Origin of the sequence: Pseudomonas sp. O39 (assembly GCF_045447295.1) — a bacterium.
In the GTDB taxonomy this organism is placed as follows: Bacteria; Pseudomonadota; Gammaproteobacteria; order Pseudomonadales; family Pseudomonadaceae; genus Aquipseudomonas; species Aquipseudomonas antarctica_A.
Genome location: NZ_JBJGXV010000002.1, coordinates 340,326 through 395,400 on the forward strand (window position 1 = coordinate 340,326; position 55,075 = coordinate 395,400).

Here is a 55,075-nt window from a genome sequence, read left to right on the forward strand (position 1 = left end):
GCCGGTGGGCACCTGGCAGTGGCGACGTTGCTGGCGCTCAAGCAATGGCCGGATCTGCTCAAGCGCGTGAGCGGGGCAGTGTTGTATTACGGGGTTTATGACTTGACCGGCACGCCGAGCGTGCGCGCAGCCGGGCCGGACACGTTGTTGCTGGACGGTCCGGGTATGGTCGAGGCGTTGCGCATGCTGACGCCGGGGCTGAGTGATGAAGAGCGCCGACAGCCACCGTTGTCACCGTTGTATGGCGATTTTAGCGGGTTGCCGCCGGCGTTGATGTTTGTCGGGGAATTGGACCCGCTCAAGGATGACACGCTGTTGATTGCCGAGCGGTGGGGCGCGCAGACGCAGGTTGAAGCGCACCTGTTAGCGGAATCTGCCCATGGGTTTATTCATTTCCCGGTGGCGATGGCGGGCCATGTGCTGATGCACACCAAGGCCTGGATAACCCAGCGATTGGCAGCAGTAGGAACTTAAAACCTGATCGCTTGGTCAGGATAAGCAGTCACTCCTCTCCCATCACAGGACCCTACCATGCGCGAATACACCCTGAACTACCTGTTCAACGACGAGCCCCGCACCCACGTGTTTGAACTGAAGCAGTCCGAGTTGCCCCTGCATGAAGCGGCAATGCACTTGCTGGCGTTGCATTTTGGCGATGCAGAAAACGGGTTGATCATGCCCACTGCGGACGCGGCCCCCGAGGAGATTCTGGAACAGGCACAGGTGGTAGGCATCCGCCAGATCAAGGTTATATGAACGAGAGTCCCATCCTTCAGTTCGTCACCGGCGCCGATGTTCCAGCAGTACTGGCCTTCGTCCTGGAGGCCCGCGCCGAGCTTTTCCCCACGCTCAGCGCAACCGGCATGCCGGACGATCTGGCGCGATTTGAAGCGGTCTACCTTCATGGCGACGGCCAGTTCCTGATCGCCCGCGCCGAAGGCCGAATCGTCGCCGCCGTCGGCTACTTGCCCTACGACGGCCGTTTCCCCCAACTGAATTACCAAGGCCTTAAAACGGTGGAAGTGGTGCGGCTGTTCGTACTGCCATCCTTTCGCCGTTCTGGTCTGGCAGGCGAGTTGTACCGCGTACTGGAGGCGAAGGCTCTGGCGGAAGGTGTGGAGGTGGTTTACCTGCATACCCATCCGTTTCTGCCGGGGGCGATTGATTTTTGGGTGCGCCAGGGGTTTGAGGTGGTGGATGTCGAGGCGGACTCGGTGTGGCGGACGACGCATATGCAGCGGCACCTCTAACGCCGCCGACCTGATGTGGGAGCAGGCAAGCCAGCTTCCCCCTTTTTAGCGGTGACTCGCCTGTCAGTTTGAGCGCAGCCGCAGAATCTGCGCACCATCAAACGGGTCCGTCAGGTAATGTGCCTGCACGCCAAACGTGTCCTGCAAGCGCTGCGGCGTGAGCACCTCCAGCGGCTTGCCCAGCGCGACCAACCGCCCGCGATCCAGCACCGCCAAACGATCACACGTCAGCGCCTGATTCAGATCGTGCAACGCAATCAGCGTGGTTACCGGCAGCGCCTGCACGCCCTTTAAAATCGCCAACTGATGCTGGATATCCAGGTGATTGGTCGGCTCGTCCAGCAACAGAATCTGTGGCCGTTGCGCCAGGGCGCGGGCGATGTGCACGCGTTGGCGTTCACCACCGGAGAGGCTGCGCCAGGCGCGCGTGCTCAGGTGGGTGGCGTCGACGTCATGCAAGGCCTGGTTGACGATGGCATGGTCTTCCGCGGACCACGGGCTCAATGCCGACAGCCACGGTGTGCGGCCCAGCGCCACGGCATCGAACACGCGGATCGCGTCGTCGGTGTCGGCTTGTTGCTCCACCACGGCCAACTGCTGTGCGATGGCGCGGCGGGACAGGCCGCTCAAGCGTTGGCCGCTCAAGCGCACTTCGCCGCTGGCGGGCACACGCAAACCGGCGAGCAGTTTGAGCAGGGTGGATTTGCCGGAGCCGTTCGGGCCGACGATGCCTAAGGTTTCGCCTAACCGAACCTCGAGGTGAATATCACGCAGCAACTCGGCCTCGCGCACCTTGAAGCCCAGGCCGGTGCAACTGAGCACGCTCATCGCGCATTCCTCCGGCCGATCAAAATCAGCGCAAACACCGGGGCGCCGACCAAAGCCGTCACCACGCCGACCGGAATCACCTGACCCTTGATCAGCGTGCGCGACAGCACATCTGCCGCAATCAAAAACAGCGCGCCGCCCAAGGCGCTGGCCGGCAGCAACCGCGAATGCCCGGTGCCGACCAGCAGGCGCACGGCGTGGGGAATCACCAGCCCGACAAAGCCGATAGAGCCGACAATCGACACCATCACCGCCGTGACCAGCGCGGCACAGCCCACCAGCACAAACTGCACGCGCCGCACCGGGATGCCCAGGGACGCTGCGGAGTCCGTGCCAAAGGTAAACGCATCCAGCGCGCGACGGTGCCACAGGCACACCGCCAGGCCTGCGACCGCCACCGGCACCACCAGCCACACCGATGGCCAGCGCACGCCGCTGAGGTTGCCCAGCAGCCAGAACAGAATGCCGCGCGCCTGCTCGGAACTGGCGGATTTGGTAATCAGGAACGCGGTGAGGGCATTGAACAGCTGCGAGCCGGCGATGCCTGCGAGGATGATCTGCCCTGTGCCGCTGGACGAGCCGCTGGCCCGCGCCAGCAGGATCACCAGTGCAAAGGCCGCCATGGCCCCGACAAATGCACCCGCCGACAGCGAAATCAGCCCGCCGCCCACGCCGATCAGGGTTACCAATACCGCGCCGGTGGACGCGCCGGCGCTGATGCCCAGCAGGTAAGGATCAGCCAACGGGTTTCGCAGCAACGACTGCAAAATCACCCCGCACGTAGCCAGCCCGGCCCCGCACGCCGCGGCGACCAGGGCGCGGGTCAGGCGGTAGTTCCACACCACCCCTTCGTCGATCGGGTCCAGCACGTAACCCGCCGCCCACAGTTTGTTGGCGAGCACCTGGAGCACGACCTGCGGCGATATGGCGGTTTCGCCGATGGCCACACCGGCGAGCACGGCGAGCAGTAACAGGGCGAGGGCGAGCAGGGTGCGTATCATTTGGGCAGGTCGTAGCCGTCGATGGCGTGGGCCAGTTGTTCCAGGCCATCGAACGTGCGGATGCTGGCCTGCAAGGCCAGGGCGTCGAGGACGATGATGCGGTTGTGTTTCACCGCGTCCATGTTGCGGGTTACCGGGTCGCTGCGCAGGAAGGCGAGTTTCTTTTCATGGTCGTCGGCCGGGTAGCGGCGGCGGTCCATGCGGGCGATCACGAGGAAGGTCGGGTTGGCCTTGGCGAGGGTTTCCCAGCCGACGGCGGGCCACTCTTCATCGGACTGCACGACGTTGTGCAGGCCCAGGGTTTCCAGCATGAACTCGGGGACACCTTTGTGGCCGGCGACGTACGGGTCGCTGGCCATCTCGGCGCTGGAGAACCAGACCAGCGCACTGGCCTGCTTGAGGCCTTTGCTCTGCGCGGTGGCGACGGAGTTGGCCAGGCGCGCCTTGAGCTCGTCGTTCAGTTGCTGGCCGCGATCCTGTACATCGAAGATCTCGGCCAGTTGGCGGATGCTTTTGTAAATTGTGTCGATGCGGAACGGCTCCAGCCGCGTGCCGTCGGCACCCACCAGGTTGTCCTTGCCTTCGCAGTCGGAGGGCAGCAGGTAGGTGGGAATTTTCAGCTCGTGGAATTGCTCGCGGGTGCCAACCACGCCCTGCGGGCCGACCACCCATTCCAGCTCGGCGGCCACCAGTTGCGGGCGCTTGGCGATCACGGCTTCGAAGCTTGGCTCGTTATCGGCCAGGCGCTCGATGGTGTCGTTCTGCGCCTTGAACGTGGGCAATACGCTGTTGAACCACAGCGAGGTGCCGACCACCGTGTCGGCCACGCCCAGCGCGTAGAGCATTTCCGTGGCCGCCTGGCCGATGGTCACGCTGCGCGCAGGTGCATGCGCGAAGGTCAGCGTGCTACCGCAGTTCTGCACCGTCAGCGGGTAATGAGTGGGGGCCGCGTTGGCCAGGGCGCAGAAGCCCAAGCCGGTGAGCAGGGCGGTGACGCGTGGCAGCATGGGGCAATCTCCGTATGGACCGTACGTGGAACTGGAGCGGTACGGTTCGGAAACACCCCCTCGAAGGCTGCGGTTCAGGCAGGCGAGGACGTCCTTCCCGGACACCCCGCCGGTTAGTGAGTTACTGGGCCGGCAGGTCTCCTGACTGATGCGTCGTCGCCACGCTCCGGCCTTCCCGGGCAATGCCCAGTGGCGATGTGGAGCAGGCTCGGCACCTACAGTTGCGGGGGCAGTTTCGATTGGCGCGATGTGCCGCGCGTCGAATTCCCTATTAGTCCCATTTGGGAACCGGCGCGGTATGGTAGTCGATCGTGGCGGGCAGCGGGAGCCTGATCCGCGCGCAATTGGCCGGCCGCTGCCGATCGGGTCTCTATCTGCCGATATAGGGTGTAACATCAGTTTCTGTTCATCAGATATTAGTCAGACATGCCCACGCATAGCGAAGAGAGCCGCCGGATCGTAGCTTCTCTGGCGCACCGTGTTGGTCCGCACGCTGACACTGCAAGCATCGCCGAGGCGATTGTGTCGATTTTGCAGGATATGGGCGCAGCATTGACGCCCATTATTGGCCAGCAGGGCGTTGTTGCGCTGTACCGCCGCAGCTTCCACCTGTGCGTCTCGACCCACCCACGCCTGGCCGGCACCTATGACAGTGTGCCGGCTGCGATGGATCTGATTGCTCTCAAATCCGTACTCGTCGAGCAGAACGAAACCGACGCGTTGTTCTTCGGTGAGGTGTTGTTGACAACCCTCTACGAACTTCTGACTACGCTGATCGGGCCCTCACTCACTGCACGTCTGCTGGTTGACGTGTGGCAGCCTTCTTCGAGCGACACCTCTGCGCAGGAAATTTCGCCATGAGCACCAAAGTGACTATCAACCGTCTGGCCACGGGTGTGCCAGGACTGGACGAGGTCCTGGGCGGAGGCCTGCCGGAGTTTTCGTTCAACCTGATTGCAGGCCCGCCGGGCTGTGGCAAAACCACCCTGGCGCACCAGATGATGTTTGCCCTGGCCACGCCGGAGCGCCCGGCGCTGTTCTTTACCGTGCTCGGTGAGCCGCCGCTGAAGATGCTGCGCTATCAGCAGCAATTCGATTTTTTCGATAACGAAGCGATTAACCAGTCGATTCGCTATATCAATTTGGCCGACCACACCCTGGCCGGCGATCTGGACGAAGTGTTGCGGCGAATTGTCAGCGAGGTCGAGGCACATTCGCCGTCGCTGGTGTTTGTCGATTCATTCCGCTCCGTGGTGCTGGCCAGCCAGACCCAGCACAACCCGAATAACAACCTGCCGCAGTTCGTCCAGCAACTGGGCATGTTGATGACCACGTGGCAGGCGACGACTTTCCTGATCGGCGAATATTTCACCGAAACCGACTCCAACCCGATCTTTACCGTGGCCGACGGCCTGATCTGGCTGCGCCAAAGCGTCGAGCGCAACTCGATGGTGCGCAAGATGGAGATCATGAAGATGCGCGGCCAGCCGACGTTGCCGGGGCTGCACACCTTCCGTATCGCCACCTCGGGGATCAGGGTGTTCCCACCGGCCGCCATCAATCGTTCGGTTGACGCGCCGTCGACGTTCCCGATCACGCGTCTGAAAATGGGCGTGCCGGCCCTCGATGAGATGCTCGGTGGCGGCTTGCCTCGCGGCTATTCGCTGCTGGTGGCCGGGCCTTCGGGCTCGGGCAAAAGCATTTTGGCGGCGACCTTCCTGGCCGAAGGCGCACGCAACGGTGAAACCGGGGTGATTGCGGTGTTCGAGCAACGCCCCAACCATTCGCAAAACCCGAAGTTGGCCGAGTTAATCAGGAGCGGGCAGGTTGGCCTGGTGGACAGCCGCTCGCCGGACCTGTCCATCGATGAAATCGTGCAATTGCTGCTGGGCGAGATCGACCGTTTAAAAGCCACCCGCGTGGTGATTGACTCGCTGTCGGGCTTTGAGCTGGCGTTGGCGCCAACCTTTCGCGCGGACTTTCGCGAATCGTTGTCACGCATGGTCACCGCGCTGACGGCTGCCGGGGTCAGCGTCTTGATGACCTCCGAGTTGGAAGACCGCTACACCGACCTGCGTTTCAGCCCCTACGGCACGGCGTTCCTGACTGACGCGATCATCGTGCAGCGGTATATCGAAGTCGAGAGCCGTTTGTTGCGCATCATGGCGGTGGTCAAGGTGCGCGCCAGTGCGCACTCCGATCAGCTACGCCAGTACCACATCGACGATCACGGCCTGCAGATTCGCGACATGCTGCCTGAGCAGGAGGGGTTGCTGGGCGGCCGGCCGACCAAACAGATTTCAGCAGGAGACAAACATGTGTGAGCCCGACTCATGAGTGAAAGCGGCGGCAAGAATGAACGTGAGCTGACCAGTGCCGCTCACGAACTGTTCCTGCTCGGCCAAAAAACCGTTGAGGCGCGTGCCGTGCTCGCCGCTCTGCAGCAGCAACTGACTGACGCCAGCAGCCGTCTGGTGGATACCCAGCACGTCGAGCAGGTGATCGAGGCCAATCAGCAATTGGTACTGGCGATCCTCCTGGCGCAATCCGACTCTGCAAAGCCGCCGCCGCTGGAGGAGCAACGTTTGTACCAGGAGCTTCGCGAGGCGAACGCCCAGTTAGTGATCGCGGCGCTCAGCGCGCAAGACCTGCAGGCGACAGCCGAGCGTGCGCTGGGCCAGCAGAAAAGTATCCTGGCGATGGTCGCGCATGAGCTGCGCAACCCATTGACGCCGATCAGCATGATCGCCGAGCGCATGGTGCGCCTGCCGAGCGACCAGTTACCACGCATGCGTGAGCTGATCGAGGGGCAGGTGCAGCATATTTCACAGTTGGTTGACGACTTGCTGGACGTGTCCCGCGTGAGCACGGGCAAGCTGCGTATCGAGCGAAGTGATGTCGACATGCTGCAGATCCTCAGAAGCGCGATTGATGCGTGCGGCCCGGTGATGCGGGCAAAACAGCAGCAATTCGATGCGCATCTGCCTGACGGCAGCTTGATGTTCAGTGGCGACCCTGGGCGCCTTTCGCAAATCCTGCATAACCTGCTGGCCAACGCGGCCAAGTACACGCCGGTGGGCGGCCGGATCGTGCTGTCGGTCAGCGTGGCGGACGAGTTGAGGATCAGCATTTGTGACAATGGCATCGGCGTATCGGCCAAGGCGCTGCCGCTCATCTTTGACCCTTACGTGCAGGACGAGCACGCCATCGGCTTCAACGGTTCAGGGTTGGGGATCGGGTTGACGGTGGTTCGCGAGCTGGTTGAAGCGCATGGCGGCAAGGTCACCGCCAAAAGCGAAGGCAAGGGCCGTGGCAGCGAGTTTGTGGTGACGTTGCCCTTGTCTCACTGACCTGCCTGCTCGCCATAGTCGCTGTGGCGAGCAGGCCTGTTGTGGAGAGCAGGCTTACCCCAATGCCGTTTTGTTAAGCGCAGATCCCCTGTGGGAGCGGGCTTGCCCGCGAAAGCGGTGGGTCAGCCAACATCAATGTTTGCTGGGCCGACGTCTTCGCGGGCAAGTCGAATCGTCGCACCGCCGCTCCCACATTTGATCTTCGCTGTTTTTAGCATTGCGTTTGCTTAACTGAACGGCATTAGGGCAAGCCCGCTCGCCACAGGTCGTTTGCTTGCCCCCAATATAACGGCCTGCCTAAGAGGCTTATTTGCGATCCAGCCACACCGTCTGCGCGTTGCAGAATTCGCGCACGCCAAAGTGCGATAACTCCCGCCCAAACCCACTTTTCTTGATGCCGCCAAAGGCTACCCGAGGGTCCGAGACGCTGAAGGCGTTGACGAAGATCCCGCCGGTTTCCAGTTGGTTGGCGATGTCGCGTGCCTTGGTTGAGTCGGTGGTGAAGATGCTCGCCGTCAGGCCGAACTCGCTGTCGTTGGCCAGGGCCACGGCGTGGTCGGCATCGCGGGCGGTGATGATCGAGGCCACGGGGCCGAACAGTTCCTGTTTGAACGAGGTCATCTGGTCGGTGACGTTGGCCAGTACGGTGGGCGCATAGTAGTTGCCGTCGCCGGGTACTTTGTGGCCGCCCAGTAGCAGGGTCGCGCCTTCGTCCAAGGTGGCCTGGACCTGGCCGTGCAGCTCGTCGCGCAGATCGAAGCGCGCCATCGGGCCGACGTAGGTGCTGGTCAATGTGGGGTCGCCCATGACCAGTGCGCGGCTGGCTTCGAGGAATTTAGCGGTGAACGCTTCTACCACGCCGTCTTCGATGATCAGGCGCTTGGCGGCGGCGCAGACTTGGCCGCTATTCTGGAAGCGCCCGATCACGGCGGCCTGAACGGCGGCGTCGAGGTCGGCGTCGTTGAGCACGATAAACGGGTCGGAGCCGCCCAGTTCCAGCACGCATTTTTTCAGCGCGGCACCGGCCTGGGAGCCGATGGCCATGCCGGCGCGTACGCTGCCGGTGAGCGTGACGGCGGCGATGCGTGGGTCGGCGATGGCGGTGGAGACGCCGTCCTGGGTCACGTTGATCACTTCGAACAGGCCATCCGCGAAACCGGCTTTTTGGAACGCCGCTTTCATCAGGTAGGCGCTGCCCATCACGTTTGGCGCGTGTTTGAGCACGTAGGTGTTGCCGGCGAGCATCGTCGGCACGGCGCCGCGCAGCACTTGCCAGACCGGGAAGTTCCACGGCATCACCGCGAGGATCGGGCCCAGCGGGCGGTATTCAATCTGGGCACTGCCGTTGTCTACCAGCGTTGACTCCGGCGCGAGCATGGCCGGGCCGTGGGCGGCATACCATTCGCTGAGTTGTGCGCATTTTTCAATTTCGGCGCGGGCCTGGGCGATGGGTTTGCCCATTTCCAGGGTGATCATCTGCGCCATGTCTTCGGCTTGGTCACGCAGGGCACTGGCCAGCGCCAGCAGCCGTTCGGCGCGTTGGCTGACTGGCTGGCAGCGCCAGGTGCGGAAGGCGCCGGTGGCGCGGTTGAGAGCAGCGTCCAGCTGCGCCTCGGTTTCGTAAGGGTAGCTGCCGACCGTTTCGCCGTTGGCGGGGTTGATCGACAAGGCGTGAGTCTGCTGAGTAATCGCGTTCATGGCACCGTCCGGCTGAATGAGTGGAATGGGTTCAGCCTACGGGGATGCATGTTTTATGGAAACTGAATAATATTAAGCAATACGTTCACGATTGGAGAATGATTTGGATCTGGTGCAGCTGGAAATCTTCAAGGCCGTTGCCGAGCAAGGCAGCATCAGCGCCGCCGCGCAGTTGATCCATCGCGTGCCGTCGAACCTGACCACGCGTATCAAGCAACTGGAGCAGGACTTGGGCGTGGAGCTGTTTATCCGCGAGAAAAGCCGCCTGCGTCTGTCACCGGCCGGGTGGAATTTCCTCGGCTACACGCGGCGTATTCTCGACCTGGTGCAAGAAGCCCGCGCGACGGTGGCGGGCGAGGAGCCCCAGGGCGCGTTTGCCCTCGGCTCGCTGGAGAGCACGGCCGCCGTGCGTATCCCGGCGTTGCTCGCGGCGTATAACCAGAAGCACACCAAGGTCGAGCTGGACCTGAGCACCGGACCGTCGGGCACGATGATCGAGGGCGTGTTGTCGGGGCGCCTGGCGGCGGCGTTTGTCGACGGCCCGGTGCTGCATGCCACGCTGGAGGGCGTGGCGGTGTTTGAAGAAGAAATGGTGGTGATTGCGCCGCTGCATCACGCGCCGATCACCCGCGGGCAGGATGTGGCGGGGGAGAGCATCTACACCTTTCGCTCGAACTGCTCGTATCGCCATCACTTCGAACGTTGGTTCTCACAGGATGGCGCGGTGCCGGGCAAGATTTTCGAGATGGAGTCCTACCACGGCATGCTCGCCTGCGTCAGCGCTGGCGCCGGCCTGGCGCTGATGCCGCGCAGCATGTTGGAGAGCATGCCAGGGTTTACGGCGGTGAGTGTGTGGCCGTTGAGCGACGCGTTCCGCATTCTGCATACCTGGCTGATCTGGCGCCGGGGCACGGTGTCGCAGAGTTTGAACAGTTTTGTGAAGTTGTTGGAAGAGCGCGCTCTGCAAGCGAAGTAGATCCAGTGTGGGAGCTGGCTTGCCTGCGATAACGGGGTATCAGTGATAGAGGTATCGGCAGGCCTGACGCAATCGCAGGCTAGCCAGCTCCCCCAGGTGATCTTTGTTAGCCGCCGAACTGGAAGGTGCCCATCGCCAGTTTGGCCATGATCGCCGTCGCACCCAACTGCACCAGCCACAAGGCCAGCCCACCGAGGAACACGCCGAGGGCCACTTGCAGTACCAGGCTTTTCTGGCGCTTGGCTTGCGGGGCGCGGGGCGTGTAGTCATGCAATTCGTCGCGGTCGGCGCGCAGGTCCAGGTCGTCGTTTCTCATAAGGCTCTCACAGCAAAGGGGCAGTCGACGTTCAGTCTAGGGGAGCGGGGTGTTTTGCGACAGGCATTAAAAAAGGGAAGCCGCGGCTTCCCTTCGTTCAGCACCGTCAGGTTTATAGAACCTGAACAATCGCCTTGGTTACCGCACCAATGTTGGACTGGTTCAGCGCTGCTACGCAGATGCGGCCAGTGTCCAGCGCGTAGATACCAAACTCGGTGCGCAAACGGGTGACTTGCTCAACCGTCAGGCCGGAGTAGGAGAACATCCCGCGCTGGCGGCCGACGAAGCTGAAGTCGTGGCCTGGCGCTGCCTTGGCCAGTTCAGCGACCATCTGCTCACGCATGCCGCGGATGCGCAGGCGCATTTCGGCCAGTTCGGCTTCCCACTGGGCGCGCAGCTCAGGGTTGTTCAGCACTGCCGCAACGATCGCCGCGCCGTGGGTTGGCGGGTTGGAGTAGTTGGTGCGGATCACACGCTTGACCTGGGACAGGATGCGCGCGCTTTCTTCCTTGGATTCGCTGACGATCGACAGCGCGCCCACGCGCTCGCCGTACAGCGAGAACGACTTGGAGAACGAGCTGGACACAAAGAAGGTCAGGCCCGATTCAGCGAACAGGCGCACCGCAGCGGCGTCTTCGTGGATGCCGTCGCCGAAGCCCTGGTAGGCCATGTCGAGGAACGGCACCAGGTTCTTGGCCTTGACCACGTCCAGCACGTTTTGCCAGTCGGCCGGGCTCAGGTCGACGCCGGTCGGGTTGTGGCAGCAGGCGTGCAGCACCACGATGGACTGCGGCGGCAGGGCGTTGAGGTCTTCGAGCAGACCTGCACGGTTCACGTCGTGGGTGGCGGCGTCGTAGTAGCGATAGGTTTGCACCGGGAAGCCGGCTTTTTCGAACAGCGCCTGGTGGTTTTCCCAGCTCGGGTCGCTGATGGCGACGACGGCGTTGGGCAGCAGTTGCTTGAGGAAGTCGGCACCGATTTTCAGCGCGCCGGTGCCGCCGACCGCTTGTGCGGTGATGACACGGCCGGCGCTCAGCAGCGGCGATTCAGCGCCGAACAGCAGCTTTTGCACGGCCTGGTCGTACGCCACGATGCCGTCGATCGGCAAGTAGCCACGGGCGGCGTGTTGCGCCACGCGAACGGCTTCCGCTTCGGCAACGGCACGCAAGAGTGGAATCTTCCCCTCCTCGTTGCAATAAACGCCCACGCCAAGGTTGACCTTGGTGGTTCGGGTGTCGGCGTTGAATGCTTCGTTGAGGCCCAGGATTGGATCGCGTGGTGCCATTTCGACAGCGGAGAACAGGCTCATTTTTGCGGCAGCTCTATGGGGGAATGGAGGGACGTGTCGCGCTCCAGCCGAATGCACTAGAGCGGTGCACAAACGGGGAGCTAGTATAGAGGCCATCCCGGCTGAGGGCGACAACCGAAACGGCTTTTCGGCCATGTTTTTCGGTTTATTTGCCGACCGTTAGTCTTATTGCAACATTGGCCAGCGACGGCAGGTAGGACGATTGCCTTGAAACCCGTCACATTCGCCACCACTTCTACAGCTATCATGGTTTTTTCCTGCAACCTGCGATGACTATTCGCGGGTTGCTGAGCTATTTCGTCCCTGGCGGTATTGAGTCTGGGGTGACTTCACGAGGTACGTTATGTCGGATTTCCAGCTCGTCACCCGTTTTGAACCCGCCGGCGACCAACCCGAAGCCATTCGCCTGATGGTTGAAGGCATCGAAGCCGGCCTGGCGCACCAGACGCTGCTCGGGGTGACCGGTTCAGGCAAGACCTTCAGCATCGCCAACGTGATTGCGCAGACCAATCGGCCCACCTTGGTGCTGGCGCCGAACAAGACCCTGGCCGCGCAGCTCTACGGCGAGTTCAAGGCGTTTTTCCCGAATAACGCAGTGGAATACTTCGTTTCCTACTACGACTACTACCAGCCCGAAGCGTATGTGCCGTCCTCCGATACCTTTATCGAGAAGGATGCGTCGATCAACGACCACATCGAGCAGATGCGGCTTTCGGCGACCAAGGCGCTGCTGGAGCGCAAGGACGCGATCATCGTCACCACGGTGTCGTGCATCTACGGCCTGGGCAGCCCGGAAGCTTATTTGAAGATGGTGTTGCACGTTGATCGGGGCGACAAACTCGACCAGCGCGAGCTGCTGCGGCGCCTGACGAGCTTGCAATACACCCGCAACGACATGGACTTTGCCCGCGCCACCTTCCGCGTACGCGGTGATGTGATCGACATCTACCCGGCGGAGTCCGACCTGGAAGCGATCCGCATCGAGCTGTTCGACGATGAAGTCGAGAGCCTGTCGGCCTTCGACCCGTTGACTGGCGAGGTGATCCGCAAGCTGCCGCGCTTTACCTTCTACCCGAAAAGCCACTATGTGACCCCGCGCGAAACCCTGATGGGCGCCATCGAGGGTATCAAGGTCGAGTTGGCCGAGCGCCTGGAATACCTGCGTGCCAACAACAAGCTGGTGGAAGCCCAGCGCCTGGAGCAGCGCACTCGGTTTGACCTGGAGATGATCCTCGAGCTGGGTTACTGCAACGGCATCGAAAACTACTCGCGCTACCTCTCGGGGCGCGAATCCGGGCAGGCGCCGCCGACCCTGTTTGATTACCTGCCGGACGACGCCTTGCTGGTGATCGACGAGTCCCACGTCAGCGTGCCGCAGGTGGGGGCGATGTACAAAGGTGACCGTTCGCGTAAGGAAACCTTGGTGGAATACGGCTTCCGCCTGCCTTCGGCGCTGGATAACCGGCCGATGCGTTTTGACGAGTTTGAAAGCATCAGCCCGCAGACGATCTTTGTCTCGGCCACGCCGGGTAACTACGAAGCCGAGCATGCGGGACGCGTGATTGAGCAACTGGTGCGCCCGACCGGCCTGGTGGACCCGCAAATCGAGATCCGCCCGGCGCTGACCCAGGTCGATGACTTGCTCTCGGAGATCACCAAACGCGTGGCCCTGGAAGAGCGGGTGCTGGTCACCACGCTGACCAAGCGCATGTCCGAAGACTTGACTGACTACCTGGCCGACCACGGCGTACGCGTGCGCTATTTGCACTCGGACATCGACACCGTGGAGCGCGTCGAGATTATCCGCGACCTGCGCTTGGGCACCTTTGACGTGCTGGTGGGGATCAACCTGCTGCGCGAAGGCCTGGACATGCCGGAAGTGTCACTGGTGGCGATCCTCGATGCCGACAAGGAAGGCTTCCTGCGTTCCGAGCGCTCGTTGATCCAGACCATCGGCCGTGCGGCGCGCAACCTCAATGGCCGGGCGATTCTTTACGCGGATCGCATCACCGGCTCCATGGAGCGGGCAATTGGCGAGACCGAGCGCCGCCGTGACAAGCAGATTGCCTTCAACCTGGAGAATGGCATCATCCCGAGAGGCGTGTTCAAGGACGTCGCCGACATCATGGAAGGCGCCACCGTGCCCGGTTCGCGCAGCAAGAAGCGCAAGGGTATGGCCAAGGCTGCCGAAGAAAGCGCCAAGTACGAAAACGAACTGCGCTCGCCGAGTGAGATCACCAAGCGGATTCGGCAGTTGGAAGAGAAGATGTACCAGCTGGCACGGGATCTTGAGTTCGAAGCGGCCGCGCAGACGCGGGATGAGATCGGCAAATTGCGGGAGCGGTTGTTGGCTGTTTGATTTGCAGCGGCTGTGATGGCCTCATCGCAGGCAAGCCAGCTCCCACAGTTGACCGATTTCCAGCATGAGAATGCGGTCGAATGTGGTAGCGGGCTTGCTCGCGAATGGCGGCACCGCAGTCCACCAGAATCACCCACGCTGGAGCCCAACCACCCCAGGCTGTTACCATTCCCCCCTTGTTTCAATTTTCAGTTTTATCGCCCATTCGAGACCTGCCATGACCACCGTCCGCACGCGCATTGCGCCATCGCCTACTGGGGATCCCCACGTCGGTACTGCTTACATCGCCCTGTTCAACTACTGCTTTGCCAAGCAGCACGGTGGTGAATTCATCTTGCGGATCGAAGACACCGATCAAGTGCGTTCGACCCGTGAGTCGGAACAGCAGATTTTCGATGCCCTGCGCTGGTTGGGCATTACCTGGGCGGAAGGCCCGGACGTCGGTGGCCCGCACGGCCCGTATCGCCAAAGCGAGCGCAGCGAGATCTACAAGCAGTACACCCAGCAATTGGTCGACATGGGCCATGCGTTCCCGTGCTTCTGCACCGCCGAAGAGCTGGACCAGATGCGCGCCGAGCAACAGGCCCGTGGCGAAACCCCGCGCTACGACGGCCGCGCGCTGCTGCTCTCGAAAGAAGAAGTGGCCCAGCGCCTGGCTGCCGGCGAGCCTCACGTTATCCGCATGAAAGTACCGAGCGAAGGTGTGTGCGTGGTGCCGGACATGCTGCGCGGGGACGTCGAGATCCCGTGGGACCGCATGGACATGCAGGTGCTGATGAAGACCGACGGCCTGCCGACGTACTTCCTGGCCAACGTGGTCGACGACCACCTGATGGGCATCACCCACGTGCTGCGCGGCGAAGAATGGCTGCCGTCGGCGCCTAAACTGATTCTGCTGTACGAGTACTTCGGCTGGGAACAACCGCAGTTGTGCTACATGCCGCTGCTGCGTAACCCGGACAAGAGCAAGCTGTCCAAGCGCAAGAACCCGACGTCGGTGACGTTCTACGAGCGCATGGGCTTCATGCCTGAGGCGATGCTCAACTACCTGGGCCGTATGGGCTGGTCGATGCCGGACGAGCGCGAGAAGTTCTCGCTGCAGGAAATGGTCGATAACTTCGATCTGTCCCGCGTCTCTCTGGGCGGGCCGATCTTCGATATCGAGAAGCTGTCGTGGCTCAATGGCCAGTGGCTGCGTGACCTGCCGGTGGAAGAGTTCGCCAGTCGCGTGCAGCAGTGGGCATTGAATCCCGAGTACATGATGAAGATCGCACCGCTGGTGCAGGGCAGGGTGGAGACGTTCAGCCAGGTCGCACCGTTGGCCAGTTTCTTCTTTGCCGGTGGCGTGAACCCGGATGCCAAGCTGTTTGAATCCAAAAAGCTCTCGGGTGACCAGGTTCGCCAGTTGATGCAGTTGATCCTGTGGAAGCTCGAAAGCCTGCGTCAGTGGGAAAAAGAGGCGATCACCGCGACGATCCAGGCGGTGGTCGAGTCCCTTGAGCTGAAGTTGCGCGATGCCATGCCGCTGATGTTTGCCGCCATTACCGGGCAGGCCAGTTCGGTATCGGTACTCGATGCGATGGAAATTCTCGGCCCGGACCTCACGCGTTTCCGTCTGCGCCAAGCCCTTGATTTGCTTGGGGGTGTGTCGAAGAAAGAAAACAAAGAGTGGGAAAAGTTGCTGGGCGCTATCGGCTAAGCAACGGGTTGTGACGGTCAAACCCCGGTTTTCCGGGGTTTGGGCGGTAAGTGATTGTTATCCCGGCAAAAAATTTTGGAAATTGTTGAAAATAAATTTGACACACTTCCAAACCGCCATTAAGATTCGCCCCGTCCTCACCGATGAGGGGCTATAGCTCAGCTGGGAGAGCGCTTGCATGGCATGCAAGAGGTCAACGGTTCGATCCCGTTTAGCTCCACCAATTTACAGGTTCAAGGTCTGGCCACACCGTCCTTGAATTGATCAGGCCTAGCTTGATCAGGTTGTACAGAAGGTTTTGTCCCCTTCGTCTAGTGGCCTAGGACACCGCCCTTTCACGGCGGTAACAGGGGTTCGAGTCCCCTAGGGGACGCCAGTTTCAACAAGCAGCTCGCAAGGTCTGCTGCGCCGCGAGGCGAAAAATCCGGGGCTATAGCTCAGCTGGGAGAGCGCTTGCATGGCATGCAAGAGGTCAACGGTTCGATCCCGTTTAGCTCCACCAATTTACACGTTCAAGGTTCCGGCCACACCGTCCTTGAACTGATCAGACTCAGCCTGATCACGTTGTATAGAAGGTTTGTGTCCCCTTCGTCTAGTGGCCTAGGACACCGCCCTTTCACGGCGGTAACAGGGGTTCGAGTCCCCTAGGGGACGCCACGATTACCCGCTCTGCGGGATTTTTAAGGGTCATTCAATTATTGAATGGCCCTTTTGTTTGTCTGGCGTTTGGGTTTTTACGTCTCCCCCTCCAATACCCGCATCGAATACCCAGTCATTGGCGCGCAAGGCTTCCAGCGATCTGGCCTCGGCTCGCTGCATCGCGAACGGCTGCGGCAGGTGCTTTATTCCATTTGTTTTCATCTGTGCTGCTCGGACCAGCGGTCATGTGGGTGGCTTGCGAAATATTATTATGGTAATAATATTTAACCCATGAGCGACGGAGGCAACGATGAGCGATAAAAAAGCGCAAACCCGCGAACGCATTTTGCAGGCTGCCAGCGCGGCGTTGATCCAGCGCGGCCCGGCCGAGCCGAGTGTCGGTGAAGTCATGGGGGCGGCTGGGCTCACGGTCGGGGGGTTCTACGCGCACTTTGAAAGCAAGGATGCGCTGATGCTGGAAGCTTTCACGCAGTTGCTGGCCCGGCGTCGTGCCTCCATTGACGATATGGACGCACGACTGACCGGCGAGGAGCGTAGAGGCCTGGTGGCAGCATTCTATCTGTCGCGCAAACACCGCGACTCGACGGAGCAGGCCTGCCCGATCCCGGCAACGGTGGGCGAGATGAGCCGCCTGCCGGATGAGTTTCGCCTGGCGCTCAACGAGCATACGGAGTTGATGGCCGCCCAGTTGGCTGCCAGCCCGGAAGACACCGACAAAGCCCTGGCGGATATGGCCCTGATGATCGGCGGCCTGGCGTTGGCGCGAGCCCTTGGCCCGGGCGAATTGTCGGACCGCGTCTTACGCGCTGCCAAGTCGGCGGTACGTTAAAAAGAGGAATCGCACGGTGGGTGCATTAACTTGGATTCGTGGTTTCAATGGCACTGTCGGTCGCTTGGCGCCGCGCACGGTGGCGAGCAAGTTGCGCCGCGCTTTCATGACGCCTCGCAACCTGTCGCCGCGTGATTGGGAGTTGCCGCTGCTGGCGCAATCGGAGCGCATGACCTTGCGTTTCGGTCTGTCGGCGCTGCGCTGGGGGCAAGGGCCCGCCGTGTTGCTGATGCACGGTTGGGAAGGGCGCCCCACGCAGTTCGCCAGCCTGATCACCGCGCTGGTGGATAACGGTTATTCGGTGATTGCCCTGGATGGGCCGGCCCATGGCCGTTCGCCTGGGCGTGAAGCGCATGTGCTGCTGTTTGCTCGCGCCATGCTCGAAGCCGCCGCTGAGTTGCCGCCGCTGCATGCGGTGGTGGGGCATTCCATGGGCGGCGCCAGTGCGATGCTGGCGGTTCAGTTGGGGTTGCGTACCGAGGCGTTGGTCAGCATTGCGGCGCCGTCGCGTTTCCTCGATGTGCTACGTGGTTTTGCCGGTAGGGTGGGGTTGCCGGCGCGTGCGCGCGCAGCATTCATCCGCGAAGTCGAATTGACCTTCGGCATGCCGCTCAAGCACTTGGATGTCGCTCACTACCAGATGAACCTTCCGGGGCTGATCGTGCACGCCGAAGACGACACTTTTGTTCCGGTCAAAGCCTCTCAAGCCATTCATGACGCCTGGTTCGACAGCCGTCTGCTACGCCTGGAGCAAGGCGGCCACCAGAAAGTGCTGGCCGACCCGCGGGTGATCGACGGCGTACTGACGCTCCTGGCCGGCCGCCGTTTACAGGCGCGGCAAACCGCCTGATACACTGCTCCCGCCGACATTAATCGACTGGAGCAAGGCATGGGCTGGGATTTGGCAACGCCGTTTATCATTGATCTGCAGGTCGCCGCTGAAGACATCGACGGCCTGGGGCACGCCAATAACGCGGTGTACGTGTCCTGGCTGGAGCGCTGCGCCTGGCGCCACTCACAGCGCTTGGGGCTGGACCTCACCGAGTACCGCCGCCTGGACCGCGCCATGGCCGTGGTGCGCCATGAGATCGACTACCTGGCGGCAGGCTATGAGGGCGACGAATTGCAACTGGCTACCTGGATTGTTGACTGGGACCAACGCCTGAAAATGACCCGTCGCTTTCAACTGGTTCGCCCCCGTGACGGCGCGACCTTGCTGCGGGCGCGAACCACCTTTGTCTGCATCGAGCTGTCCAGCGGCAAGCCCAAGCGCATGCCGGCTGAGTTTCTCGACGGCTATGGTCCCGCCCTGACAGGGGGTTAACGGTTACGCTGGGAAACCCAGTAAACTGCGCCACGATTTTTGTTGAGTGTTTTCCATGCAAATTGCTTTGGCGCCCATGGAGGGGTTGGTCGACAACATCCTGCGGGACGTGTTGACCCGCGTGGGCGGTATTGACTGGTGCGTGACCGAATTTATTCGCGTCAACGACCGCCTGCTCACTCCGGCCTATTTCCACAAGCTCGCTCCGGAACTGCTGCACGGTGCCCACACCGCAGCGGGTGTGCCGTTGCGCGTGCAGTTACTGGGTTCCGACCCGGTCTGCCTGGCGGAAAACGCCGCGTTGGCCTGTGAGCTGGGTTCGCAGGTAATCGACCTGAACTTCGGTTGCCCGGCCAAGACCGTCAACAAATCCCGTGGCGGTGCGGTCTTGCTCAAGGAGCCGGAGCTGCTTAACCAGATTGTCGAGCATGTACGCCGCGCAGTGCCCGCGCATATTCCGGTCACCGCCAAGATGCGCCTTGGTTTCGACAGCCCGGACGGTGCGCTGGTGTGCGCCACGGCCCTGGCTGAAGGCGGTGCGGCACATATTGTGGTGCATGCGCGGACTAAGGCCGATGGTTACAAGCCGCCCGCTCACTGGGAGTGGATCCCGCGCGTGCAGGACGTGGTCAAGGTGCCGGTGTTCGCCAACGGCGATATCTGGAGCGTCGAAGACTGGAAGCGTTGCCGCGAAATCAGCGGGGCCGACGACATCATGCTCGGCCGTGGCCTGGTGGCGCGCCCTGACCTGGCGCGGCAGATTGTGGCGGCGAAGGCGGGTGAAGAGGTGGTGGAAATGACCTGGGCAGAAATGCAGCCGATGCTCCACGAGTTCTGGCGCCAATCGGTGGCGCAGTTGACCGAAAAGCAGGCGCCGGGTCGTTTAAAGCAGTGGCTGGCCATGCTGACACGCAATTATCCCGAGGCCGTGGAGCTGTTCACCGCGATGCGTCGGGAAACCGACTTGCAACAGGTCGGTCGTTTGTTGGGAATGCCCCCTCCGGTTGCCGCTGGATAGTTTGACGACCCCGTATTAACCGATACGGGCCTTGAGGCGGATGTGCCTCACATCAACAAACGCCTGAACCCCTCGATCGGCAACGGCCGGCTGTGCAAATACCCTTGATACAAATGGCAGCCCAGCTTTTGCAGGAACGCCAGTTGTTCCGGGGTTTCCACGCCCTCGGCGATCACGTCCAGGTTCAGGCTACGGGCCATGGCCACAATGGCGCGGATGATTTCTGCATCGTTGGGGTCATGGGTGGCGTCGCGCACAAAGGACTGGTCGATCTTCAGTGCATCCACCGGCAGGCGCTTGAGGTAGGTCAGCGACGAATAGCCGGTGCCGAAGTCATCCATCGCAAAGCTCACGCCGAGCTTTTTCAGGCGGCGCATCTTGGCCACGGTATCGTCCAGGTTCTGGATCACGATGCCTTCAGTGATTTCCAGTTTGAGCAGGCTGTGGGGCAGATGGTACTGCTTGAGGCTGTGCTCCACCCGCTCCACAAAGTCGTTCTGGCGAAACTGCCGGGGGCTGATATTCACGCACAGGCTGAAATTCAGTGGGTCCACCAGTCCGTCGGCAATCAGTTGCGCAAATGCGCCGCAGGCTTGATCGAGAATCCAGGTGCCGACTTCCAGGATCAAGCCGCTGTCTTCCAGGACTTTGATGAATTCGGACGGTGACTGCGCACCCAGTTGCGGATGTTGCCAGCGCACCAGCGCCTCGGCGCCGACGATTTTGTTACCGCGCGCATCCACTTGGGGCTGGTAATGCACGCTGAACTCTCCGCGTGACAGGGCCAGGCGCAGGTCGGTCTCCATGCGCAGGCGCTCGCTGGCGGTTTTCTGCATGCTGTTGTGGAACATTTGTATGGTGTTGCGTCCCGAGTCCTTGGCGCGATAGAGGGCGATATCGGCGCGTTTAAGCAGGTCGGCCGGCGTGGAGCCATGGTCGGGAATCAGCGCCACGCCAATACTGGGCGTGACCTGCAAGCGGTGCCCATCGAGGAACATCGGCTCCGAGAGCAGTTCGCGCAGGGTGTCGGCCAGCTCCTGCACTTGGGCGCTGACTTGCGCCCGCGTACCCTCCAGGCCACTGAGCAGTACCACAAATTCATCCCCGCCCAGGCGCGCTACCGTGTCCTCCATGCGCACGCTGGCTTCCAGGCGCGCGGTGACGATTTTCAGCACGGTGTCGCCCACCGGGTGGCCGAGGGAATCGTTGATGTGCTTGAAGTGGTCGAGGTCGAGGAACAGCAACGCGCCGCGTAAGTTGTGGCGCTTGAGCAGGGCGATCTGCTGGCTCAGGCGATCCATCAGTAATGCGCGATTGGGCAGGTTGGTCAGCGGGTCGTGATAGGCCAGGTGACGAATCTGCGCCTGGGCGTTTTTCAGCAGGCTCACGTCCCGCGCGGTCAGCAGCAGGCACGGCATTTCATTCAGGGTGATCGGTTCTACCGAAACCTCGACGGCCAGCACCTCGCCACGTTTGTTGTGCCAAAGCATTTCCAGATGATGGATACGACCTTTGATCTGCAGTTCGGCCAAGAGCGCAGCACGCTGGTTTTCATCGGCCCAGATGCCAATCTGGTAAAGCGTGAGGCCAATAGCTTCTTCGGCGCGATAGCCGGTGAGGCGGCAAAAGCCGTCGTTGACTTCGACATAGCGGCCAGTGTCACGTTCGGTAATGGAAATGGCGTCGGGACTGGAATGGAAAGCCTTGGCGAATTTTTCTTCACTGGCCTTTAGCGCGGCCTCCGAGCGTTGTTGCTGGGTGATATCGCGCAGGGTGGTGACGATACAGGATTGGGCTCCGACCGTGATCAGCCGGCTGGAGATCATGCAGGTCAAGCTTTGGCCATTCTTGTGGTGCACCACGATGGCCACATTGCTCAGCGCCTGCTCGCGGATCACCCGTTCGATACGCTGCAAGCGCTTGCTCGATTCATCCCACAGGCCAATCTGCTCAGCGCTTTTGTCGATGACCTCGGCAACTGTCCAGCCAAAGGTCTGGGTGAAGGCGGGGTTGATTTCGATAAAGGCGCCACTGTCCAGGCACGTGACGCAGATCGGGTCGGGGCTGGCCTGGAACAGGCTGGCGAATTTTTCTTCGGACGCGGTGATGCGTTGTTCGCGCTCCACCTGGTCGGTGATATCGAGCAAGGTGCCGGCCATGCGCAGCGGTTTGCCGGATTCGTCGCGATAGAGGCGTGCCCGGCTTTCCAGGTAGCGAGGGCTGCCGTCCTCCGTCAGCACGCGGTAGGTCAACTGATAGTTGCCGTCCTGGCCTTCACGCAAGCTGCGATAGGCATTGCGCATGCCTTCGCGGTCGTCATCCGACATGCCATCAAAAAACGCATCGAACGACTCGTGGAAGGGTTCGGGCGGCAGCCCGTGCAATTGGGCGGCGCGGGCCGAGCCGTAGAGCATGCCGGTGGGGATGTGCCAGTCCCAGGTGCCCAGTTGCGCCGAATCCAGGGCGAGGTCGAGGCGCTCCTGGCTGTCCTTGAGGGCTTGCTCGGCGTTTTTGCGCTCGGTGGTGTCGAGAAAGGTGCTGATCAGGTAAGCCTCGCCCTCCAGCTCGACTTTCTGCGCGCTGAGGGTGCCATCGTGGATCTGGCCGTTGCTGGCGCAGAACTGCACCTCCATGGTGATGGGTTCGCCCTTGCGCTGCGTGGCCTTGACCAACAGCGCACGTTGTTCAGGCTGTCGCCACAGGCCAAGGTCCAGCGTGGTGCGGCCGATCGCGTGGGCCACGGGCCAACCGAAGTGTATCTCGAAATACTGGTTGGCTTCGCTGATCAGGCCGTCGGATTGACGGGTCAGCAGGACCATGTTGGGGCACAGGTGAAACAGCGTGGCGAAGCGTTTTTCCGACTGCATGAGGGCGCGCTCGCGCTCGCGCTGGCGGGTGGTCTCGCGGATCACGCCGATCATGCGGCGCCGACCGGCCTTGTCCGGCATCAGGCTGCCATTGATTTCCAGCCAGTGATCGCTGCCATCCGGCCACTGTATATGGTGGTGCATGGCCTGCTCGAACGGCTCTCCCGCCAGCACCGCATGAAAGGCGCGCACGACCCGCTCACGATCCTGTGGGGCGAGAAGGTCGAGGTATTCCAGGTCCTTGGGCAAAGGTTGCCGAGGATCGTAGCCGAACAGCGCCTGAGTGCCCCTTGACCAACTGATTCTGCCGGTGTCGATTTCCCAGCTCCACGCGCCCAGCCGGGCAGCATTGAGGGCTGCCAGCAATTGCGGGGCATTGTCCCAGCTTTGTTCCGCCTCTTGAGGGTCCAGGGCGTAAATGCGGGGCAGGGGCGGCACGGAGTCGACGGGGTTGCGCATTATCAAAGGGCCTTGGCTCAATGGGCGGTCGGCGCGGCGTGTTTCAGACCTTGGGGTCGCACAGCTTCATGCCGGTATCCCTGGCAGATCGACCTGTGCATCCAATAGGCTCATGAAAGCCCGCGCAGCGTTCGACAGCGTCCTTTCGGTGTGCACGATATAGCCTAGCTGGCGACTGAGCTGTATGCCCGGTAAAGCGATGCTTGCCACCTGATCGTCGAGCATGGTGCGCGGCAAAACGCTCCAGGCCAGGCCGATAGACACCATCATCTTGATCGTTTCCAGGTAGTTAGTGCTCATCGCGATGTTCGGCGTCAGGCCTTGAGCCTCGAATAGACGGCTGACGATGTGGTGGGTAAAGGTGTTGCCGCCCGGAAACACCGCCGGGTGCCTGGCAATATCGGCCAGATTGACAGTGCCGTTGCCGGTCAAGCTGTGCTCCGGTGCCACCACGAAATCCAGGGGGTCATCCCACACCGGGGTGGCGCGGACTAAATTGTGCGGATCAGGCGCCAGGGTAATGACCGCCACTTCGGCGCGGCCATGCAGAATCTCTTCGTAGGCCACTTCCGAATCGAGGAACTGAATATCCAGCGCCACGTTGGGGTACTGGCGGGTAAAGGTGCGCAGGATCGGTGGCAGGCGGTGCAGGCCGATATGGTGGCTGGTGGCCAGGGTCAGCCGACCGCTGACTTCGCCGGTCAGGTTGGTGAGGGCACGGCGCGTATCGTCCAGCACGTTGAGAATCTGATAGGCGCGCGGCAGCAAAGCCCGCCCGGCCTCGGTCAGGCCGACTTCACGGCCCAGGCGATCGAACAGGCGCACTTTTAATTGTTGCTCCAGGCCGGCAATGCGCTTGCTGATGGCCGGCTGGGTCAGGTGCAGTCGTTCACCGGCGCCGGAGAAGCTGCCGGTCTCGGCGATAGCAATAAAAGCGTTGAGGTTGGCCAAGTCCATTGTGGTATTCCAGTTGGTAATCCAAAGCATAAAAAATATGAATTTGAGTTATTTAATGTAGCGCCATACCATCAGCCTCACAAGCCAAAGGGTTATTGAATGTCTCAAGGCCCGGGGCATAGAAAGACCGATGATGAGGACCGACTGATGGCCGGCAAAACGCTTTACGACAAGCTTTGGGATTCCCATGAAGTGAAACGGCGCGACGATGGCTCGTCGCTGATCTATATCGACCGTCACATCATCCATGAAGTGACCTCGCCCCAAGCGTTCGAAGGCCTGCGGCTGGCCGGGCGCAAGCCTTGGCGCGTCGACTCGATCATCGCCACCCCGGACCACAACGTACCGACGACCCCTGAGCGCAAGGGCGGCATCGACGCGATCGTCGACACCGTGTCGCGCCTTCAGGTGCAGACCCTCGACGATTACTGCGACGAATATGGCATCACCGAATTCAAGATGAATGACGTGCGCCAAGGCATCGTTCACGTGATCGGCCCGGAGCAGGGCGCGACGTTGCCCGGCATGACTGTGGTTTGCGGCGACTCCCACACCTCTACTCACGGTGCGTTCGGCGCGTTGGCCCATGGCATCGGCACATCCGAGGTGGAACATGTGTTCGCCACCCAGTGCCTGGTCGCCAAAAAAATGAAGAACATGTTGGTCCTGGTCGAAGGCACATTGCCCTTTGGCGTGACTGCCAAGGACATCGTGCTCGCCGTGATCGGCAAGATCGGCACCGCCGGTGGTAACGGCCATGCCATCGAGTTCGCCGGCAGCGCGATTCGCGACCTCTCCATTGAAGGCCGCATGACCATCTGCAACATGTCCATCGAAGCCGGTGCCCGCGTGGGCATGGTGGCGGCGGACGAAAAGACCGTTGAATACGTCAAGGGCCGTCCGTTCGCACCGAAAGGCGCCGATTGGGATGCCGCCGTCGAAGCCTGGAAAGACCTGGTCTCCGACGCCGATGCGGTGTTCGACACCGTGGTCGAGCTCGACGCTGCGCAGATCAAGCCGCAAGTCAGCTGGGGCACCTCGCCGGAAATGGTCCTGGCCGTCGACCAGCACGTGCCGGACCCGGCTAAAGAAGCCGACCTGGTCAAGCGCGGTTCCATCGAGCGCGCCTTGAAATACATGGGCTTGAAAGCCAACCAGGCGATCACCGACATCCAGCTGGACCGCGTGTTTATCGGTTCCTGCACCAACTCGCGGATCGAAGACCTGCGCGCCGCGGCGGTGATCGCCAAAGGCCGTAAAGTCGCCTCGACCATCAAGCAAGCCATCGTGGTGCCAGGCTCGGGCCTGGTCAAAGCGCAAGCCGAAGCCGAAGGCCTGGACAAGATCTTCCTCGAGGCCGGTTTTGAATGGCGTGAGCCGGGCTGCTCGATGTGCCTGGCGATGAACCCGGACCGTTTGGAATCGGGCGAGCATTGCGCGTCCACCTCCAACCGTAACTTCGAAGGGCGTCAGGGCGCCGGTGGCCGTACCCACCTGGTCAGCCCGGCCATGGCCGCTGCAGCTGCCGTCAACGGTCGTTTCATCGACGTTCGCGAATTGATCTGAGGAAAACCCGATGAGAGCTTTTACCCAACACACAGGTCTCGTAGCGCCGTTGGACCGTGCCAACGTCGACACCGACCAGATCATCCCCAAGCAGTTCTTGAAGTCGATCAAGCGCACCGGTTTTGGCCCCAACCTGTTCGATGAGTGGCGCTACCTGGACGTGGGCTACGCCTACCAGGACAACTCCAAGCGCCCGCTGAACAAGGACTTTGTGCTCAACGCCGAGCGTTACCAAGGCGCCAGCGTGTTGCTGGCCCGCGAGAACTTCGGTTGCGGCTCCAGCCGTGAACACGCGCCGTGGGCCCTGGAAGAATATGGCTTTCGCAGCATCATCGCGCCGAGCTACGCCGATATCTTCTTCAACAACAGCTTCAAGAACGGCTTGCTGCCGATCATCTTGAGCGACGCCGAAGTGGATGAGCTGTTCAAGCAAGTGGAAGCCGATGTGGGCTACCAACTGACCGTCGACCTGGCTGCGCAGACCGTTACGCGCCCGGACGGCAAGGTGTATCACTTCGAAGTCGATGCGTTCCGTAAGCACTGCCTGCTCAATGGCCTGGATGACATCGGCCTGACCTTGCAGGACGGCGATGCGATTGCCGCGTTTGAAACCAAGCACCGGGCCAGCCAGCCCTGGTTGTTTCGCGACGCGTGATTCTATGTAGACCGGACTGGCCCCTTCGCGAGCAAGCCCGCTCCCACATTTGATCGCATTTCAACTGAAGGAACTCGGTTGAATGTGGGAGCGGGCTTGCTCGCGAAGACGGCAGTACAAACAACACAAGTCTCAAGGACGCTCACCATGACCAGCAACGCCCACACCCAAGTCGTGCAAAAACAATTCGGCGAGCAAGCCTCGGCCTACCTGAGCAGTGCCGTGCACGCCCAAGGCACCGAATTCGCCGTGCTCCAGGCCGAACTGGCCGGGCAGGGCGCTGCACGACTGCTGGATTTAGGCTGCGGTGCCGGGCATGTGAGTTTCCAAGTGGCGTCGTTGGTAAAAGAAGTGGTGGCCTACGACCTGTCCCAACAAATGCTCGACGTGGTAGCTGCCGCCGCTGTAGATCGCGGCCTGAACAACATTCGCACCGTATGCGGCGCCGCTGAACACCTGCCATTCGCCGATGGCGAGTTCGACTTCGTGTTCAGCCGTTACTCGGCCCACCACTGGAGCGACCTCGGCCTGGCTTTGCGTGAGGTGCGCCGCGTACTCAAGCCAGGTGGCGTGGCGGCCTTTGTCGACGTCTTGTCACCGGGCAGCCCGCTGTTGGACACTTACCTGCAAACCGTCGAAGTGCTGCGCGACACCAGCCACGTGCGCGATTACTCCGCCGCCGAGTGGATGCGTCAACTTAGCGAGGCCGGGCTGCATGTGCGCACCAGCAGTCGCCAACGCCTGCGCCTGGAATACACCTCCTGGGTCGAGCGCATGCGCACACCACAGGCCTTGTGCACCGCGATCCTAGAGCTGCAGCAGGCGATGGGCCAGGAAGTGCGTGATTACTACGAGATTCAGGCCGACGGCACCTTCAGCACCGACGTGCTGGTGGTTTTTGCCGAACGTTGATTAATTTTCCCGGCCTGCCCACGGGCAGGTCGCTTGATGAAATGAGGAACGCATGAGCAAGCAGATTCTGATTCTTCCTGGCGACGGTATTGGTCCGGAAATCATGGCCGAAGCGGTCAAAGTCCTGGAATTGGCCAACACCAAGTACAGCCTGGGCTTCGAACTGAGCCACGACGTGATCGGCGGCGCCGCGATCGACAAGCATGGCGTGCCCTTGGCCGACGAGACGCTGGACCGTGCCCGTGCTGCTGACGCTGTGCTGCTCGGCGCCGTGGGCGGTCCGAAATGGGACAAGATCGAACGTGATATCCGCCCTGAGCGCGGCCTGCTGAAAATTCGCGCGCAACTGGGCCTGTTCGGCAACCTGCGTCCGGCCATCCTCTACCCGCAACTGGCCGACGCGTCGAGCCTCAAGCCGGAAGTGGTGGCGGGCCTGGATATCCTGATCGTGCGCGAGCTGACCGGTGGTATCTATTTCGGCTCGCCGCGTGGCGTGCGCGAGTTGGAGAATGGTGAGCGTCAGGCCTACGACACCCTGCCGTACAGCGAGAGCGAAATCCGCCGTATCGCCCGTGTCGGTTTCGACATGGCCCGCGTGCGCGGCAAAAAGGTCTGCTCCGTCGACAAAGCCAACGTACTGGCCTCCAGCCAACTGTGGCGCGAAATCGTCGAAGAAGTGGCCAAGGACTACCCGGACGTCGAACTTAGCCACATGTACGTCGACAACGCCGCGATGCAGCTGGTGCGTGCGCCGAAGCAGTTCGACGTGATCGTCACCGACAACCTGTTCGGCGACATCCTGTCCGACCAGGCCTCGATGCTCACCGGTTCCATCGGCATGCTGCCGTCGGCGTCCCTGGATACCAACAACAAGGGCATGTACGAGCCCTGCCACGGTTCGGCGCCGGACATCGCAGGGCAGGGCATTGCCAACCCGTTGGCGACCATTTTGTCGGTGTCGATGATGCTGCGTTACAGCTTCAACCTGAGCGACGCGGCCGATGCCATCGAGAAGGCCGTCAGCCTGGTGTTGGACCAAGGTTTGCGCACCGGTGACATTTGGTCACAGGGTTGCACCAAAGTCGGCACGCAAGAAATGGGCGACGCAGTAGTCGCCGCGCTGCGGAATCTGTAATCTCTCGGGCCCGCTTGCAGTTGTTGCTGCAAGGCGGCCCACTTTTTAACAAGGTGTAGTTGCGATGAAACGTGTAGGTCTGATCGGTTGGCGCGGTATGGTCGGTTCCGTGCTCATGCAGCGGATGCTGGAAGAGCAGGATTTCGATCTTATTGAGCCGGTGTTTTTCACCACTTCGAACGTAGGTGGCCAAGGGCCGTCCGTGGGCAAGGATATCGCCCCGCTCAAGGACGCCTACAGCATTGAAGAGCTGAAAACCCTCGATGTGATTCTGACCTGCCAGGGTGGCGACTACACCAGCGAAGTCTTCCCCAAGCTGCGCGAAGCCGGCTGGCAGGGTTACTGGATCGACGCCGCCTCCAGCCTGCGCATGCAGGACGACGCCGTGATCATCCTCGACCCGGTCAACCGCAAGGTCATCGACCAGCAACTGGATGCGGGCACCAAGAACTACGTCGGCGGCAACTGCACCGTCAGCTTGATGCTGATGGGCCTGGGCGGCTTGTTCGAAGCGGGCCTGGTCGAGTGGATGAGCGCCATGACCTATCAGGCGGCGTCCGGTGCGGGTGCGCAGAACATGCGCGAACTGATCAAGCAAATGGGCGCGACCCACGCGGCGGTTGCCGATCAACTGGCCGACCCTGCCAGCGCGATCCTTGACATCGACCGCCGTGTGGCCGAAGCCATGCGCAGCGAGGCCTACCCGACCGAGAACTTCGGTGTGCCATTGGCCGGTAGCCTGATCCCGTGGATCGACAAGGAACTGCCGAACGGCCAGAGCCGCGAAGAGTGGAAAGCCCAGGCCGAAACCAACAAGATTCTGGGCCGCTTCAAGAGCCCGATCCCGGTGGACGGTATTTGCGTGCGTATCGGCGCCATGCGCTGCCACAGCCAGGCGCTGACCATCAAACTGAACAAAGACGTGCCGATCGCCGATATCGAAGGGCTGATCAGCCAGCACAACCCATGGGTCAAGCTGGTGCCGAACAACCGCGAAATCAGCATGCAGGAGCTGAGCCCGACGAAGGTTACCGGCACCCTGAATGTGCCGGTTGGCCGTCTGCGCAAGCTGAACATGGGCACCCAGTACCTGGGCGCGTTCACCGTTGGCGACCAACTGCTGTGGGGCGCGGCCGAGCCACTGCGCCGCATGCTGCGGATTTTGCTGGAGCGGTAATCGCTGCTGGTAAGTAAGAAACCCGCGTTCTGGTGACAGGCGCGGGTTTTTGTTGTTCTTTAGGGCCCTCATCGCCGGCAAGCCAGCTCCCACACTTGACCGAGTTCCAGCGTTGAAATGCGGTCGAATGTGGGGGCGGGCTTGCTCGCGATGGGGCCAGCAGCCACAGCACAAACCCCCCAGGTTAATTGCCTCACCCCCAGCCACCCGGTAAAGTGCCGCTCCCCCCGCAATGCCCGAGGCAGCCCCCATGACCCAGACTTTTGAAATTGCAGTGATCGGCGCCACCGGCACCGTGGGCGAAACCCTGGTGCAGATTCTCGAAGAGCTGGATTTCCCGGTGGGCACCTTGTACCTGCTGGCGGGCAGCAACTCGGCCGGTGCGTCAGTACCGTTTCGCGGCAAAAACGTGCGGGTAAAGGAAGTCGATGAATTCGATTTCAGCAAGGCGCAATTGGCGTTCTTCGCAGCCGGTCCGGCGGTAACCCTGAGTTTCGCCCCGCGCGCCACGGCCGCCGGCTGCTCGGTGATCGATCTCTCCGGCGCGTTGCCGGCCGAGCAGGCACCTCAAGTGGTGCCGGAAGCCAACGCCCATGTGCTGGACGATCTGAAAAAGCCCTTCCAGCTGGGCAGCCCAAGCCCGTCCGCTACCAACCTGGCGGTAGTCCTCGCGCCGCTGCGCCGTTTGCTGGACATTCAGCGCGTTAGCGTCACCGCCAACCTGGCCGTCTCTGCCCAGGGCCGTGAGGCTGTCAGCGAGTTGGCTCGACAAACCGCAGAGCTGCTGAACGTACGCCCGCTGGAGCCCAAGTTCTTCGATCGGCAGATGGCCTTCAACTTGCTGGCACAAGTCGGCACGCCCGACGCCCAAGGTCATACAGCCCTGGAACGACGCCTGGTCCACGAACTGCGTGCGGTACTGGAAACTCCTTTACTGAAGATTTCCGCAACCTGCGTTCAAGCACCGGTGTTTTTTGGCGATAGCCTGACTGTGTCATTGCAATTGGGCGCGGCAGTCGATCTGGCGGTGGTCAACCGTGCACTCGAGGCTGCACCGGGCATTGAGCTGGTCGAAGAGGGCGATTACCCCACGGCCGTGGGCGATGCGGTCGGCCAGGACGTGGTCTACGTGGGCCGAGTACGTGCGGGCGTGGATGACCCGGCGGAACTAAATCTATGGCTGACGTCAGATAACGTACGCAAAGGCGCCGCATTGAATGCCGTGCAACTGGCGCAGTTGTTGATAAAAGGCCTTGCGTAAAAGATACTTGGCGGCAATTTGTAGATTGATTCTAGCCAAGCGCTATGCTTGGTCCCTAGCGGAACAGAAGCGCGTCGGTAACCTATCGGCTCGCCATGCCTTATGGCAGCGGTTACCAACCTTCTCGCAGGCCGGGGAGTGTTCAAACAAAGGATGAGGCTATGGTTCAAGTTCGCAAACTGGTGTTAGCAATAGCGGCCGCCTCAGCGCTGTCCTCCGGTATGGCGCAGGCGCTGCAGCTTGGGGAGATGACCCTCAAGTCGAAGTTGAACCAGCCGTTGTCGGTGGAAATCGAATTGCTTGATGTCGGTGGCCTCACCGCTTCCGAGATTACCCCGGGCCTGGCCTCCGACCAGGCGTTTGTAGACGCAGGCGTTGATCGCCAGGCGTTCCTCAATGACCTGACGTTTACCCCGGTGATCAACCCTAGCGGCCGCAGCGTGGTGCGCGTCACGTCCAGCAAGCCGCTGCCGGATTCCTATGTGCGTTTCCTGCTGCAGGTGCAATGGCCCAATGGCCGCCTGATGCGCGACTACAGTGTGCTGCTCGACCCGGCCAAGTTCGAGCAGTCGGCACCGACGCCGACGCCGACTGCCAGCGCACCCGCGCCGCGTTTGAGCGCGCCGACCGGCACTGCGCCGACTGTCAGCAAACCCGCTCAGCACACCACGACTTCTCACGACACCCTGTGGGAAATTGCAGCAAAGAACCGTAATGGTGCGTCGGTCCAGCAGACCATGCTGGCTATTCAGGCGCTCAACCCTGACGCCTTTGTCGACGGCAACATCAATCGCCTGAAAACTGGCCATGTCCTGCGCCTGCCGGACCGCCAGCAAGCCTCCGCCTTGGCGCAGCCCAAGGCGATTGCCGAAGTGACCGCGCAAAATGCGGCCTGGCGCCAGGGGCGTCGCACGGCCAACAATCAAGCGGCGGGCAAGCAGCAACTGGACGCGACCAAGCGCGCCCAGGCGGGCAATGCGCCGTCGAGCACCGACGCGAAGGATAACTTGAGCCTGGTCTCTGCCGAATCGGCCAAGAAAGGCGCGAAGGGCAAGGCGGGTGACGGTCGGGCACTGAACGACAAGCTTGCGATGACCCAGGAACAACTGGATACCACTCGCCGCGACAATGCCGAACTGAAAAGCCGCGCGGCGGACCTGCAAAGCCAGTTGGACAAGCTGCAAAAGCTGATTCAACTGAAAAACGATCAACTTGCCAGGTTGCAGGCAGCAAACGGCGCCCCGGCGGCGCCGGCGATTGCGGCGATGCCCGCTCAATTGGCCGGCGAGCCAGCCGCTGCGCCGGCTGCTGTTCCAGCAACGCCCGAAGTTGCGCCTGCTGCGGCTGCACCGACACCGGCACCGGCTGCACCCGAGCCGATCAAGCCGGATGCCGCGCCTGACACCACCGAAGGTAAATTCAACGATCTGCTGACTAATCCGATCGTCCTGGGTGTGATCGGCGGTGCGGCTGGCTTGCTGGTGTTGTTGCTCCTGTTGTTGTGGGCACGTCATCGCAATGCGCGCCTTGAAGAAGAAAAGCACCTGCGTATGGCGCGGGCTTTGGCCGAAGAACCGCAATTTTCCCCTAGCATTGATCACGACCTGCCACCAGACAGCTTCGAAGGCCTTGAAGTAACGCCACCGAACGTCAAGTTGGCTGCTGCGCCTGCGCCCGCTGCGGTGGTTGAGCCGGTCGTGGTTGCGCCGACGGTTGCCTCGGTACTCTCGCCGCTGGCGGTTGCCGTCGCTCCGGAAAATTCCAGTGATGCGTTGGCGCAAGCTCAATCTCATATCGACCGTGGTCACCTGAACCAGGCGGCCGATGTGCTGGAGCAGGCGATCAAGCGCGAGCCCAAGCGAAGCGATCTGCGTTTGAAGTTGATGGAAGTTTACGGCCTGCAGAGCGACAAGGACGGCTTCGTTACCCAGGAGCGTCAACTGGTGGCCAATGGTGAGAACCATGCCCAGGTCGAGCAGCTCAAAAGTCGCTTCCCGGCCATGGCTGTGTTGGCGGCGGGCGTCAGTGCTGCGGTGGCTGCAGCAGCCCTGGACGCCCAATACGTCAAGAACCTGATGGAAGACAAACCCGCTGCTCCGGCCCCGGAGCCAGAGGCGTTCGACACGGATTTCGACCTGAGCCTGGACGATCTGGAAGCCGCTTCACCGGCCGTGGTCAACCCGAAAGACGAGCTGAGCTTCGAGTCTGTGTTGCAACAGCAGACTGAAGCCAAGGCCAGCCCGGACGATTTGTCGGACTTTGATCTGGACCTGCAACTGGAGGCTCCGGCGTCCACGCAGTCGGATGACGACTTCCTTTCCGGTCTTGAAGACCAGATGAAGGACGTTCCGGCCGTTGAGCCGCCGACCCTGACGCCTGCCGCGCTGGACGACTTTGACCTGCCGGAAGATTTCGACCTGTCCCTGGCGGATGAGCCGCAAGCGCCTGCCGCCGGCAAGCCCGAGGTATTCGCCTCGGAGCTCGATGACGTCAACGCTGAGCTGGATCGCCTGTCCCAGAGCCTGGAGCATCCGCCGATCGAGCCTTCCTTCACTGCTGAAGAGGCGGCGTTGGGCGGTGATGAGCCGGAATTCGACTTCCTTTCCGGTACCGATGAGGTCGCCACCAAGCTGGACCTGGCCCAGGCCTACATCGACATGGGCGATGCCGACGGCGCGCGGGACATCCTTTCCGAGGTGCTGACCGAGGGCAATGAAATCCAGCGCGGTGAAGCCAAGGAAATGCTTGGCAAAATCTGAAGGAAGATGCAAATCCAGAGTGGGAGCGGGCTTGCTCGCGAAAGCGGAGTGTCAGTCAATGCATTAGTTGGCTGGCCCACCGCTTTCGCGAGCAAGCCCGCTCCCACATCAGGACTGCGTACGCTCATGCAACAAAAGCGCCCCTCATACGCCTGCCGCCTTTATAATGGGCGCCTTTGCGCAACTCATCGGGCTCTCAGTTCTTGGCAAATATAGATAACGCGGCCGCCGAAATGGCGGCCGCAGGCTTTTACCGCATCGCCCTGGGCGTGGAATACAAAGGTTCGCGCTATCGCGGCTGGCAGCGCCAGGCCTCCGGCGTATTGACGGTGCAGGAAACCCTGGAAAACGCTTTATCGAAAGTCGCTGACTCGCCGGTGTCGCTGATGTGCGCCGGGCGTACCGACGCGGGTGTGCACGCCTGTGGCCAGGTGGTGCACTTCGATACCCAGGCCGAGCGCACGATGAAAGCGTGGGTGATGGGCGCCAATATTAATTTGCCCCACGACGTCAGCGTCACCTGGGCCAAGGTCATGCCTGCGGATTTTCATGCGCGATTCAAGGCGATTGCCCGGCGCTACCGCTATGTGATCTATAACGATCAGATCCGCCCGGCGCACCTTAATCAGGAAATTACCTGGAACCACCGTCCCCTGGATGCCGAGCGCATGGCCGAGGCTGCACAGCATTTGGTGGGTGTGCATGACTTCAGCGCCTTCCGTGCCGGCCAGTGCCAGGCCAAATCGCCGATCAAGGAAGTCCATCACCTGCGGGTGACCCGCCACGGCAAAATGATCGTGCTGGACATCCGTGCCGGCGCCTTCCTTCACCATATGGTGCGCAACATTGCGGGCGTGCTGATGACCATCGGCACCGGCGAGCGTCCGGTGGAGTGGGCCAGGGAAGTGCTGGAAAGCCGCATCCGCCGCACTGGCGGGGTGACGGCGCATCCGTTCGGCCTGTACCTGGTGGATGTGGAATACCGCGATGAGTTCGAGTTGCCGGATCGCTTCATCGGGCCACACTTCCTCACAGGTTTCAGCGAACTTGGCGGCTGACGCCCGGAAAAGCTTTTGTTACCATCCGGGACTTTCTCGGTCCAACCCTGAGGTTTCTACGACATGTCAGCCGTTCGCAGCAAGATTTGCGGGATTACCCGCATAGAAGACGCGCTGGCGGCAGTCGAGGCGGGCGCGGATGCCATTGGTTTCGTGTTTTATGCCAAAAGCCCGCGGGCGGTGAATGTGTTGCAGGCTCGGGCAATCATTGCCGCGCTGCCGCCGTTCGTGACCACCGTGGGGCTGTTCGTCAACGCCAGTCGCTGCGAACTCAACGAAACCCTGGATGCCGTGCAGCTGGACATGCTGCAATTCCATGGCGATGAAAGCCCCGACGAGTGTGAAAGCTACCAGCGCCCCTATATCAAGGCGCTGCGGGTCAAGGCGGGGGATGACATTGCCGCCGCCTGTGCGGCCTATACTGGTGCTCGCGGGATTCTGTTGGACACCTATGTCGAAGGTGTGCCCGGCGGAACGGGTGAGGCCTTCGACTGGACGCTGATTCCCGAAGGCTTGAAGACGCCGATCATCCTCGCGGGTGGCCTCAACCCGGCCAATGTCGGGGCGGCCATCGAGCAGGTCAGGCCGTACGCGGTGGACGTGAGTGGTGGGGTGGAGCAGGGCAAGGGCATCAAGGATCACCAGAAGATTCGCGCATTCATGCAGGCCGTGCGCAACAGCAGTGGCGCGATGTGACGGCTGACAGTCTGCCGCCGTCCATAACTACCACTGTGTAGAACAGCACCGGCGCCGCCTGCGGGAGGCCCGGAAATGAAGTGGCAACCCTGCGCTGGCAGGTTGTCTGGAAGGCTGAGGAGGCATGCGGGAAATGGCCGGTCGAACGTCTGACCCCGTCCAGCATGTGTCATCGCCACATATGAATTTAGCTCAAGGGCATACGCGGGGCTGTGTTCAAGCCACCGGTACTGGAGAAAGAAAGCATGAGCAACTGGTTAGTAGACAAACTGATCCCTTCGATCATGCGTTCCGAGGTGAAGAAAAGCTCGGTTCCTGAAGGTCTGTGGCACAAGTGCCCATCCTGCGACGCGGTGCTGTACCGCCCCGAGCTGGAAAAGACCCTGGACGTTTGCCCCAAGTGCAACCACCACATGCGTATCGGCGCCCGCGCCCGCATCGACATTTTCCTCGACGCCGATGGCCGTAACGAGCTGGGCGCCGACCTGGAGCCGGTTGACCGACTCAAGTTCCGCGACGGCAAGAAGTACAAGGACCGCCTGACCGCTGCGCAGAAGCAGACCGGTGAGAAGGACGCGCTGATTTCGGTCAGCGGCAAGCTGCTGGGCATGCCGGTTGTCGTGTCCGCGTTTGAGTTCTCCTTCATGGGCGGTTCCATGGGCGCCATCGTGGGTGAGCGTTTCGTACGTGCCGCCAACTACGCCCTGGAAAACCGTTGCCCGATGATCTGCTTCGCCGCCTCAGGTGGCGCGCGTATGCAGGAAGCGCTGATCTCCCTGATGCAAATGGCCAAGACCTCCGCGGTGCTGGCGCGTCTGCGCGAAGAAGGCATTCCGTTCATCTCCGTGCTGACCGACCCGGTCTACGGCGGCGTTTCCGCCAGCCTGGCGATGCTGGGTGATGTGATCGTCGGTGAGCCGAAGGCCCTGATCGGCTTTGCCGGCCCGCGCGTGATTGAACAAACCGTTCGCGAAAAGCTGCCGGAAGGTTTCCAGCGCAGCGAGTTCCTGCTTGAGCACGGCGCCATCGACATGATCATCGCCCGTGGCGAGCTGCGTCCACGCCTGGGTAACCTGCTGGCGCAAATGATGGGCCTGCCGACACCGGTGTACATCGCGCCTAAAGTCGAGCCAATCGTCGTGCCGCCGGTGCCTGCAAACCTATGACCCAGCGTACCCTGGGCGAATGGCTCGCCTACCTTGAGCAATTGCATCCGTCCGCCATCGACATGGGCCTGGAGCGCTCGCAACAGGTAGCGGCCCGCCTTGGGTTGGGCCGGCCGGCACCGCGCGTGGTCACGGTGACCGGTACCAACGGCAAAGGCTCTACCTGCGCCTTTGTCGCGGCGCTGCTGCAGGCTCAAGGGCTGAAGGTGGGCGTGTACAACTCCCCGCACCTGTTGCGTTACAACGAGCGGGTGCAGCTCAATGGCGTCGAAGCCACTGACGAGCAGCTCTGCGAAGCCTTCGCCGCGCTGGACGTCGGGCGTGGTGAGATATCCCTGACTTACTTCGAGATGGGCACCTTGGCGGCGTTCTGGCTGTTCGAGCGTGCGCAGTTGGATGTGGTTGTCCTGGAAGTTGGCCTGGGTGGGCGTCTGGACACGGTCAACGTGGTAGATGCCGACCTCGCGCTGGTCACCAGCATTGGCGTTGACCATGCCGACTACCTGGGTAATACCCGCGAGTCGGTAGCCTATGAAAAGGCTGGTATCTTCCGTCAGGGCAAGCCTGCGCTGTGTGGCGACCTGAACCCGCCGCATACCTTGCTCGATAAGGTGCGTGAACTGGATTGCCCGTTTTTCCTGCGGGGGCGCGAATTCAATCTCGAGATTGGCAACCAGCATTGGCAATGGCGCGGGCGTGATGGGCGTGGGCAAGTTGTAGAGTTGCGTGATTTGCCGCTGCTGAACCTGCCGATGGAAAACGCTGCGCTCGCGCTGCAAGCCTACTTGCTGATGGATTTGCCGTGGAATGCCGAGCAGATTGCTGCGACATTGCAGGCGACTCGTGTGGTTGGGCGTCTGGATCGCCGCACGTTCGAGTGGGCGGGCAAGCGTTTGAATCTGCTGCTGGATGTGGGGCACAACCCGCACGCTGCCGAATACCTGGCACAGCGCCTGTCGCGCACGCCACCGGCTGGTCGCCGTTTGGCGGTGTTCGGGCTGTTGGCCGATAAAGACCTGGACGGCGTGGTCGCGCCGTTGCTGAGCAATGTCCAGGCGTGGGCGGTAGCGCCGCTGGATACGCCGCGCACTCGTCCGGCCGCCGAGCTGGAAATCGCCTTGCAGAACCTTGGCGCATCGGTGGCGTCGTATGCAAGCGTCACCGCGGCACTTGAAGCGCAATGCGCGGTGGCCACGGCCGAGGACGAAATTCTGTTGTTCGGATCATTTTATTGTGTTGCCGAGGCGCTCGAGTGGTTGGCCCGGCGCTCCACGGAGGAAGCTGCACATGGCATTACTGGATAGCGCATACAAGCAGCGAATGGTTGGGGCCCTGGTGTTGGTGGCGTTGGCGGTGATTTTTCTGCCGATGCTGTTTTCCCGTCAGGACGAACAGCGCCAGGTAGTCGTCGAGGCGCCGGCCGCGCCCCAGGCGCCTGCGGTCCCTCAGGTTCAGGTTGAGCCGGTGGTGGTGCCCGAGCCGCAGGCGCTGCCGCAAGAGCCGGTGCCGACCGACGAGGAAATCGCTGCGCAGCAGGCGCCGACCCAGCCGATACAGCCGAGTGTTCCTGTGGTCAAGCCTGCTCCGGCCCCGGTCGTTGCCGCCAAGCCTGTTGCGCCCGCGCCTGCGCCCAAGCCAGTAGCGCCGCAACCGGCTGCGCCGGGTAAGCCTGATGTGGGGCAGAGCCGTATCGATCCGAATGGCTTGCCGATCAGTTGGTCGATCCAGCTCGCCAGCCTGGCCAACCGCGAGAGCGCCGAAGCCTTGCAGAAAAAGCTGCGTACCCAGGGCTACAACGCCTATATCCGTAGCGCCGACGGCAAGAACCGGGTGTTTATCGGGCCGCTGATCGAGCGTGCCGAGGCGGATCGCCTGCGGGACTTGTTGGGCCGGCAGCAGAATCTCAATGGTTTTGTGGTGCGTTTCCAGCCTGAGCGCGGCTGAATAGTTACGCGCTTTTAGGTGGGGCGCAGGCCAAGTGTGGGAGCTGGCTTGCCTGCGATAGCGGTGGGGCAGTCAACAGTGATGTTGAAAGTGCCAGCGTCATCGCAGGCAAGCCAGCTCCCACATTAGTTTTCAGTGGTCTTGAGATAGCGTTAACTCTGGGCAACCCATTGATTTGCAAAGCACCCGTAATCACAGCTTACCGATAGCCCGGCGCTCTGCTAAAATGCGCCGCCTTATCCGTACGTAGGCTGCACTGTGCCATTTACCTGGGTTGATTGGGCGATCGTTGCAATCGTCGCCATCTCCGCTTTGATCAGTCTAAGCCGCGGCTTCGTAAAAGAAGCACTGTCGTTGCTGACTTGGATCATCGCAGGAGTCGTAGCCTGGATGTTCGGTGGTTCACTGTCGGTTTACCTGGCCGGGTATATCGAAACACCTTCGGCTCGCGTTATCGCGGGCTGCGCCATCATGTTCATCGCCACGCTGCTGGTGGGGGCAATGGTCAATTATCTTATTGGCGAGTTGATACGTGTCACCGGCCTCTCCGGGACCGATCGATTTCTCGGCATGGCCTTCGGCGCCGCGCGTGGCGGCCTGCTGGTGGTTGTGGCGGTCGGGCTGTTGAGCCTGGGGCCGGTACAGCAGGATTCGTGGTGGCAGGAGTCGGTACTCGTGCCAAAATTTCTATTGGTTGCAGACTGGTCCAAGAACCTCATTCTGGGGTGGAGCAGTCAGTGGCTGGCCAGCGGAATCAGCGTACCCGCTGATCTTCCGTTCAAGGAACACCTTTTACCGGCCAAAACGCCTCAGTAAGCTGTGTTCAGTCAAGATTCATTAAGTAGGGGTTGCGTCGCATGTGTGGCATCGTCGGTATCGTCGGTAAGTCGAACGTCAATCAGGCGCTGTATGACGCGCTAACCGTCCTCCAGCACCGCGGCCAGGACGCTGCCGGTATTGTGACCAGCCACGACGGCCGGTTATTCCTGCGCAAGGACAATGGCCTGGTGCGTGACGTGTTCCATCAGCGTCACATGCAACGCCTCGTCGGGCACATGGGCATTGGCCATGTGCGTTACCCGACTGCCGGTAGCTCGACTTCGGCCGAAGCTCAACCGTTTTACGTCAACTCGCCTTATGGCATCACCCTGGCGCACAACGGTAACCTGACCAACGTTGAACAGCTGGCCAAGGAGATTTACGAATCTGACCTGCGCCACGTCAACACCAACTCCGACTCGGAAGTGCTGCTTAACGTGTTCGCTCACGAGCTGGCCCAGCGTGGCAAGTTGCAGCCGACCGAAGAAGATGTGTTCGCTGCCGTCACTGATGTGCACAACCGTTGCGTCGGCGGCTACGCGGTGGTGGCCATGATCACCGGTTATGGCATCGTCGGTTTCCGCGACCCCCACGGCATCCGCCCGATCGTGTTCGGCCAGCGTCACACCGACGAGGGCGTCGAGTACATGATCGCTTCCGAAAGTGTGTCCCTGGACGTGCTGGGCTTCACCCTGATCCGTGACCTGGCCCCGGGCGAAGCGGTGTACATCACCGAAGATGGCAAGCTGCATACCCGTCAGTGTGCTGTGGCGCCGAAACTCACCCCGTGCATCTTCGAACACGTCTACCTGGCGCGTCCGGATTCGATCATTGATGGCGTTTCGGTCTACAAGGCGCGTCTGCGCATGGGCGAGAAGCTGGCCGAGAAGATCCTGCGCGAACGTCCAGAGCACGATATCGACGTGGTGATCCCGATTCCGGACACCAGCCGTACCGCTGCGCTGGAGCTGGCCAACCATCTGGGCGTCAAGTTCCGCGAAGGTTTCGTCAAGAACCGCTACATCGGCCGTACCTTCATCATGCCGGGCCAGGCAGCGCGCAAGAAGTCGGTCCGCCAGAAGCTCAACGCCATCGAGCTGGAATTTCGTGGCAAGAACGTGATGCTGGTGGACGACTCCATCGTGCGCGGCACCACGTGCAAGCAGATTATCCAGATGGCCCGCGAAGCCGGTGCGAAGAACGTGTACTTCTGTTCCGCCGCGCCTGCCGTGCGTTACCCGAACGTGTACGGTATCGACATGCCGAGCGCCCACGAACTGATCGCCCACAACCGTTCGACCCAGGACGTGGCCGACCTGATCGGCGCCGACTGGCTGATCTATCAGGACCTGCCGGACCTGATCGAAGCGGTCGGCGGTGGCAAGATCAAGATCGAGCAGTTCGACTGCGCCGTGTTCGACGGCAAGTATGTGACCGGTGATGTCGATGAGGCTTACCTGAACAAGATCGAGCAGGCGCGTAACGACTCGTCGAAGATCAAGACCCAGGCGGTCAGCGCGATCATCGATCTGTACAACAACTGAGTAAACACCGGCCCTGAGGGGCCGGTTTTGTATCTTAAATAAAGAATTGAGTGAGGAGTCGCAGCATGAGTCAGGAATGGGATGCCGGTCGGTTGGACAGCGACCTCGATGGCGTAGCTTTCGATACCCTGGCTGTGCGCGCCGGCCAGCACCGCACCCCGGAAGGTGAGCACGGTGACCCGATGTTCTTCACCTCAAGCTATGTGTTCCGCACTGCTGCCGACGCCGCTGCGCGTTTTGCCGGTGAAGTGCCGGGCAACGTTTATTCGCGCTACACCAACCCGACCGTGCGAGCGTTTGAAGAGCGTATCGCGGCGCTGGAAGGTGCTGAGCAGGCAGTCGCCACGGCAACCGGCATGGCGTCCATTCTGGCCGTGGTGATGAGCCTGTGCAGCGCGGGTGACCACGTGCTGGTGTCGCGCAGCGTATTCGGTTCGACCATCAGCTTGTTCGAGAAGTACTTCAAGCGCTTCGGTGTTGAAGTGGACTACGTGCCTTTGGCCGAACTTTCCGGCTGGGAGGCGGCAATCAAGGCCAACACCAAGCTGTTGTTCGTCGAGTCGCCCTCCAACCCACTGGCCGAGTTGGTGGATATAGCCGCCTTGTCCGAAATAGCTCATGCTAAAGGCGCGATGCTGGTGGTCGATAACTGCTTCTGCACGCCTGCCTTGCAGCAGCCGTTGAAGCTGGGCGCAGACATCGTTGTGCACTCGGCCACCAAGTTCATCGATGGCCAGGGCCGTTGCATGGGCGGCGTGGTTGCTGGCCGCAGCGAACAGATGAAGGAAGTGGTGGGCTTCTTGCGTACCGCTGGCCCGAGCCTGAGCCCGTTCAACGCCTGGATCTTCCTCAAGAGTCTGGAGACCCTCAGCCTGCGCATGAAAGCCCATTGCGCCAATGCGCAGGCTTTGGCCGAGTGGCTGGAGCAGCAGGACGGTATCGAGAAGGTCCATTACGCCGGCCTCAAGAGCCACCCGCAGCACGCGTTGGCTCAGCGTCAGCAGCGTGGTTTCGGCGGTGTGGTGAGCTTTGAAGTGAAGGGTGGCAAAGAAGGCGCCTGGCGCTTTATCGACGCGACGCGCTTGATCTCCATCACCGCCAACCTGGGTGACAGCAAAACCACTATTACTCACCCAGGTACCACTTCCCACGGTCGTCTGACCCCGCAAGAGCGTGAAGCGGCGGGCATCCGTGACAGCCTGATTCGCATCGCCGTGGGCCTGGAAGATGTGGCTGACTTGCAGGCTGACCTGGCCCGCGGGCTGGCTGCCTTGTGATCGAGTGGTCCATGGACGCTGCAGCGACCGGTAACGGTCGCGTTGCACTGGTGACGGGCGCGGCGCGCGGCATTGGCCTCGGTATCGCCGCGTGGCTGATTAGTGAAGGCTGGCAAGTGGTGTTGACCGACCTTGACCGCGAGCGCGGTTCCAAGGTGTCCAAGGTGCTGGGTGACAATGCCTGGTTTATTACCATGGACGTGGCGGATGAGAAACAAGTCGCCCAGGGCGTTGCCGAAGTGCTGGGCCAGTTCGGGCGCCTGGATGCGTTGGTGTGCAACGCGGCAGTGGCCGACCCGCGCAATATCACCCTGGAGAGCCTTGACCTGGCTTACTGGAACCGGGTGCTGGCGGTGAACCTCAGTGGGCCGATGCTGTTGGCCAAGCACTGTGCGCCGTATCTGCGTGCCCACGGCGGTGCCATCGTCAACCTGGCGTCGACCCGGGCCCGCCAGTCGGAGCCCGACACCGAAGCCTACGCGGCGAGCAAGGGCGGTCTGCTGGCCCTGACTCACGCCTTGGCCATGAGTCTGGGGCCAGAGGTGCGGGTTAACGCCGTGAGCCCTGGTTGGATCGATGCGCGTGATCCTGCTGCTCGGCGTGCCGAGCCATTGACCGATGCCGATCACGCCCAGCATCCGGCGGGCAGGGTGGGTACGGTTGAAGACGTGGCGGCGATGGTGGCGTGGTTGCTGTCGCGTCAGGCGGGGTTTGTCACCGGGCAGGAGTTTGTGGTGGACGGTGGCATGAGCAAGAAGATGATTTACAGCGAGTAGGGCCGGTAGCCGTCTTGAAGCAATTTTGTCTTTTTCAGAAAAACTTCAAGCAGGCTATTGACTTAGGTCCGCTACCTGCGTAAATTTCGCGGCCTCAACGAAGCAAAGGGTGATTAGCTCAGCTGGGAGAGCATCTGCCTTACAAGCAGAGGGTCGGCGGTTCGATCCCGTCATCACCCACCACTTCTTGAGAGTTTTGCTTCAGGGCAAGACGCAACGTTAAAGGTTGCACCGACGCGCAGCGGTAGTTCAGTCGGTTAGAATACCGGCCTGTCACGCCGGGGGTCGCGGGTTCGAGTCCCGTCCGCTGCGCCATATTTCCAGGTTCGACTTGTCGGGCTTGAGATCGAACAGCCAAGGCTGAACGATCAGATGTTTAAAGACGGTTGAGCGTTCACGCGCAGCCGGTCAAGCGATACGCAGCGGTAGTTCAGTCGGTTAGAATACCGGCCTGTCACGCCGGGGGTCGCGGGTTCGAGTCCCGTCCGCTGCGCCATATCTGCCTCAAGGCCCACTGAACGCCTTGAAGCACAAAGCAAGCGTTAAGCTTCTTTGATCCGATAGCAAAGACCCTGGTCGAAAGACCGGGGTTTTTTGTGTCTGCAATTTGGCTCCGGCTGTTCCTCGGTCAGAAATGTGGGAGCGGGCTTGCTCGCGAATACGGTTTGTCAGCTACATATTCAGTGGCTGACACACCGCCTTCGCGAGCAAGCCCGCTCCCACAATCAGGTAGGCTCAGAACCCCAACTTATCCCGCAGCCCGTAGTACCACGCGCCCAGCGCCGCAAACGGCGTGCGCAACAGTTGCCCACCCGGGAACGGGTAGTGCGGCAGGTCGGCAAACGCATCAAAACGCTCTGCCTGGCCTCTCAACGCTTCTGCCAGCACCTTGCCAGCCAGGTGCGTGTACGTCACGCCGTGGCCACTGCAGCCTTGGGAGTAATAGATGTTGTCGCCCAGGCGACCAACCTGCGGCAGGCGCGACAGGGTCAGCAGGAAATTACCGGTCCAGGCGTAGTCGATTTTCACATCCTTGAGCTGCGGGAAGGCTTTGAGCATCTTCGGGCGGATGATTGCTTCAATGTTTGCCGGGTCACGCGCGCCATACACCACGCCGCCGCCGAAGATCAGGCGCTTGTCGCTGGTAAGTCGGTAGTAGTCGAGCAGGTAGTTGCAGTCCTCGACGCAGTAATCCTGCGGCAGCAACGTCCTGGCCAGCTCATCGCCCAGCGGTGCGGTGGTGATGACCTGTGTGCCGCATGGCATCGATTTGGCCGCCAGCTCCGGCACCAGGTTCCCGAGGTAGGCGTTGCCCGCGACGATGACGAACTTGGCCCTGACCTTGCCCTCGGCAGTGTGCACCACTGGGTTGGCGCCGCGCTCGATGCGCACTGCCGCCGATTGCTCGTAGATTGTGCCGCCCAGCGACTCCACAGCCGCCGCCTCGCCCAGCGCGAGGTTGAGCGGATGAATGTGTCCGCCACTCATGTCCAGCAGGCCGCCGACATAGTTGTCACAGGCCACCACTTCGCGGATACGGCGCTCGTCCAGCAACTCCAGCTGCGTATGGCCGTAGCGCTCCCACAGTCGTTGCTGCGACTCCAGATGACCCATGTGCTTGCTGTTGAGTGCAGCGAACACGCCGCCGTCCTTCAAGTCGCACTGGATTTGGTACTTTGCCACGCGTTCACGGATGATCCTGCCGCCTTCAAACGCCATCTGCCCGAGCAGTTGCGCCTGCTTGGGGCCGACGCTGCGTTCGATCACGTCGATGTCGCGGCTATAGCTGTTGACGATCTGCCCGCCATTACGGCCCGAGGCGCCAAACCCCACTTTGGCGGCTTCCAGCACGGTGACGCGAAAACCGCTCTCCAGCAGAAACAGCGCGCTTGAAAGGCCGGTGTAGCCAGCGCCAATCACGCACACATCGGTTTCGACTTCACCTTGCAGTACCGGGCGCGGCGGAACCGCATTCGCGGATGCGGCGTAATATGACTGGGGGTAGGGGGTGTTCGCCATCCTGGAACCTCTGTTTTATATTTTTTACGAGTGCGCCGATCCTACCTGAGTTGAAAATTGCCTGCCAGCCACCCGAAAACCTAGGGTGTGCCCGGCGCGAATAAATAATTCGCATATTCATAGGGTTAGCTGCAAAAAAGATGTTGACACCCCTCCGGAATTCCGTAGAATGCCGCCTCACAGCAGGCACGTAGCTCAGTTGGTTAGAGCACCACCTTGACATGGTGGGGGTCGTTGGTTCGAGTCCAATCGCGCCTACCAAACAAAATCCGCTCTGCTGGGCGGTCTAGAAGGGCTCACCGAAAGGTGGGCCCTTTTTTGTTGTCCTCGATTTGACTAGGCATCCAATTTGAGCGCCTTCGTGCAGTGCTGAATAGCTTTGGATTCAAGCCGGCATGAGGGCAATCAGCGCAGGTGTTATGAGGGATCGACAAAATAGCCTATACCCGTACGGGCGCTTTTCACGCTACTGTTATAACGAATGTTTTGGTGAAGTCAGCCTAAGGAAAAGGCTGCGAGATAAAATAAAACTCGAATGTCGCGTGATAGGGGCTCGAAGGGAACAATGAGAAAAGACCTTAGTGTTGGATTGGATTTCACACGAATCATCGCTTGCTTAATGGTCGTTGTTCTTCATGTGTTCGCAACGGGCGTTGCCGAATTTAGTCATGACTGGGTTTATTTTAATGCGTATGACTCACTTGTTCGGGCGTGTGTTCCACTCTTCTTGATGTTGTCGGGTGCACTGTTGCTGGGCAGGGAAGAAGGGGTGACGCAGTTTTACACCAAGCGATTTTTACGCATCTTCCCGCCACTTATATTTTGGTCGGTGTTCTACGTGCTGTGGAAGGCCAGGTTGAGTGGTGATTACAGTGGGTTAAGTGCCTCATTGTTTTCCGTGCTCAAGGGGCCTGCTTATTTTCACCTGTGGTACCTGTATGCCTTGGTGGGGATTTATCTGTTTATTCCATTCATGTCGAAGATTTATCGACATTCCACAGACGCGGAGAAGATCACCTACCTCTCTATTTGGTTCGTCGTTGCCTGCGTGATTCCCTTAGTCGCTTACTTTTATCCGGGGATGGGTGACGTAGCCTCTGTGTACGGTCTTTCATCGTTTGTCGGGTTAAGTGGGTTTGTGTTTCTTGGCGCTTATGTGTTTGATCGGATCAAAACGCAGGTGAAGCAATCGCTTCTGGCGGATGCCGCAGGTTTTATCACGAGCGCCGTGTGCACCGCGTTGGCGACCTATTGGTTATCTCTGCGAGACGGCACGCCCAATCAACTGTTTTTTTCTTACCTTTCGCCTTTTGTCGTGGCGGGGGCTGTTTTCGGGTTTCGGCTATTGATGGGGCTAGGGACGCGACTGTCCAGATACGCTAAAACATTAAATGTGCTGGCAGGCTCTACCCTGGGTGTGTACTGCTTACATATCTTTGTGATGAACAGGCTGAGTATCGTCTATGGCCCCTTCATTGAAGGCCATTCGATGCTCTGGGTTATTCCCGCGCTGGTTTTCGCTATCTTCATCATGACGCTGGCACCTATATTTATTGCGCGCCAGTTCAAGCCCTTCAGGCATATTATTTAAGTGTCGGGCGCGAAGATGTCCGCCGCATGGGCTCCAGCGGCAGATGTGGAAGGCGGCTGTTACTGACTGATCAGCAGAACAGGGTAGCGACCGATAACAGGCAGATGATTTGAACAACCAACTGGCACCGTATTTCACCATTCGTTGTCGCCATACCTATTTGTCCGGCGTACATAGTGACTCCCTCTTCGTTGGCAAAGTACCGTGAGCGGTGCGCGCAACGCGTGACCGCGTTATTGAGTATAGGTCTGGAACAGGATTTCGCTGTCGAACCGATCTGCGTGGATCAATACCGCGCTTTCAAATGGGCGCCGCAGCGCTGGAGGCATTGCCGGTGGGGCCGCAGCATTAAGAGGCCTGTAGTCAATCTGCACCGATTGTGAGGTGCTGCGCAAGCCGCAGTGACCCTGCATACTGACGGATGATTGAATTCAGCCCTGGGAGCAAACGATGGAATTGGCAATGGAAGTGTCGTTCGACGTGACGGCGCAGGAGCGTGAGGCCATCCTCAAACCGCTGAGGGCGTATAACCTCAGCCATACCGGTGCAATGGCATTTGAAACCGTCGGCATTTTGCTACGTGATCCCACTTCTCAAGAGGTGGTGGGCGGTCTATATGGGAAGATTTCCTACGGATGGTTGTTCGTTGAACTCTTGAGCATTCCGGACCAGATGCGTACTCAAGGAACCGGCACGCGTTTGATGGGCGCCGCTGAAGATCTGGCGCGTGAACGCGGATGTGCCGGGATCTGGCTGGACACCTTCAGCTTCCAGGCGCCGGACTTTTATCGCAAGCTGGGCTTCAGTGAGTTTGGTCATATCGCTGATTATCCGCCGGGTCATCAACGGCACTTTTTTCAAAAACGCCTGGGCTAAATCCCTGCACGGCGCCGGATCATCTGGCGCCAATTACCCACAAAATTTATTGGTTTGCAGCAACAATTTTTCTTGTTGGACACCCCCCGCCCCCAAGCAGCACAGTTGCCGCCACTGACGCTCGACCTTCCAGGTCAACAATAAAAACCGCGCCGGGCTGCACGCTACTTTCATGCTGTGAACCCTTTGTTCACATCCTGCTGTAATGGCGCCGCAGCGCGCATTCAAGGACCTCATCGTCATGCAAACTGTTGTGAACCTATGGCCGTTGATCGGCGTACTTGTCATCGTGGTTGGCTTCGTCTTGAGCTTCAATCCACTGTTGGTAGTCACCGCCGCCTCCATCGCCACAGGGCTTGCCGCCCACTTTCCGTTGGACAGAATCCTCGCCAGCATGGGCGAAGGTTTTCTTCAAACGCGCGCCCTGCAACTGATCTTGTTATTGCCCCTGGCAGTCATTGGCCTGTTGGAGCGCCATGGTTTGCGCCTGCACGCGCAGAACTGGATCGCTCGCTTTGAACGCGCCACCGTCGGACGTTTGTTGATCATCTATCTGTTTGTGCGCGAGTCCACGGCGGCGATGGGGCTCACCAGCCTGGGTGGGCATCCCCAAATGGTGCGGCCGCTGTTGGCGCCGATGGCCGAGGGCGCCGCCGAAAAGCGCTATGGCAAGCTGCCGGACACGCTGCGTCACAAGGTACTGGCCATGTGTGCGGCAACCGATAACGTCGGGCTGTTTTTCGGTGAAGACATCTTTGTCGCCTTCGGTGCAATTGCGCTGATGCATACCTTCCTGCTGGGTTCGGGCATAGATGTGGAGCCGTTGCACATTGCGGTGTGGGGCATCCCGACAGCGATTTGTGCCTTTATCATCCACGCGATTCGCCTGCATCGGTTTGACCGAAGACTCACCCGCGAGATGACGCCCGCCGTCACGCCTGTGGAGGCCGCGCAATGATCATCTCGATTGAATACCTGTACTGGCTTGCCGGCATTTTGTTGCTGATTACCGCAGGCATGATCCTGATGGATCGAACCCACCCCAAGCGCTGGTCCAGCGCCGCATTTTGGCTGCTGTTCGCTATACCGTTCCTGGTCGGGGAGCGCTTGCCGCCGATACTCATTGGCATTGGCGTCGTAGTGATGGCGTTGATCGCAGGTTTTGGCGGCGTCGGTCGAGGCGCACATGCCCAGTTGCATGACAAGTCTGCCCGTGCCAGTGCTGGTCGACTGGGCCACAAGCTGTTTATCCCGGCGTTGGCCATTCCCCTGACTACCGTGATTGGTTCGGTGTTGCTCAAGCACACCGAAATCGGTGGCGTGCCACTGCTGGACCCGAAAAACACCACCTTTGTATCGCTCGGTGTCGGTTGCCTGATCGCCCTCGGCCTGGCCTGCTGGTTGACCCGCGATACGCCTGTGCAAGCCTTGCGCGAATCCCGGCGCCTGACCGAAGCCTTGGGCTGGGCCATGGTGCTCCCGCAGATGCTGGCGATGCTCGGGCTTTTATTCAATGAGGCCGGGGTCGGCACGGCGGTTGCGCATGTGACTACCACCTACATCAACCTGGATTTCAAACTGGTTGCGGTGATGGTGTATGTACTGGGCATGGCCCTGTTCACCGTGATCATGGGCAATGGCTTTGCGGCTTTCCCGGTCATGACAGGCGGTGTTGGCGTGCCGGTACTGGTGGGTATCTATGGCGGTAACCCGGCGGTGATGGCGGCGATCGGTATGTTCTCCGGCTATTGCGGTACGCTGATGACGCCTATGGCGGCCAACTTCAATATCGTGCCGGCGGCGTTGCTGGAGTTGCCGGACAAGAACGCAGTGATCAAGGCGCAACTGCCGACCGCCTTAATGATGCTGGTCGTCAATATTGTCCTGCTCTACCTGTTGATGTGAGGCCAAGATGCAAACTTTACTGCTGACGGGCTTCGAGCCCTTTGATCAAGACCCGGTCAACCCGTCCTGGGAGGCGGTGCGCCAGTTGGATGGCGTGCAACTGGGCGAGGGTGTGCAGATTGTTGCGCGTCTGCTGCCTTGTGCGTTTGCCATGGTGGGGCAGTGCCTGGCTGGGCTAATCGCCGAATTGCGCTCGGCGATGGTGATTGCCACGGGTCTCGGGCCTGGGCGTAGTGATATCTCCGTGGAGCGAGTCGCGATCAACGTTAACGACGCGCGCATCCCCGACAACCTGGGTGAGCAACCTATCGATACGGCGGTCGTGGTCGACGGGCCGGCCGCCTACTTCAGCACGCTGCCGATCAAGGCTATGGTCAAGGCGATGCGCGAGGCCGGGATTGCGGCGTCGGTTTCGCAGACGGCGGGCACATTTGTGTGTAATCAGGTGTTTTACCTGCTGCAGCACGCGCTGGTCGGTACGGACGTTCGCAGCGGGTTTATTCATGTACCGAACCTGCCGGAGCAAGTCGCAGGCAGTGGGCAGGCTTCGATGCCGTTAGTGACGACAGTCGAGGGGCTGCGCGTAGCCGTACGTGCGGCATGGAACACTCAGGTTGATTGGGTGCAAACCGGTGGGCAGATCAGTTGATCTGCCTTAGCCGTTCAACAGTCGGGTCAGGCCGACGGTAATGGCGCACGCGAGCCCGGTCATTGCGAACGCGGTAGCGACGTACCATTTGATGAGATTCAGCTCTGTGGTCGCCAGGTCCGCCTTGGTGGCGAAGTGCTTTTCCATGGAGTCTGCCCTGCTCGAAACGGCGAATAGCTTCTCTTTCATTTCAGCCAGCCCTTTTTCCAGTAAACCCAAGCGTTTTTCCATGCCCGAACCTCCGTCATTGCCTCCACCGGCTCTACCTTGAGCCGGGATGTTCAGTGTGTTCGCCCAACCTAGCCGATATTGTTTTTTCTCCAAAGCGTGACACCTTTTTTGGTTGAAGTGAGAGAGCGCTTGGGAACGAAGATTAGTACCAGTTCGGGCCGACCGTGAGCGACAAACCTTTGCAAAATACCACCAAGGTTCTCGCCTGGGAGGTCAGGCTTCCCGCCGTGGAAAGAACAACTCAAAACACGTCACCCCTGCCTCACTGGTAACGCTGTAGCGACCGTTATGCAGCAGCATGATCGTTGCGACAATCGATAGCCCCAACCCGTTGGACTGGGCCGAGCGTTCCCGCGACTCATCCACTCGGTAAAACCGTTCGAACAGGCGCGGCAAATGCTCGGCGGGTATGGTTTCACCCCGATTGCTGACCCGCAGGTTGATGCCATCGGCATCTGGAACCGCCTGAATCAAAAGTTCTGAACGGGGGGCGCCGTACTTGATAGCGTTTGCACACAGATTGGCCAGTGCACGACGCAATAACATCGGTTCAGCCCAGATCACACCGTCACCCTCGGCGAGAATGCTGATATCCACGTCGCTCGCCAACCCTTCGAAGTAGTCAGCCATACGCTCCACTTCCTCCGCCGCACTCAGCTCCTGGCGCTGGCGCAGGGCGCTGGCCGGGTCGGTGCGGGCGAGGAACAGCATGTTGTCGAGCATCCGCGCCAGGCGTTCGAGCTCTTCGACGTTGGAGGCCAGCAGTTGCTGGTAGCTTTCGATGCTGCGGCTCTGTTGCAGGGCGACTTGCGTTTCGCCCAGCAGATTGTTGATCGGCGTACGCAGTTCGTGGGCCATGTCGGTGGACACCTGGCCCAGCTGCACGAAGCCTTTGGCCAGTCGCTCGAGCATGGTGTTGAAGGCGTTGATCATCGGCAGCAGTTCTTTCGGCGCACCGTGGCTGTCGAGTCGTTCAGCCAGGTTGCCCACGCCGATGCCTTGGGCGTGTTTGGCCAGGCGCCGCAACGGCAAAAGCCCGCGGTGCACCAGCAGGTACCCCACCAATGCGAGGATGATTGCCGCAACGGTTGCCAGGATAAACACACTCAGGCGATAGCTGGCGAGCATGGCGGTGCGTTCAGTCATCAGGCGCCCGGTGGTGACTTGCAGGCTGCCCAGGTCACCGGAGTCGATGGATGCGGCCACGGTGGCGAAAGGCACGCCATTTACACCGGGCAAATGGTGCACGTCGGAAAAGCCCAGCTCGTGGTCTTTTGGTACGGGGGGCACGGACGGCATTTCAATGTTGCCCGGGTTGACCAACAGCAACGGCTTTTGCCCCGGCGCCGCGATGCTCAGCACCGACTCGCTGTTGCCCAGCATGTTCTTGAACAGCTCTGGCTTGGTCTTGATCAGGTCCAGGGTATTGCTGTCGTTGAGCAGGTTGCGTAACTGGTCGGCGCGATAGATCAGGGCAGCATCGTCACGTTTGATCAGTTCACGCTCAAGTTCGCGATACAGCGCAACGCCCAGGGTGGCCAGCAGGGCGAAGGCGAGCAGAGCGAAGATCAGCGCCAGGCGCAGAGTCAGCGAGTAGTGCCGGCGGCGGTTCATGGCTGTATATCGAAGCGGTAGCCGATGCCCCGCACGCTGTGAATTAACTTGAGCTGGAATGGGTCATCGATTTTCAGACGCAGGCGTCGTACCGCGACGTCGACCACATTGGTGTCGCTGTCGAAATTCATGTCCCAGACCCGCGAGGCAATCATCGAGCGTGACAACACCTGATCCTGGTGGGTGGCGAACAGGTGCAGCAGGGCGAATTCCTTGTTGGTCAGGGTAATGCGTGTACCCGCACGGGTGACCCGGCGTTTCAGTACATCGATTTGCAGGTCGGCAATGTGCAGTTGCTCTTCTTCGCGACTCGGGCCGCGGCGGGTCAGGGTGCGTAAGCGCGCGACCAACTCGGCGAAGGAGAAGGGTTTGATCAGGTAGTCATCAGCACCCAGTTCCAGGCCCTTGATACGGTCGGCAATGTCATCGCGGGCAGTCAGGAACAGTACCGGAGTGTCAGCCTCCTTGCGCAGGCGCCGCAGCACTTCCCAGCCGTCCATTTTTGGCATCATCACGTCCAGCACGATCACGTCGAATGGCGTTTCCAGCGCCAGGTGCAACCCGTCCACGCCGTCACGGGCGAGGCTCACCGAGTAACCCAGTTCCTGCAGGCCATTGAGCAGGTAATTGCCGGCCTTGGGTTCGTCTTCGACTACGAGGATGTTCATGGGAAGTGCCCTGGTTCTAAGCGTTGCGCAAGTGTAGCCCGATCAATTGTCACTGGCGCAGCCAATGCCCTGAACCTGATAGTCCAGCACATGCTCGCGACCCTGATGGTCCAGGTAATCGAGGCGGGCGGGGACGATACCGCACTGGCCGTAGGTGTCGGTGCTCGACAGGACTTTGTCGACATCCAGGTGCACGAAGAAGCCGGTCTTGTCGTGGATCACATTGGTGGCGGGGGTTGTGTCGGCTGCGAACGCTGAGCCGGTGGCAAGTAAGGCGCTGAAGCCGAGGATAAACAGTTTCATGGTGGTCTCTCTCTTTAAAGGGTTGGCTGCCAGCTCCTGGCAGTGAGTTCACAGTAACCAGGCAGCTCAAACAGCCAGCCAACAGGATCATGACAAGTTCGTAATGAACGGTTTAAGGCTGACGGCCGGACGCTTCGAGGATCAGGTCAGTGATTTCCTTGGCGTGGGACACCAGCGACAAGTGGCTCGACGGCAGCTCGATGGTGGTGGCGTTCATGCGCTTGGCGAGGAATCGCTCAAGGTCCGGGTTGATGGTCTGGTCATTGCTCGACACGGCGTACCAGGACGGCTTGGTGTGCCAGGCCGCATTGACGGTGCGGCCGCTGAAAAGGGTCTTGGCAATCGGTTGTTGTACCGCGTACAGCTGCAGCGCCTTGGCGTGCGGTACATCGGCGGCGAAGTACTTCAGGAAGGCGTCCTGGTTCAGGGTGAGGTAGCCGTCGTGCTCAACAACACCGGCTCGCACGGGCATGCTCGGGTACTTGGCAGCAATGGCGACGAAGTCTTCGTTGGCGTCCGGTGCACGGGCTGCCACATACACCAGGGCGCTGACTTTCGGGTTCGCCCCGGCGTCGCTGACCACGGTACCGGCGTAGGAATGGCCGACCAGCACGGTAGGGCCGTCCTGTTGGTTCAGTACGCGATTGGTCGCGGCGACGTCATCGGCAACCGATGTCAGCGGGTTCTGTACGGCGGTCACGTGCAGGCCGGCGGCCTGGAGGCGGGTGATGACTTCTGACCAGCTTGAGCCGTCAGCCCAGGAACCGTGCACCAGCACCACGTTGTCGGCTTTGACCGGTGCGACGGTGCCGGCCATGGCGGTGCCGGTACCCAGCATCAACAGGCTGGCGGCAATCAGGCAGAGTTTGCTTGCAGGTTTCATCGTGCGGCCCTTCATCTTCAGTGGGAAGTTGTGCCACCCGATGTGGGTGACTGACGACGCCACTGTAGGAAGTGAGGGTGCTGACAAGACTTACAGGTTGATGACAAACCTGTAATGCAATCGCTTGGTTAGCAGCGCGGCGCTGGCGTTTACAAGCGAGGAGGTGACCCGTAGATTGCGTCGGGTCGATTATTTGTTAATGCCCAAGAGGAATCCACGCCGTGTCCGTCCGAGGTTCAGCCGTATTTGCCCAACGTTACCGCGCCTTTCTGTTCGATATGGATGGGACCCTGCTCAACTCTATTGCGGCCGCCGAGCGTGTTTGGAGCACTTGGGCTGAGCGCCACGGGCTGGATGTGGCGGCCTTCCTGACCACCATCCATGGCGCACGCGCTATTGACACCATCACCCGTCAAGCATTGCCAGGCGTGGACCCTGAAGTTGAAGCGCAGTGGATCACCGAAGCGGAAATCAATGATGTCGAGGGGGTCGTGGCGATTTGCGGCGCTGTCGAGTTTCTGAACGGCCTCCCTGGCGATCAATGGGCGCTGGTCACCTCTGCACCCAGGGAACTGGCGTTGCGCCGCCTGACTGCTGCGGGCATTGCACCGCCGGCAGTGTTGGTGACGGCTGAAGATGTTGTCAGCGGTAAGCCTGACCCCGCCTGTTATGTGCTGGGGGCGCAGCGTTTGGGGGTGCCGGTGCGGGAGTGCCTGGTGTTCGAGGATGCGAGCGTGGGTATTCGAGCCGGGGAGGCGGCCGGTGCGGATGTAATGGTGGTGACCTCTACTCACCTGACGCCCATGGCCACCGCGCATGCCACCATCCACGACTATGAGCAGTTGCAGGTCCGGCGCGACGGTGAGGGCCTGCTGAGTTTGCAGGGTCTGGCGGGCTGAAATGAAAAAGCCGAGCCGTTACCGGTCTCGGCCTTATTCGCGAGGGATGTGATCAGGCGGCGCCTGTAGCCGGCTGCTTCTCATTCCCTGGCGGGACATCACCATTTCTCTGAGGATTTCATTGGCAAGCCGGGCAATCGCTTCGGCACCGCGATAATTCGCCCGCACGATTCCGGTAATCGCGAAATGGTCGGTTTCCGGGCCACTGAGGATGGCAGAAAGGGTGCCGTCAGCGTGCAACGTACACGTGATCTTGTAGCTGGGCAGGCGCGCTGCCAGTGCCGATTCGATTTGGCATTTGCTGAGGCTGTCCATCTGCTTTAACGCCTTTGACTGACCGTGCAAGCCAAGCATAGATCCTGCTGCAAGGCTGTAAATACCGGCGATCCGATAGCGGATTACCGGCCCTCATCGTGCGGCTTTCTGCGGGGGACGTTGCGCGGCGCGTTGGCACAATTTGCGCAAAATGGCCTTTTGGAGGGGCTGAAGGCAGAACGCAAACAGGTAGCCAGACAAGAAGAGCGCCAGGTCCAGCCACGAACGTTTGCCGGGGTCGCTGATGCCTTCAATTTCGAACCTCACGCCATATCCCAACGCCACGAAGACCAGCCCTATCAGCAGGGCGATCCCCCAGGACTTGGAAACAAGTGGCTGCTTTGCGGTTGGCCTCATCGACGTGCTCCTGAACGCACTCGGATGGCAGGATAATAGTCAGGAGATTCGGCTGCGAATTAAGCAACAAGTTCCAGGCGCCAAGACAGTTTCATCTTGCAGCGACGCTGAAC

51 protein-coding genes, 8 tRNA genes and 1 riboswitch (1 of these 60 running past the window's edge) are annotated in these 55,075 nt (G+C 60.8%); of the genes, 43 read left to right on the forward strand and 16 right to left on the reverse strand.

Annotated features, from left to right (window positions below):
- The 3 genes in view from ACI77D_RS04045 to ACI77D_RS04055 are tightly spaced (at most 57 nt apart) and all read left to right on the forward strand, a layout consistent with a single transcriptional unit that may run on beyond the window.
- Positions 1-474, forward strand: the 3' portion of a protein-coding gene (locus ACI77D_RS04045; protein ID WP_407016098.1) for an alpha/beta hydrolase. It extends 465 nt beyond the left edge of the window; the window shows 474 of its 939 coding nt (coding positions 466-939); its start codon lies off the left edge, out of view; it ends in the stop codon at positions 472-474.
- Positions 475-531: 57 nt separating this feature from the next.
- Positions 532-756: a hypothetical protein gene (locus ACI77D_RS04050; protein ID WP_407016099.1), complete on the forward strand. Its 225-nt coding sequence runs from the start codon at positions 532-534 to the stop codon at positions 754-756.
- Positions 753-1,250 carry a GNAT family N-acetyltransferase gene (locus tag ACI77D_RS04055; protein WP_407016100.1) on the forward strand — a complete coding sequence of 166 codons (498 nt, stop codon included), beginning with the start codon at positions 753-755 and terminating at the stop codon, positions 1,248-1,250. Before ACI77D_RS04050 ends, ACI77D_RS04055 begins: the two co-directional genes overlap by 4 nt.
- Before the next feature lie 63 nt (positions 1,251-1,313).
- Here ACI77D_RS04055 and ACI77D_RS04060 read toward each other — a convergent pair whose 3' ends face one another.
- The 3 genes from ACI77D_RS04060 to ACI77D_RS04070 are packed head-to-tail and all read right to left on the reverse strand — an operon-like array spanning position 1,314 to position 4,086.
- Positions 1,314-2,078 carry an ABC transporter ATP-binding protein gene (locus tag ACI77D_RS04060; RefSeq protein ID WP_064453270.1) on the reverse strand — a complete coding sequence of 255 codons (765 nt, stop codon included), beginning with the start codon at positions 2,076-2,078 and terminating at the stop codon, positions 1,314-1,316.
- Complete coding sequence (locus ACI77D_RS04065) at positions 2,075-3,079, reverse strand: FecCD family ABC transporter permease (protein ID WP_407016101.1); 1,005 nt, start codon at positions 3,077-3,079, stop codon at positions 2,075-2,077. The genes ACI77D_RS04060 and ACI77D_RS04065 overlap by 4 nt, the downstream gene beginning before the upstream one ends.
- Complete coding sequence (locus ACI77D_RS04070; protein WP_407016102.1) at positions 3,076-4,086, reverse strand: ABC transporter substrate-binding protein; 1,011 nt, start codon at positions 4,084-4,086, stop codon at positions 3,076-3,078. The genes ACI77D_RS04065 and ACI77D_RS04070 overlap by 4 nt, the downstream gene beginning before the upstream one ends.
- 113 nt (positions 4,087-4,199) lie before the next feature.
- A riboswitch (cobalamin riboswitch) is annotated at positions 4,200-4,394 on the reverse strand.
- A 118-nt stretch (positions 4,395-4,512) separates the two neighbouring features.
- Between ACI77D_RS04070 and ACI77D_RS04075 the strand changes: the two genes are divergently transcribed.
- From ACI77D_RS04075 to ACI77D_RS04085, 3 genes are read left to right on the forward strand one after another with little or no spacing between them, the layout of a single operon-like run.
- Entirely contained in the window at positions 4,513-4,947 is a 435-nt protein-coding gene (locus ACI77D_RS04075; protein ID WP_259746347.1) for a hypothetical protein, read from the forward strand.
- Positions 4,944-6,410: an RAD55 family ATPase gene (locus ACI77D_RS04080; protein WP_407016103.1), complete on the forward strand. Its 1,467-nt coding sequence runs from the start codon at positions 4,944-4,946 to the stop codon at positions 6,408-6,410. The genes ACI77D_RS04075 and ACI77D_RS04080 overlap by 4 nt, the downstream gene beginning before the upstream one ends.
- A gap of 9 nt (positions 6,411-6,419) precedes the next feature.
- Complete coding sequence (locus ACI77D_RS04085; RefSeq protein ID WP_407016104.1) at positions 6,420-7,436, forward strand: sensor histidine kinase; 1,017 nt, start codon at positions 6,420-6,422, stop codon at positions 7,434-7,436.
- Between the two features lie 306 nt (positions 7,437-7,742).
- Here the strand turns inward: ACI77D_RS04085 and ACI77D_RS04090 are convergent, their stop codons facing one another.
- Positions 7,743-9,134, reverse strand: coding sequence for an aldehyde dehydrogenase family protein (locus ACI77D_RS04090; protein WP_407016105.1), 1,392 nt, complete (start codon positions 9,132-9,134; stop codon positions 7,743-7,745).
- A 103-nt stretch (positions 9,135-9,237) separates the two neighbouring features.
- Between ACI77D_RS04090 and ptrR the strand changes: the two genes are divergently transcribed.
- Complete coding sequence (ptrR, locus tag ACI77D_RS04095; RefSeq protein ID WP_064453263.1) at positions 9,238-10,110, forward strand: putrescine utilization regulator PtrR; 873 nt, start codon at positions 9,238-9,240, stop codon at positions 10,108-10,110.
- A gap of 106 nt (positions 10,111-10,216) precedes the next feature.
- Here the strand turns inward: ptrR and ACI77D_RS04100 are convergent, their stop codons facing one another.
- Both ACI77D_RS04100 and ACI77D_RS04105 read right to left on the reverse strand, forming a co-directional pair.
- Positions 10,217-10,426, reverse strand: coding sequence for a hypothetical protein (locus ACI77D_RS04100; protein ID WP_016970937.1), 210 nt, complete (start codon positions 10,424-10,426; stop codon positions 10,217-10,219).
- A 112-nt stretch (positions 10,427-10,538) separates the two neighbouring features.
- Positions 10,539-11,735: an amino acid aminotransferase gene (locus ACI77D_RS04105; RefSeq protein ID WP_128587392.1), complete on the reverse strand. Its 1,197-nt coding sequence runs from the start codon at positions 11,733-11,735 to the stop codon at positions 10,539-10,541.
- Positions 11,736-12,078: 343 nt separating this feature from the next.
- Here ACI77D_RS04105 and uvrB point away from each other — a divergent pair, with 343 nt between their 5' ends.
- The 10 genes from uvrB (at position 12,079) to ACI77D_RS04155 (ending at position 19,624) form a co-directional block, all read left to right on the forward strand.
- Positions 12,079-14,094, forward strand: coding sequence for an excinuclease ABC subunit UvrB (gene uvrB, locus ACI77D_RS04110; RefSeq protein WP_064453261.1), 2,016 nt, complete (start codon positions 12,079-12,081; stop codon positions 14,092-14,094).
- 217 nt (positions 14,095-14,311) lie between these two features.
- Positions 14,312-15,793, forward strand: a complete 1,482-nt coding sequence (gene gltX, locus ACI77D_RS04115) for a glutamate--tRNA ligase (protein WP_064453260.1) — start codon at positions 14,312-14,314, stop codon at positions 15,791-15,793.
- 147 nt (positions 15,794-15,940) lie between these two features.
- Positions 15,941-16,016 (forward strand) — tRNA-Ala (locus ACI77D_RS04120).
- A 77-nt stretch (positions 16,017-16,093) separates the two neighbouring features.
- Positions 16,094-16,169, forward strand: a tRNA-Glu gene (locus ACI77D_RS04125).
- Positions 16,170-16,219: 50 nt separating this feature from the next.
- A tRNA-Ala gene (locus ACI77D_RS04130) sits at positions 16,220-16,295 on the forward strand.
- Positions 16,296-16,374: 79 nt separating this feature from the next.
- Positions 16,375-16,450 (forward strand) — tRNA-Glu (locus ACI77D_RS04135).
- A gap of 292 nt (positions 16,451-16,742) precedes the next feature.
- Positions 16,743-17,282 carry a TetR/AcrR family transcriptional regulator gene (locus tag ACI77D_RS04140; protein WP_064453259.1) on the forward strand — a complete coding sequence of 180 codons (540 nt, stop codon included), beginning with the start codon at positions 16,743-16,745 and terminating at the stop codon, positions 17,280-17,282.
- 16 nt (positions 17,283-17,298) lie between these two features.
- Positions 17,299-18,132, forward strand: coding sequence for an alpha/beta hydrolase (locus tag ACI77D_RS04145; RefSeq protein WP_407016106.1), 834 nt, complete (start codon positions 17,299-17,301; stop codon positions 18,130-18,132).
- Between the two features lie 39 nt (positions 18,133-18,171).
- Positions 18,172-18,606 carry an acyl-CoA thioesterase gene (locus tag ACI77D_RS04150; protein ID WP_407016107.1) on the forward strand — a complete coding sequence of 145 codons (435 nt, stop codon included), beginning with the start codon at positions 18,172-18,174 and terminating at the stop codon, positions 18,604-18,606.
- Positions 18,607-18,661: 55 nt separating this feature from the next.
- Positions 18,662-19,624 carry a tRNA dihydrouridine synthase gene (locus ACI77D_RS04155; RefSeq protein WP_407016108.1) on the forward strand — a complete coding sequence of 321 codons (963 nt, stop codon included), beginning with the start codon at positions 18,662-18,664 and terminating at the stop codon, positions 19,622-19,624.
- A gap of 47 nt (positions 19,625-19,671) precedes the next feature.
- Here ACI77D_RS04155 and ACI77D_RS04160 read toward each other — a convergent pair whose 3' ends face one another.
- Both ACI77D_RS04160 and ACI77D_RS04165 read right to left on the reverse strand, forming a co-directional pair.
- Positions 19,672-22,950 (reverse strand): EAL domain-containing protein, encoded by a 3,279-nt coding sequence (locus ACI77D_RS04160; protein WP_064453256.1) that lies wholly within the window; start codon positions 22,948-22,950, stop codon positions 19,672-19,674.
- Between the two features lie 66 nt (positions 22,951-23,016).
- A complete protein-coding gene (locus tag ACI77D_RS04165; protein WP_064453255.1) occupies positions 23,017-23,907 on the reverse strand; it encodes a LysR family transcriptional regulator in 891 nt (296 codons plus the stop codon).
- Positions 23,908-24,054: 147 nt separating this feature from the next.
- On the opposite strand from ACI77D_RS04165, the gene leuC reads away from it, so the two are divergent.
- From leuC to ACI77D_RS04260, 19 genes are all read left to right on the forward strand, one after another.
- The gene (gene leuC / locus ACI77D_RS04170) at positions 24,055-25,473 is read left to right on the forward strand and encodes a 3-isopropylmalate dehydratase large subunit (RefSeq protein WP_064453254.1); all 1,419 of its coding nucleotides are present in this window, start codon (positions 24,055-24,057) and stop codon (positions 25,471-25,473) included.
- A 10-nt stretch (positions 25,474-25,483) separates the two neighbouring features.
- Positions 25,484-26,128 (forward strand): 3-isopropylmalate dehydratase small subunit, encoded by a 645-nt coding sequence (gene leuD, locus ACI77D_RS04175; protein WP_053257092.1) that lies wholly within the window; start codon positions 25,484-25,486, stop codon positions 26,126-26,128.
- A 147-nt stretch (positions 26,129-26,275) separates the two neighbouring features.
- The gene (locus ACI77D_RS04180) at positions 26,276-27,040 is read left to right on the forward strand and encodes a class I SAM-dependent methyltransferase (RefSeq protein WP_407016109.1); all 765 of its coding nucleotides are present in this window, start codon (positions 26,276-26,278) and stop codon (positions 27,038-27,040) included.
- A gap of 52 nt (positions 27,041-27,092) precedes the next feature.
- Complete coding sequence (leuB, locus tag ACI77D_RS04185) at positions 27,093-28,175, forward strand: 3-isopropylmalate dehydrogenase (protein WP_064453251.1); 1,083 nt, start codon at positions 27,093-27,095, stop codon at positions 28,173-28,175.
- A gap of 64 nt (positions 28,176-28,239) precedes the next feature.
- Positions 28,240-29,352, forward strand: a complete 1,113-nt coding sequence (gene asd / locus ACI77D_RS04190) for an aspartate-semialdehyde dehydrogenase (protein WP_053257089.1) — start codon at positions 28,240-28,242, stop codon at positions 29,350-29,352.
- Between the two features lie 250 nt (positions 29,353-29,602).
- Positions 29,603-30,613 carry an aspartate-semialdehyde dehydrogenase gene (locus ACI77D_RS04195; protein ID WP_407016110.1) on the forward strand — a complete coding sequence of 337 codons (1,011 nt, stop codon included), beginning with the start codon at positions 29,603-29,605 and terminating at the stop codon, positions 30,611-30,613.
- Positions 30,614-30,774: 161 nt separating this feature from the next.
- Complete coding sequence (locus ACI77D_RS04200) at positions 30,775-33,372, forward strand: FimV/HubP family polar landmark protein (protein ID WP_407016111.1); 2,598 nt, start codon at positions 30,775-30,777, stop codon at positions 33,370-33,372.
- 233 nt (positions 33,373-33,605) lie between these two features.
- Positions 33,606-34,430 (forward strand): tRNA pseudouridine(38-40) synthase TruA, encoded by an 825-nt coding sequence (truA, locus tag ACI77D_RS04205; protein WP_064453248.1) that lies wholly within the window; start codon positions 33,606-33,608, stop codon positions 34,428-34,430.
- A gap of 63 nt (positions 34,431-34,493) precedes the next feature.
- Entirely contained in the window at positions 34,494-35,126 is a 633-nt protein-coding gene (locus ACI77D_RS04210; RefSeq protein WP_064453247.1) for a phosphoribosylanthranilate isomerase, read from the forward strand.
- 245 nt (positions 35,127-35,371) lie between these two features.
- Complete coding sequence (gene accD, locus ACI77D_RS04215) at positions 35,372-36,292, forward strand: acetyl-CoA carboxylase, carboxyltransferase subunit beta (protein WP_064453246.1); 921 nt, start codon at positions 35,372-35,374, stop codon at positions 36,290-36,292.
- Complete coding sequence (gene folC, locus ACI77D_RS04220; RefSeq protein ID WP_064453245.1) at positions 36,289-37,596, forward strand: bifunctional tetrahydrofolate synthase/dihydrofolate synthase; 1,308 nt, start codon at positions 36,289-36,291, stop codon at positions 37,594-37,596. The genes accD and folC overlap by 4 nt, the downstream gene beginning before the upstream one ends.
- Entirely contained in the window at positions 37,580-38,236 is a 657-nt protein-coding gene (locus tag ACI77D_RS04225; protein WP_064453244.1) for an SPOR domain-containing protein, read from the forward strand. The genes folC and ACI77D_RS04225 overlap by 17 nt, the downstream gene beginning before the upstream one ends.
- A gap of 258 nt (positions 38,237-38,494) precedes the next feature.
- Positions 38,495-39,052 (forward strand): CvpA family protein, encoded by a 558-nt coding sequence (locus ACI77D_RS04230; protein WP_003212681.1) that lies wholly within the window; start codon positions 38,495-38,497, stop codon positions 39,050-39,052.
- A 41-nt stretch (positions 39,053-39,093) separates the two neighbouring features.
- Positions 39,094-40,599: an amidophosphoribosyltransferase gene (gene purF, locus ACI77D_RS04235; RefSeq protein ID WP_064453243.1), complete on the forward strand. Its 1,506-nt coding sequence runs from the start codon at positions 39,094-39,096 to the stop codon at positions 40,597-40,599.
- Between the two features lie 65 nt (positions 40,600-40,664).
- Positions 40,665-41,876: an O-succinylhomoserine sulfhydrylase gene (locus ACI77D_RS04240; protein WP_221295250.1), complete on the forward strand. Its 1,212-nt coding sequence runs from the start codon at positions 40,665-40,667 to the stop codon at positions 41,874-41,876.
- A gap of 11 nt (positions 41,877-41,887) precedes the next feature.
- Entirely contained in the window at positions 41,888-42,652 is a 765-nt protein-coding gene (locus tag ACI77D_RS04245) for an SDR family oxidoreductase (protein ID WP_082895925.1), read from the forward strand.
- Positions 42,653-42,759: 107 nt separating this feature from the next.
- Positions 42,760-42,835: transfer RNA gene (locus ACI77D_RS04250), tRNA-Val, on the forward strand.
- Between the two features lie 55 nt (positions 42,836-42,890).
- Positions 42,891-42,967 (forward strand) — tRNA-Asp (locus tag ACI77D_RS04255).
- A 104-nt stretch (positions 42,968-43,071) separates the two neighbouring features.
- Positions 43,072-43,148 (forward strand) — tRNA-Asp (locus tag ACI77D_RS04260).
- A gap of 239 nt (positions 43,149-43,387) precedes the next feature.
- Here the strand turns inward: ACI77D_RS04260 and ACI77D_RS04265 are convergent.
- A complete protein-coding gene (locus ACI77D_RS04265; protein WP_407016112.1) occupies positions 43,388-44,671 on the reverse strand; it encodes an NAD(P)/FAD-dependent oxidoreductase in 1,284 nt (427 codons plus the stop codon).
- A gap of 184 nt (positions 44,672-44,855) precedes the next feature.
- On the opposite strand from ACI77D_RS04265, the gene ACI77D_RS04270 reads away from it, so the two are divergent.
- The 6 genes from ACI77D_RS04270 to pcp all read left to right on the forward strand — a co-directional run bounded on the left by ACI77D_RS04270 (position 44,856) and on the right by pcp (position 49,692).
- Positions 44,856-44,932 (forward strand) — tRNA-Val (locus ACI77D_RS04270).
- Between the two features lie 304 nt (positions 44,933-45,236).
- The gene (locus tag ACI77D_RS04275; protein WP_407016113.1) at positions 45,237-46,262 is read left to right on the forward strand and encodes an acyltransferase; all 1,026 of its coding nucleotides are present in this window, start codon (positions 45,237-45,239) and stop codon (positions 46,260-46,262) included.
- A gap of 450 nt (positions 46,263-46,712) precedes the next feature.
- Positions 46,713-47,138 carry a GNAT family N-acetyltransferase gene (locus tag ACI77D_RS04280; protein ID WP_128587358.1) on the forward strand — a complete coding sequence of 142 codons (426 nt, stop codon included), beginning with the start codon at positions 46,713-46,715 and terminating at the stop codon, positions 47,136-47,138.
- Between the two features lie 241 nt (positions 47,139-47,379).
- On the forward strand, positions 47,380-48,096 hold the full coding sequence (locus ACI77D_RS04285) for a DUF969 domain-containing protein (RefSeq protein WP_407016114.1): 717 nt from the start codon (positions 47,380-47,382) through the stop codon (positions 48,094-48,096).
- Complete coding sequence (locus ACI77D_RS04290; RefSeq protein ID WP_407016115.1) at positions 48,093-49,043, forward strand: DUF979 domain-containing protein; 951 nt, start codon at positions 48,093-48,095, stop codon at positions 49,041-49,043. The genes ACI77D_RS04285 and ACI77D_RS04290 overlap by 4 nt, the downstream gene beginning before the upstream one ends.
- Before the next feature lie 7 nt (positions 49,044-49,050).
- The gene (gene pcp, locus ACI77D_RS04295) at positions 49,051-49,692 is read left to right on the forward strand and encodes a pyroglutamyl-peptidase I (RefSeq protein ID WP_407016116.1); all 642 of its coding nucleotides are present in this window, start codon (positions 49,051-49,053) and stop codon (positions 49,690-49,692) included.
- Between the two features lie 6 nt (positions 49,693-49,698).
- Here the strand turns inward: pcp and ACI77D_RS04300 are convergent, their stop codons facing one another.
- The 5 genes from ACI77D_RS04300 to ACI77D_RS04320 all read right to left on the reverse strand — a co-directional run bounded on the left by ACI77D_RS04300 (position 49,699) and on the right by ACI77D_RS04320 (position 53,391).
- On the reverse strand, positions 49,699-49,923 hold the full coding sequence (locus ACI77D_RS04300) for a hypothetical protein (RefSeq protein ID WP_064453237.1): 225 nt from the start codon (positions 49,921-49,923) through the stop codon (positions 49,699-49,701).
- A 213-nt stretch (positions 49,924-50,136) separates the two neighbouring features.
- The gene (locus tag ACI77D_RS04305) at positions 50,137-51,537 is read right to left on the reverse strand and encodes a heavy metal sensor histidine kinase (protein ID WP_407016117.1); all 1,401 of its coding nucleotides are present in this window, start codon (positions 51,535-51,537) and stop codon (positions 50,137-50,139) included.
- Entirely contained in the window at positions 51,534-52,205 is a 672-nt protein-coding gene (locus ACI77D_RS04310) for a heavy metal response regulator transcription factor (RefSeq protein WP_064453235.1), read from the reverse strand. The genes ACI77D_RS04305 and ACI77D_RS04310 overlap by 4 nt, the downstream gene beginning before the upstream one ends.
- 42 nt (positions 52,206-52,247) lie before the next feature.
- On the reverse strand, positions 52,248-52,508 hold the full coding sequence (locus ACI77D_RS04315; protein ID WP_407016118.1) for a DUF2790 domain-containing protein: 261 nt from the start codon (positions 52,506-52,508) through the stop codon (positions 52,248-52,250).
- A 112-nt stretch (positions 52,509-52,620) separates the two neighbouring features.
- Complete coding sequence (locus tag ACI77D_RS04320) at positions 52,621-53,391, reverse strand: alpha/beta fold hydrolase (RefSeq protein WP_407016119.1); 771 nt, start codon at positions 53,389-53,391, stop codon at positions 52,621-52,623.
- Positions 53,392-53,612: 221 nt separating this feature from the next.
- Between ACI77D_RS04320 and ACI77D_RS04325 the strand changes: the two genes are divergently transcribed.
- A complete protein-coding gene (locus ACI77D_RS04325; protein WP_064453233.1) occupies positions 53,613-54,290 on the forward strand; it encodes an HAD family hydrolase in 678 nt (225 codons plus the stop codon).
- Between the two features lie 33 nt (positions 54,291-54,323).
- On the opposite strand, the gene ACI77D_RS04330 is transcribed toward ACI77D_RS04325, so the two are convergent.
- A complete protein-coding gene (locus tag ACI77D_RS04330; protein ID WP_221295247.1) occupies positions 54,324-54,605 on the reverse strand; it encodes a hypothetical protein in 282 nt (93 codons plus the stop codon).
- 93 nt (positions 54,606-54,698) lie between these two features.
- Positions 54,699-54,962: a hypothetical protein gene (locus ACI77D_RS04335; RefSeq protein WP_064453232.1), complete on the reverse strand. Its 264-nt coding sequence runs from the start codon at positions 54,960-54,962 to the stop codon at positions 54,699-54,701.
- Positions 54,963-55,075 lie beyond the last annotated feature (113 nt).

What these genes read in the sequence shown, in the direction of transcription:
- pcp (WP_407016116.1), top strand. Translation starts at nt 49,051, where the DNA reads ATGCAAACTTTACTGCTGACGGGCTTCGAGCCCTTTGATCAAGACCCG.
- ACI77D_RS04300 (WP_064453237.1), bottom strand. Translation starts at nt 49,923, where the DNA reads ATGGAAAAACGCTTGGGTTTACTGGAAAAAGGGCTGGCTGAAATGAAA.
- truA (WP_064453248.1), top strand. Translation starts at nt 33,606, where the DNA reads ATGGCGGCCGCAGGCTTTTACCGCATCGCCCTGGGCGTGGAATACAAA.
- ACI77D_RS04200 (WP_407016111.1), top strand. Translation starts at nt 30,775, where the DNA reads ATGGTTCAAGTTCGCAAACTGGTGTTAGCAATAGCGGCCGCCTCAGCG.
- ACI77D_RS04320 (WP_407016119.1), bottom strand. Translation starts at nt 53,391, where the DNA reads ATGAAACCTGCAAGCAAACTCTGCCTGATTGCCGCCAGCCTGTTGATG.
- ACI77D_RS04165 (WP_064453255.1), bottom strand. Translation starts at nt 23,907, where the DNA reads ATGGACTTGGCCAACCTCAACGCTTTTATTGCTATCGCCGAGACCGGC.
- ACI77D_RS04055 (WP_407016100.1), top strand. Translation starts at nt 753, where the DNA reads ATGAACGAGAGTCCCATCCTTCAGTTCGTCACCGGCGCCGATGTTCCA.
- ACI77D_RS04140 (WP_064453259.1), top strand. Translation starts at nt 16,743, where the DNA reads ATGAGCGATAAAAAAGCGCAAACCCGCGAACGCATTTTGCAGGCTGCC.
- ACI77D_RS04065 (WP_407016101.1), bottom strand. Translation starts at nt 3,079, where the DNA reads ATGATACGCACCCTGCTCGCCCTCGCCCTGTTACTGCTCGCCGTGCTC.
- purF (WP_064453243.1), top strand. Translation starts at nt 39,094, where the DNA reads ATGTGTGGCATCGTCGGTATCGTCGGTAAGTCGAACGTCAATCAGGCG.
- ACI77D_RS04330 (WP_221295247.1), bottom strand. Translation starts at nt 54,605, where the DNA reads ATGGACAGCCTCAGCAAATGCCAAATCGAATCGGCACTGGCAGCGCGC.
- uvrB (WP_064453261.1), top strand. Translation starts at nt 12,079, where the DNA reads ATGTCGGATTTCCAGCTCGTCACCCGTTTTGAACCCGCCGGCGACCAA.
- ACI77D_RS04335 (WP_064453232.1), bottom strand. Translation starts at nt 54,962, where the DNA reads ATGAGGCCAACCGCAAAGCAGCCACTTGTTTCCAAGTCCTGGGGGATC.
- ACI77D_RS04310 (WP_064453235.1), bottom strand. Translation starts at nt 52,205, where the DNA reads ATGAACATCCTCGTAGTCGAAGACGAACCCAAGGCCGGCAATTACCTG.
- leuD (WP_053257092.1), top strand. Translation starts at nt 25,484, where the DNA reads ATGAGAGCTTTTACCCAACACACAGGTCTCGTAGCGCCGTTGGACCGT.
- leuC (WP_064453254.1), top strand. Translation starts at nt 24,055, where the DNA reads ATGGCCGGCAAAACGCTTTACGACAAGCTTTGGGATTCCCATGAAGTG.
- ACI77D_RS04105 (WP_128587392.1), bottom strand. Translation starts at nt 11,735, where the DNA reads ATGAGCCTGTTCTCCGCTGTCGAAATGGCACCACGCGATCCAATCCTG.
- ACI77D_RS04085 (WP_407016104.1), top strand. Translation starts at nt 6,420, where the DNA reads ATGAGTGAAAGCGGCGGCAAGAATGAACGTGAGCTGACCAGTGCCGCT.
- ACI77D_RS04090 (WP_407016105.1), bottom strand. Translation starts at nt 9,134, where the DNA reads ATGAACGCGATTACTCAGCAGACTCACGCCTTGTCGATCAACCCCGCC.
- ACI77D_RS04195 (WP_407016110.1), top strand. Translation starts at nt 29,603, where the DNA reads ATGACCCAGACTTTTGAAATTGCAGTGATCGGCGCCACCGGCACCGTG.
- ACI77D_RS04050 (WP_407016099.1), top strand. Translation starts at nt 532, where the DNA reads ATGCGCGAATACACCCTGAACTACCTGTTCAACGACGAGCCCCGCACC.
- folC (WP_064453245.1), top strand. Translation starts at nt 36,289, where the DNA reads ATGACCCAGCGTACCCTGGGCGAATGGCTCGCCTACCTTGAGCAATTG.
- ACI77D_RS04305 (WP_407016117.1), bottom strand. Translation starts at nt 51,537, where the DNA reads ATGAACCGCCGCCGGCACTACTCGCTGACTCTGCGCCTGGCGCTGATC.
- ACI77D_RS04285 (WP_407016114.1), top strand. Translation starts at nt 47,380, where the DNA reads ATGCAAACTGTTGTGAACCTATGGCCGTTGATCGGCGTACTTGTCATC.
- ACI77D_RS04280 (WP_128587358.1), top strand. Translation starts at nt 46,713, where the DNA reads ATGGAATTGGCAATGGAAGTGTCGTTCGACGTGACGGCGCAGGAGCGT.
- ACI77D_RS04210 (WP_064453247.1), top strand. Translation starts at nt 34,494, where the DNA reads ATGTCAGCCGTTCGCAGCAAGATTTGCGGGATTACCCGCATAGAAGAC.
- asd (WP_053257089.1), top strand. Translation starts at nt 28,240, where the DNA reads ATGAAACGTGTAGGTCTGATCGGTTGGCGCGGTATGGTCGGTTCCGTG.
- accD (WP_064453246.1), top strand. Translation starts at nt 35,372, where the DNA reads ATGAGCAACTGGTTAGTAGACAAACTGATCCCTTCGATCATGCGTTCC.
- ACI77D_RS04060 (WP_064453270.1), bottom strand. Translation starts at nt 2,078, where the DNA reads ATGAGCGTGCTCAGTTGCACCGGCCTGGGCTTCAAGGTGCGCGAGGCC.
- ACI77D_RS04275 (WP_407016113.1), top strand. Translation starts at nt 45,237, where the DNA reads ATGAGAAAAGACCTTAGTGTTGGATTGGATTTCACACGAATCATCGCT.
- leuB (WP_064453251.1), top strand. Translation starts at nt 27,093, where the DNA reads ATGAGCAAGCAGATTCTGATTCTTCCTGGCGACGGTATTGGTCCGGAA.
- ACI77D_RS04155 (WP_407016108.1), top strand. Translation starts at nt 18,662, where the DNA reads ATGCAAATTGCTTTGGCGCCCATGGAGGGGTTGGTCGACAACATCCTG.
- ACI77D_RS04245 (WP_082895925.1), top strand. Translation starts at nt 41,888, where the DNA reads ATGGACGCTGCAGCGACCGGTAACGGTCGCGTTGCACTGGTGACGGGC.
- ACI77D_RS04180 (WP_407016109.1), top strand. Translation starts at nt 26,276, where the DNA reads ATGACCAGCAACGCCCACACCCAAGTCGTGCAAAAACAATTCGGCGAG.
- ACI77D_RS04240 (WP_221295250.1), top strand. Translation starts at nt 40,665, where the DNA reads ATGAGTCAGGAATGGGATGCCGGTCGGTTGGACAGCGACCTCGATGGC.
- ACI77D_RS04100 (WP_016970937.1), bottom strand. Translation starts at nt 10,426, where the DNA reads ATGAGAAACGACGACCTGGACCTGCGCGCCGACCGCGACGAATTGCAT.
- gltX (WP_064453260.1), top strand. Translation starts at nt 14,312, where the DNA reads ATGACCACCGTCCGCACGCGCATTGCGCCATCGCCTACTGGGGATCCC.
- ACI77D_RS04150 (WP_407016107.1), top strand. Translation starts at nt 18,172, where the DNA reads ATGGGCTGGGATTTGGCAACGCCGTTTATCATTGATCTGCAGGTCGCC.
- ACI77D_RS04160 (WP_064453256.1), bottom strand. Translation starts at nt 22,950, where the DNA reads ATGCGCAACCCCGTCGACTCCGTGCCGCCCCTGCCCCGCATTTACGCC.
- ACI77D_RS04075 (WP_259746347.1), top strand. Translation starts at nt 4,513, where the DNA reads ATGCCCACGCATAGCGAAGAGAGCCGCCGGATCGTAGCTTCTCTGGCG.
- ACI77D_RS04080 (WP_407016103.1), top strand. Translation starts at nt 4,944, where the DNA reads ATGAGCACCAAAGTGACTATCAACCGTCTGGCCACGGGTGTGCCAGGA.
- ACI77D_RS04290 (WP_407016115.1), top strand. Translation starts at nt 48,093, where the DNA reads ATGATCATCTCGATTGAATACCTGTACTGGCTTGCCGGCATTTTGTTG.
- ACI77D_RS04225 (WP_064453244.1), top strand. Translation starts at nt 37,580, where the DNA reads ATGGCATTACTGGATAGCGCATACAAGCAGCGAATGGTTGGGGCCCTG.
- ACI77D_RS04265 (WP_407016112.1), bottom strand. Translation starts at nt 44,671, where the DNA reads ATGGCGAACACCCCCTACCCCCAGTCATATTACGCCGCATCCGCGAAT.
- ACI77D_RS04070 (WP_407016102.1), bottom strand. Translation starts at nt 4,086, where the DNA reads ATGCTGCCACGCGTCACCGCCCTGCTCACCGGCTTGGGCTTCTGCGCC.
- ACI77D_RS04315 (WP_407016118.1), bottom strand. Translation starts at nt 52,508, where the DNA reads ATGAAACTGTTTATCCTCGGCTTCAGCGCCTTACTTGCCACCGGCTCA.